The following is a 55,669-nucleotide window of genomic DNA, read 5'->3' on the forward strand; positions in this document are numbered from 1 at the left end:
CCCGCGAAAACAAATGCTCTAGGGCCGCCAGCGCAGCAGCCGCAGGGCGTTGAGCGTCACCAGGACGGTGGCGCCGGTATCCGCCAGGATCGCCGCCCAGAGCCCGGTCGCGCCGGTCACGGTGGTCAGCAGGAAGACCAGCTTCAGGCCCACCGCGAGCGCCACGTTCTGCCGCACATTGGCCAGCGTCGCGCGGGACAGCGCCACCAGCTCGGCGACGCCGGAGACGCGGCCGCGCAGCAGCGCCGCATCGGCGGCCTCCAGCGCCACGTCGGTGCCGCCGCCCATGGCGATGCCGGCGGTGGCGGCGGCGAGCGCCGGAGCGTCGTTGATGCCGTCCCCCACCATCAGCACCGGCCCGGCCGCGCGCCGCGTGGCGATCTCGCGCAGCTTGTCCTCCGGCCGCAGCCCGGCCCGCACGGCCACGCCGAGCGCCGCGCCGATGGCGGCGCCGGTGCGCGGATTGTCGCCCGTCAGCATCACCGCCTCGAGGCCCTGGCGGCGCAGCGCGGCGAGGCCCTCCGCGGCATCCGGCCGCGGCTCGTCGCGCAGCGCGATCAGGCCGAGCACGCGCGCCTCCTCCATCAGCACCGTCACCGTCTGGCCCTCCTCCTCCAGCCGGAGCGTGGCCTCGGCCCAGGGGGAGGAAATGGCGGAGGGGATGGCGGCTCCGGCCCAGGCCGGGCTGCCAAGGCCGAGGCGCCGGCCCTCGACCACGGCGGTCACGGCCTGGCCGGGGATCGCCCGGGCCTCGCGCGCCGGCGACGGGACCAGGCCGCGCGCCGCGGCCTCGGCCAGGACGGCGCGGGCCAGCGGATGCGCCGAGCCGCTCTCCACCGCCGCCGCGAGGCGCAGCAGCTCCGCCTCCGCCACCCCCTCCGCCGGCCGCAGGGCGGTGACGCGCGGCTGCCCCTCGGTCAGCGTCCCGGTCTTGTCGAAGGCGACGGTGCGGGCGCCGCCGATCGCCTCCAGCGCCTCGCCGCCCTTGACCAGCAGCCCGCGCCGTGCCCCGGCGGAGAGGCCGGAGGCCATGGCGGCGGGCACCGAGATGACCAGGGCGCAGGGACAGGCCACCAGCAGCAGGGCGAGGCCCCGGTAGAGCCAGGTGGCCCAGTCGCCGCCGGCCAGCAGCGGCGGCGCCAGGATGACGAGGGCCGAGACCGCCATGGCGCCGGGCGTCCACCAGGCGCTGAAGCGCTCGATGAAGCGCTGGGTGCGGCCGCGGCTGGCGCTGGCCTCGGCCACCATGGCGGCGATGCGGGACAGGGTGCTCTCGCCGGCCGCGTGGTTGACGCGGAGGCGCAGCGCGCCGTCGGTGCTGATGGCGCCGGCCACCACCGCGTCGCCCGGGCCGCGCGTCACGGGGATGGATTCGCCGGTCACCGGGCTTTCGTCCAGCGCCGCCCGGCCCTCGAGGATGGTGGCGTCGCAGGGAATGCGCTCGCCGGGGCGCACCAGGACGATGTCACCCGGGGCGAGGCCGGCGGCGGGGACGGTGGCGACGGCGCCGCCCGCCGCCTCGCGCCGGGCCTCGCGCGGCATCAGCGCGACCAGCGCCTGGATGCCGGCGCGGGCGCGGCCGGCGGCGACACCCTCCAGCAGCTCGCCCAGGGCGAAGAGGAAGACCACCATCGCCGCCTCCGCCGCCGCGCCGATCACGCTGGCCCCGAGGGCGGCGGTGACCATCAGCGTCTCGATGCTGAAGGGGCTGCCGGCGCGGGCGAGCGCCAGGGCGCGGCGGCCGAAGGGGATCAGCGCGACGAAGGTGGCGGCGAGATAGAGCGGGCCGGCCAGTCCGGGCAGGAGATGCGCGGCGATCCAGGCGCCGGCCACCAGCGCGCCGAGCAGGAAGACCAGCCGGGCCTTGCCGGTGGCGTACCAGGGGCGGTTGGCATCGGCGGGATCGTCGTGATGGTGTCCATGCCCATGGTCATGTCCGGCGTGGTCATGCCCGTGGTGATGGCCGGCGTGGTCATGGCTGTGGTCATGTTCGGGATGCGCCGCCGGTGGCGCGGCATCGCCGGGCAGGGGCGAGACGCGATAGCCGAGCGCCTCGACCTGCCGCCGCACGCCCTCGGGGCTGGCCCGCGGCTCCAGCTCGGCGGAGAGCCGCTCGGTCATCAGGTTGACCTCGACCGCCGAGACCCCGGGCAGGCGTTCCACCGCCCGCTTCACCTTGGCGACGCAGCCGGCGCAATCCATCCCCTCCACCCGCCATGCGGCCCTGCCCGTCGATGCCATCGCTTGTCCTTCCAGAAGGCCCTGCCCAGATGTGGGACCTCCAGCGACTGGAGGTTCAAGACCCCCGCGGCCGGAGGATCGGTCCGGGCCTGAGGAGAGGCGGAGCATGCAGGAGGTGCGGCGGGCGGCGCCACGCTGGTCCATCGGCGATCTGGCGCGGCGGACCGGGGTGAAGGCGACCACCATCCGCTGGTACGAGCAGGAGGGCCTCCTGCCGGCGCCGGCGCGCAGCGAGGGCGGGCATCGCGTCTATGGCAACGATCATCTGCGTCGCCTGGGCTTCATCCGCCACGCGCGGGAGCTGGGCTTCGGCATGCCGGCTGTCCGCGGCCTGCTGGGCCTGGCGGGGCGGCCGCGCGACGCCTGCAGGGAGGCGCATGCCCTGGCCCTGGCGCAGATCGAGGAGATCGACTCGCGGCTGCGACGCCTCGCCGCGCTGCGGGCGGAGCTGACGCAGATGGCGGCCTCCTGCGCCGGCGGCCCGGCCGCCGACTGCCGCATCCTCGAGACGCTGGCCGACTTCGAGCATGGGCATTGCGCCGACCCGGCGCATGGGAGGGAGGCCGCCGACCCGGCGCCTGGGAGAGGGGAGAGGCCGGCCTAGCGGGGCGGCGGTCGCCTCTCTCCCGCTGCGATGTCATCCGTGGCGGGTGAGGGGGGAATATCATTGCGGCACGGCGCGAGGACTGGCTAGGCTTCAGCCATGCTGTCCTGCTTCCTCCTCCTCGCGCAACGACAGGGCCGCTCTCCGGCGGCCCTGGCGCGCGCGTGGAATGCCGGAGGAGCGCCGGCGGGGGCCTGAGCCTCCGCCTTCCATCCCGGCCTCCCGCGCCGTTCAGCCCCGCCACGCACCGGCGGGGTTTCCCCATGCGCCGCCCGGCGCCCCCGCCGGCCCCTGACCTTCCAGGAGCCCGCCATGACCCTCCGCCATCCTGAGCTCGGCGAGGCCGCGATCGACCGGATCGGCCGCGGCCTGCTGGACCGCAGCCTGCCCCGGGCGGAGTGGACCCACGCGGCGCACTTCGCCGCCGCCCTCTGGATCCTCGAGCGTTGCCCGGCGCGCGACATGCCGGAGCTGATCCGGGCCTACAACCTGGCCTGCGGCGTGGCGAACAGTGACAGTGGTGGATACCACGAGACCATCACCCGGGCCTCGCTGCGCGCCGCCCTGGCCTTCCGCGCCGCCCGGCCAGGCCTGCCGCTCGCCGCCCTGCTGCGCGCGCTGCTGGCCTCGGAACTCGGCGACAGGGACTGGCCGCTGGCCTACTGGACGCGGGAGCGGCTGTTCTCGGTCGCCGCGCGGCGCGGCTGGGTGGCGCCGGACCGGCGGCCGCTGCCCTTCTGAGGCGGCGGCCTCACCGCCCCAGCAGCACCAGCACCACCCCGGCCACCACCGTCATCGCGCCGATCACCTCGGCGCGCTTCAGCGTCTCCTTCAGATAGAAGCGGCTGAACAGCAGGGTGAAGAGGATCTCGGTCTGGCCCAGGGCGCGCACCATGGCCACGGGAGCGAGGGCGAAGCCGGCGAACCAGCAGGCCGAGCCGCAGGCCGAGAGCGCGCCGACCGGCAGGCTGTCGCGCCAGGTGCGGAAGACGGCGCGGAACTGCTCCGGCTCCTTCAGCGCCAGCCAGCCGCCCTGCATGACGGTCTGCAGGATGTTGGCCACCACCAGCGTGACCAGCGCGCGCAGGATCGGGTCGGGATGCGCCAGCTCCTGATTGGCGGCCTTGATCAGCACGGCGGTGAGGGCGAAGCCGGTGCCGGCGCCCAGCCCGTAGAGCGCCGCCGGCTGCAGCGTCGCCTGCAGCAGCCCGCGCGGCGACATCTCCCGACCCGCGAGGGAGAGATAGAGCACGCCCCCCACGCCGATGGCGATGCCGAGCCAGGACAGGGCGGAGAGGTGCTCGCCGAGCAGCACCAGGGCCAGGATCGCGCCCTGCACCGCCTCGGTCTTGGCATAGGCGGTGCCGACGGCGAAGCCGCGCGCGCCGAAGGAGAGGATCAGCAGGTTGGTGCCGAGGATCTGCGTCAGCCCGCCCAGCGCCGCGAAGGCCAGGAAGGTCAGGGTCGGCGCCGGTAGGGCACCGAGCGCGCCGGTCGCCGCCGCATAGGCCAGCAGCAGGAGCAGCCCGACCGGCACGCCGTAGAGGTAGCGGACCACGCCCGCGCCGTTCACGGAAAGCTGGCCGCGCAGCTTCTGCTGGAGCGCGGTGCGCCAGGTCTGCAGCAGGGCGGCGGAGAGGGTGACGGCGATCCAGAGCGGCATGCGGCGTTCCAGGAAGGGGCCGGCGCGGGACCGGCCGAGAGCGGGATCAGCGGGGGAAGGTGCCCTCGAAGGTCTCGATGACCAGCTGGCGGAACCAGCGTTCGGCCGGGTCGCGGTCCTGCGAATCGCTCCAGGCGATGGAATTGGCGATGATGTCGGGCGCCACGGGCGGCACTTCCGTGGCCAGGCCGGCGCGCGCCGCCAGCCGCTGGCCGACGAAGTCCGGCACCGTGGTCACCAGGTCGGTGCCGGGCAGGGCGGCGGAGAGGAGGCCGAAGGAGCTGATGCTCAGCACCACGCGCCGGCTGCGGCCCTGCTGGCGCAGCACCGCGTCGACGAAGCCGCTCATGTCGCCGCGTGGCGTGACCAGCACGTGCGGGCGGGCGCAGTAGGCGTCGATCCCGGCGACGGAGGGGGTGGCGGGATCGCGCAGGATGAGCCAGCCGGAATGGCGCAGCACGCGGATGCGCGCATTGGCCGGCAACTCGTCGCCCAGATAGCCCAGGGCCAGGTCGATCTCGCCATGCGCGAGCCAGCCGGGCAGGGTGCGGAAGTCGCCGATGCGGATCGCCAGCCCGCAGAAAGGCGCCTCCTGCCGCAGCCGGGCCATCAGCGGCGGCAGGATGGCGAAGCCCACGGCGTCGGAGCAGCCGATGCGGAAGCTGCGGGCATCGCGCGAGGGCTCGAAGGGCGTGGCCGCGGCGATGCCGGCCGTCAGGGCGGCGAGCCGCGGCGCGATCACGGCGTGAAGGTCCTGGGCGCGGCTGGTCAGGCGCAGCTCCTGCCCCTCCCGCACCAGCAGCGGGTCCTGGAAGATCTCGCGCAGCCGCTTCAGCCCGCCCGAGGCGGCCGGCTGCGAGAGGAAGAGCCGCTCCCCGGCGCGGGTGACATGCCGCTCCTCCACCAGCGCCACGAAAAGACGCAGCAGGTTCAGGTCCGGCAGGCGGTCGGCGGGGTTCATCGGGCGTCTCCGGGGCCGGCGCGGCCCGTCCTGTCGTGATGTTCGTCCCGGGGCAGGGGCTAGAGCAGACACGCGGGCTTGACCAGAGCTTCGCCGGGCCAGGGGGAAGAGGGGCTTTCCAGGGGCGCCCGCCAAAGCGATACCGGCGGCTTGCGCATGACCAGGGAGACGCCAGCATGACCCGCCCGTTTTTTCGTCCCGGCCTCCTGCTGCTGTGCGGCCTGCTGGCCGCCGGCCCCGCCCTGGCGCAGGGGGGCGCCACGGTGCCGCCGCCCGGCTCCGGCTCCGCCCCTAACCCTGGCGCGGAGAGCGCCGGCGCGGCGGAGACGGTGCTGATCCTCTCCGAGACCGCCGAGCTCGGCCGCGCGCCGGACGAGGTGCGGGCGACGCTGCGGGCCGAGGCGCGCGGCGCCAGCGCCGCCGCCGTGCAGGCGCAGGTCAACACGCTGATGGAGAAGGCGCTGGCGCAGTCGCGGACGGTGGCCGGCGTGCGCGCCACCACCGGCGGCTACTGGACCAGCCGCAACGAGGAGAACCGCAACTGGACCGCCTCCCAGGCCCTGAACCTGCGCGGCGGCGATGCCCCCGCCCTGCTGGAACTGGCCGGGGCGCTGCAGGGGCAGGGCCTGGCGATGTCCCAGCTGGGCTGGCAACTCTCCCGCGCGCAGCAGACCGCGGCGCGGCAGGAGGCCGGCCGGATGGCGATCGAGGCGCTGCGCCAGCGGGCCGAGGCGGTGGCGGCGCAGCTCGGCCTGCGCGTCGCCGGCATCCGCAACCTGCGGCTCGACGCGCCGGATTCGCCGGTGCCGCGCCCGATGGCCATGGCCATGGCGGCGCGCGGCCAGGGCGCGCCGGCCCCGGTGACGGCGCCGGAAGATGTGATCGTCTCCTCCACCGCGGTCGCCGAATTCATCCTGCGTCCCTGAAGCCGGTGCCGGACGGCGCCGGACTGACAGGACCGTTTCCCGATGCCATGATGGCCGGGAATGTCACCCATCCTGACGGGACTCGCGCTGCAGATCGTGGCCATCGCCTTCTTCGTGGCGCTGGACACGACCATCAAGTTGATGACCGCGCATTTCGCCGTGCCGCAGCTCATTTTCGCGCGTTTCGCCTTTCATCTCGTCTTCGTGGCCCTGGCCATGCGGCTGTTCGGCGGGCCGCTGCCCTGGCGCTCGCGGGCACCGGGGCTGCAGGCGCTGCGGAGCCTCTGCCTGGCCTCGGCCAACTTCCTCTTCTCGCTGGCCCTGGCGCGGGTGTCGCTGGCCGATGCCACGGCGGTGAACTTCGCCTCGCCCCTGCTGACCGTGGCGCTGGCCGCGCTGTGGCTGGGGGAGACGGTCGGCCGGCGGCGCTGGCTCGGTGTCGGCATCGGCCTGCTGGGCGTGGCGGTGGCGCTGCGGCCGCCCTTCCTGACCGGCGGGCCGCTGCCGCACTGGGCGATCCTGCTGCCCCTCGGCACGGCGGCGCTCTACGCCGTCTACCAGATCCTGACCCGCAAGCTGGCCAGCATCGACGATCCGCGCACCACCATCCTGCATACCGGCATCGCCGCCGCGCTGGCCAGCGCCCTGGCGCAGCCCTTCGTCTGGCACTGGCCGGCGGGGGGCTGGGGCTGGCTCGGCCTCGCGGCCCTGGGCGTCTTCGGCGCCGCCGGGCATGCCCTGCTGGTGCTCGCCTTCGCCCGCGCCCCGGCCAGCCTGCTGGCCCCGATGACCTATACCCAGCTGATCTGGGCCGTGCTGGCCTCGATGCTGGTCTTCGGCGACCATCCCGACCGCTTCACCCTGCTGGGCGCCGCCGTGATCACGCTGGGCGGGCTATTGGTGGCGCTGCCGCAAAGCCGGCGCTAGGATCCGCCGCCCGCGAGTGGATCCCACGAGTGGACATGGGGGGGCGGCGCAACCGCCCGGCGTGACCTGGCGTTGCTGGTCCGGGGAAACTCTTGCGCTTGCGCCGGCAGTCATGAGGGGCTAGCGGAGGTCGGGCGCGAGGACAGGGAATGGCCACGACACTTGAATCACCGCGAAACCCAGCGGTTCACGCCTCGAATGACGCCGTTCTGCGGGATCATCCCCGGGCGGCGCTGGACGCCAACTCCGTCAGGGAGGCCTATCGCCGCTGGGCGGGGGTCTATGACGCGGTGTTCGGCGGTGTCTCCTCCTATGGCCGCCGCAGGGCCGTCGCCGCTGTCAACCGCCTTCCCGGCACGCGCGTGCTGGAGGTGGGTGTCGGCACCGGCCTCGCCCTGCCGCGCTACAAGCCCGAGAAGCGCGTGGTGGGCATCGACCTCTCGCGCGACATGCTGCTGAAGGCCCGCGAGCGCGTCGCGCAGGAGGGCCTCTCGCATGTCGAGGGGCTGCTCGAGATGGATGCCGAGTCGATGGCCTTCGAGAACGGGGCCTTCGATATCGCCGTGGCCATGTTCACCGCCAGCGTCGTGCCGGACGCGAAGCGCCTCTTCGCGGAGATGCAGCGCGTGGTGCGGCCGGGCGGCCACCTGCTCTTCGTCAACCATTTTGCCGCCGAGGGCGGGCCCCGCTGGTGGGTCGAGCGCACCATGGCGCCGCTCTCCCGCGTGCTTGGCTGGCACCCCGACTTCGCCTTCAGTGACCTGTTCGACCGCGACGCGGTCCAGGTCGAGGCGATTCAGCCCTGCCCGCCGGCGGGCCTGTTCACCCTGGTGCATCTGCGCAACGCCGAGCCGGCCACGGCGACGCTGACCGATCCCGCCAAGCTCGCCGCGGCCTGAGCGGCGGCGCCCGCCCCGCTCCCGGGGCGCGGCCGGGCGGCCGGGCGGCAGGTCCGGGCTTCCCTCTATTTCCAGATGGCGGATTCAAGGCGCGGCACGGGGCCGCGACGGCGGCGCTGGCCGGCTCATCGCCCCGCCCTCCCTTGTGCATGGTGGGGAGGCGCGACTATGGTCCGGCGGTATGCCTGCCCTGCGGTTGTGGGGTAAGGGGAGGGTGGACCGTGCGGTGCGGTCCGGCTTCGATTCGGCGCGCTGCGCGCCGGCGTCCGACGAGAGCGGGCGCATAGGGATGAGAGCGGACGGGATAGGGAATGCGGCGGTCGATCGTTTCGCGCTTCGCGGGCTTCGCCGCCACCTTCGGGGTGGCGGCTGTCTCCTTGCTGCAGGGGGCGCCTGCCCTGGCCCAGGCACCGGCTGCCACCGCGCCCGGGGCGACTGTGGCGCCGGATACGATGATCGGGGCCCCGGTGCCCTGGGGCATCGACCTGCAGCGCGCCGGTGGGCCGCTGAAGGACGCCATCCACGACTTCAACGTGCTGGTGCTCTGGATCATCGTCGCCATCACGATCTTCGTGGGCGCGCTGCTGGCCTACGTGGTCTGGCGCTTCCGCGCCTCGGCCAACCCGGTGCCCTCCCGCACCAGCCACCATACCCTGCTGGAGGTGGCCTGGACGGTCGTGCCGGTGCTGATCCTGATCGTCATCGCCATTCCGTCCTTCCGGCTGATCTACTACCAGGACCGGACGCGGGACGCCGAGCTGACCATCAGCGTGACCGGCCGGCAGTGGTACTGGCACTACGCCTACCCGGACCACGACAACTTCGCCTATGACAGCTATCCGGTGCAGACGGCCGACCTGAAGCCGGGCCAGCGGCGCCTGCTGGAGGTGGACGAGCCTCTGGTCGTGCCGGTGGGCAAGAACATCCGCATCCTCACCAGCGGCCAGGACGTGATCCACAGCTTCTTCGTGCCGAGCCTCGGCGTGCAGAAGTACACGATCCCGGGCCGCACCATGGAAACCTGGATGCGGGCCGACAAGGTCGGCACCTTCTATGGCCAGTGCAACCAGATCTGCGGCGAGAACCACTGGTTCATGCCGATCGTGGTGAAGGCGGTGCCGCAGGCGGAGTTCGATGCCTGGGTCGCCGGCGCCAAGCAGCGCTTCGCGGCCGATGCGGGCGCGCCGGCGGATGGCCAGGCCCTGGTTGCGGAGCTGCGCCGCTAAGGCGGCGTTCACGAGACGGTTCGAGAGCGGGACGGACAAGAGATGGCGACCGCGTCACACACGCACGACACCCATGGCCACGGGGATCACGGCCACCACGACCACACGCCCGGCTTCGTGGCGCGCTGGTTCTTCAGCACCAACCACAAGGACATCGGGATCCTCTACCTGATCTTCGCGGTGGCTGCGGCCTTTGTCGGCATCGGCCTGTCGCTGCTGATGCGGATCGAGCTGCAATCCCCGGGCATGCAGATCTTCGCCAGCGGCCAGGCCTGGAACGTCGCCGTCACCGCGCATGGCGTGGTGATGGTGTTCTATGTCGTCATGCCCGCGCTGATCGGAGGCTTCGGCAACTACTTCCTGCCGATCATGATCGGCGCGCCGGACATGGCCTTCCCGCGGCTGAACAACATCTCCTTCTGGCTGCTGGTCCCGGCCCTGCTGCTGACGGTGGGCAGCCTCTTCGTCGGCGGCGCCGGCACGGGCTGGACGCTCTATCCGCCGCTGTCCAACAGCACCTACCAGGCCGGCATGGGCCCGGACATGGCGCTGTTCGGCCTGCACCTGGCGGGCGCCAGCTCGATCCTGGGCGCGGCGAACTTCATCACCACCGTGTTCAACATGCGCGCCCCGGGCATGACGCTGCACAAGATGCCGCTCTTCGTCTGGTCGATGCTGGTCACCGCCTTCCTGCTGCTGCTCTCGGTGCCGGTGCTGGGCGGCGCCATCACCATGCTGATCACGGACCGCAACTTCGGCACGGCCTTCTTCGACCCCGCCGGCGGCGGCGACCCGGTGCTGTTCCAGCACCTGTTCTGGTTCTTCGGCCATCCCGAAGTCTACATCATGATCCTGCCGGCCTTCGGCATCATCTCCCACGTGCTCTCCACCTTCAGCCGCAAGCCGATCTTCGGCTATCTCGGCATGGCCTATGCCATGGTGGCGATCGGCGTGGTCGGCTTCGTGGTCTGGGCGCACCACATGTTCACCTCCGGCATCTCGGTGGACACGCGGGCCTATTTCATGGCCGCGACCATGGTCATCGCCGTGCCCACGGGCATCAAGATCTTCTCCTGGATCGCCACCATGTGGGGCGGTTCCATCTCCTTCAAGACGCCGATGCTCTTCGCCATCGGCTTCATCTTCCTGTTCACCATGGGTGGCGTGACCGGCGTGAAGCTGGCCAATGCCGGCGTGGACACGATCCTGCACAACACCTACTACGTGATCGCGCACTTCCACTACGTGCTGTCGCTCGGCGCCGTCTTCGGCATCTATGCCGGCTTCTACTACTGGATCGGCAAGATGAGCGGGAAGCAGTACCCGGAGAAGTGGGGCCAGATCCATTTCTGGCTGACCTTCATCGGCGTGAACCTGACCTTCTTCCCGATGCACTTCCTGGGCGCCCAGGGCATGCCGCGCCGCTACCCGGATTATCCGGACGCCTTCGCCGGCTGGAACCTGATCGCCAGCCTCGGCTCCTATATCTCGGTGGCGTCCTTCCTGGTCTTCATCTATGTCTGCTGGCGCACCTTCACCAGCAAGGAAGTGGCCGCCGCCAATCCCTGGGGCGAGGGCGCCACGACGCTGGAATGGCAGGTCTCCTCCCCGCCGCCCTTCCACACCTTCGATGAACTGCCCCGCATCCGCTGAGGTTCGATACGGCTGATGAGTGAGACTGCGATCGATTCCGAGATCCGTATGGGGGGGGCTTCGGCCCCCCTCGGCGCATCCGCCGAGCTTGACCTGAGCGAGGTCGGCGACTGGCTGGCGCTGCTCAAGCCGCGCGTCATGTCGCTGGTGGTCTTCACCGGGCTGGTCGGCATCATCGTGGCGCCGGGCGGACTCCATCCCGTGCTGGCCGCCACCGCCATCCTCTGCATCGCCGTCGCGGCCGGCGCCGCCGGCGCCATCAACATGTGGTTCGACCGCGACATCGACGCCGTGATGCGGCGCACGGCGCGCCGGCCGATCCCCGCCGGCCGCATCCGGCCCGAGGCGGCGCTGACCTTCGGCATCGTCCTGGCGCTCGCCTCGGTGCTGCTGATGGGGCTGGCGGTGAACCTCACCGCCGGCGCCGTGCTGGCCGGCTCGATCGGCTTCTACGTCTTCGTCTACACCATGTGGCTGAAGCGGCGGACGCCGCAGAACATCGTCATCGGTGGCGCCGCGGGCGCCTTCCCGCCGGTGATCGGCTGGGCCGCCGTGACCGGCCAGGTCTCGCTCGAGGCGCTGGTGATGTTCGCCATCATCTTCGTCTGGACCCCGCCGCATTTCTGGGCCCTCTCGCTCTATGCCAGCGGCGACTACCAGCGCGCCGGCGTGCCGATGCTGCCGGTGGTGGCCGGGGCACGGGAGACGCGGCGGCAGATCTGGCTCTACTCCCTTGTGCTGGCGCCCCTCGGCCTGCTGCCCACGCTGCTCGGCATGGCCGGCCTGGCCTATGGCGCCGCCGCGCTGGTGCTGGGCGCCTTCTTCCTGGAGGCGATGTGGCGGGTGCGGCGCGACGCGCAGGACGAGGCCGGCCGCAGCCTGACCAACGACGCCCCGGCGCGCGCCGCCTTCCGCTTCTCCATCATCTACCTGTTCATGCTCTTCGCCGCCCTGGCGGCGGACAAGCTGGTCTTCGGCCCGTGAGCGCTCCCCCGAAGGCCTCGCGGGGCGGCCCGGCCGGCATGACGGAGGAGGAGAAGCAGGCCTTCATCCGCCGCCGGCGCGGGCGCAACTGGGCGATTCTGGCCGTGTTGCTGGGGCTGGTGGCGTTGTTCTACTTCATCGCCATGGCCCGCATGTCGATCACCGAATGAGGGAAGGGCGCGCATGACCCCCGATCTCGCCCGCCGCAACCGCCGGGTCGCGCTTGGCGCCGCCGCCATCGTCGGCGGCATGCTGGGCCTCTCCTTCGCCGCCGTGCCGCTCTACACCCTGTTCTGCGCCGTCACCGGCTATGGCGGCACGCCGGTCATCAACAGCGCGGCGGCGCCGGGGGCCGCGGACGGGCGGAGCATCACCGTCCGCTTCAACGCCACCACCCATCCGGGCCTGCCGTGGCAGTTCCAGCCCGGCCAGACCGCGATGCGCGTGCGGGCGGGCGAGGAGGGCATCGCCTTCTACACCGCCCGCAGCCAGGCCGCGGGCCCGAGCACTGGCATCTCGACCTACAACGTCACCCCCGAGGTGGCGGGGCCGTACTTCCACAAGGTCCATTGCTTCTGCTTCGACGAGCAGACCCTGCAGGGCGGACAGCAGGTGGAGATGCCGATCTCCTTCTGGGTCGATCCGAAGATCGCCGAGGACCCCAACACGCGGGACATCGGCACGATCACCCTCAGCTACACCTTCTTCCGCACCCTGGCCGATGCGGAGCGCGCCGGCGCCCTGGCCAAGGCGGGGCCCCATGCCGGGAAATGGAGCGAGGCGGACCCCGCGCGCCCCACGCTGACCCGGTGACGCACTTGATCCGCAAGCCGTTTTGAGGATTGATGCGACGAGTTTGACCGGGCGCCGCCAGCCCCTCCCGGCGGGCGGCGTTCCGCGAATCCCCTGAGTCGAGTCCCAGGAAGCACCATGGCCAGCAGCAACACGACCCTGGACGCGGAAGTCCCGCCTCCCAACAAGCATCCCTACCACCTGGTCGATCCCAGCCCCTGGCCGCTGGTCTCCTCCTTCTCCGCCGGGCTGCTGCTCTTCGGCATCATCCTCTGGGCGCAGCATGGCGTGCGCTGGGCCTTCTTCCTGGGGCTGCTCGGCACCCTGACCTCGATGTTCTTCTGGTTCCGCGACGTGGTGCGGGAGGCCCGCACGCCGGGCATCCACACGCCCGTCGTGCGGCTCGGCATGCGCTACGGCATGATGCTGTTCATCGCCTCCGAGGTGATGTTCTTCGTCGCCTTCTTCTGGGCCTGGTTCCACTTCGCGCTCTATCCGGAGCATGTCTCCGGGGCCGCCAAGGCGATCTGGCCGCCCGAGGGCATCCACACCTTCGATCCCTTCGGCCTGCCGCTGCTGAACACGCTGATCCTGCTGCTCTCCGGCTGCACCGTCACCTGGGCGCACCACGCCCTGCTGGAGAACGACCGCAAGGGCCTGTTGCAGGGCCTGGGCCTGACCGTGCTGCTGGGCATCTCCTTCAGCTTCTTCCAGGCGGTGGAGTATGCCGAGGCGCCCTTCGCCTTCCATGGCGGCGGCATCTATCCCTCGGTCTTCTTCCTGGCCACCGGCTTCCATGGCTTCCATGTCATTGTCGGCACCATCTTCCTGGCGGTCTGCTGGTTCCGCGCCTGGAAGGGCCATTTCTCGCCGCAGCGCCATTTCGGCTTCGAGGCGGCCGCCTGGTACTGGCACTTCGTGGACGTGGTCTGGCTGTTCCTCTTCGTCTGCATCTACGTGGCGGGCGCCGGCGTCATCGCCCAGCACTGATCCGCCATCGGCCCGCCGCCGCGCTCCGGAGCCTCCGGGCGGGGCGGCCGGGTGGGGCCCTTCCGGCCGGGCGCGCCAGTCGCGGCCCGGCCTTTTTCATGGATGCCATGGCCTGTTCTTCGCATGATCCCGCCCGGCCTCGCCCGGGGGCCTCGCCCGGGGCCCTGTCCGGGGGCGCCCGATGAGCGGCGGGCGCTGGCGCCGCCTTGTGGTGCCCATCCTTGTCACCCTGCCGGTCCTGGCCCTGCTGATCGGCCTCGGCACCTGGCAGGTGCAGCGGATGCACTGGAAGACCGAGCTGCTGGCCCGCTTCGCCGCTGCCCAGGCCGGCCCGGCGCGGCCGCTGACCGCCGACCCCGAGCCCTGGGCCCGGTTCCATGTCACCGGCCGCTTCCTGCATGAGCGCGAGGCCTTGCTGGGACTGGAGGTGCGGGACGCCGTGCTGGGTGCGCAGTTGCTGACCCCCCTGCTGCGCGCCGAGGGACCTCCGGTGCTGGTCAATCGCGGCTGGGTGCCGCTCGAGCGCGACCGGCCGGTCGACCGCCCCGGGGGCGAGGTGCGGATCGAGGGCTATCTGCGCCCCAGCGAGCCGCGCGGCGCGCTGAGCGCCACCGACGATCCGGCGGCGCGGCGCTTCTACACGCTCGACCTCTCGGTCATCGGTCCCGCCCTGGGCCTGCCGGAGATGCCGCCTTTCGCCCTGGTCGCCCTCGCACCGTCGGGCCCGCCCTCGCGCGCCCTGCCGCAGCCGGCGCGGCACCTCCCGCAGCCGCCGAACAACCATCTCGGCTATGTCGTCACCTGGTACGGGCTGGCGCTGGCCCTGGTGGGCGTGTTCATCGCCTGGGCCCGCGCCCGCCTGAAGGAACCCGTCGCATGAGCCATGCCACCACCGCCTACGCCCGGCTGAAGGACCGCTTCGCCCGCATCGCCCTGATCGGCGAGGCGCAGGCCATGCTGCACTGGGACGCGGCCGCGGTGATGCCGCCCGGGGGCGCCGCCGCGCGGGGCGAGCAGCTCGCCACCCTGGCCGGGCTGGCGCACGAGCTGCTGACGGCGCCGGCCCTGGCCGATGATCTGGCCCAGGCAGAGGCGGAGGGCGAGTGGGACGCCGCCAACCTGGCCCTGATGCGCCAGGCCCAGTCCCGCGCCACCGCCCTGCCGACCGCCTTGGTGGAGGCCAGCAGCCGCGCCAATGCCGCCTGCGAGACGGTCTGGCGCGAGGCCCGGGCCGCCTCGGATTTCGCCCGCGTCCGGCCCTTCCTGGAGGAGGTGGTGCGGCTGCAGCGGGAGACGGCGGCGGCGCTGGCCGCCGTCACCGGCCTCGCGCCCTATGACGCGCTGATGGAGGGCTACCAGCGCGGCATCACGGCGGCCGATGTGGAGCCGGTCTTTGCCGCCTATGAGGGCTTCCTCGCCGAGGCCCTGCCGCGCGCCGAGGAGCGGCAGGCGCGCCGGCCCGCGGCCCTGCGGCCCGAGGGCCCGTTCCCCGCGGCGGCGCAGGAGGCCCTCTGCCGCGAGATGGCCGGGCGCGCCGGGCTCGACTTCGCGCATGCCCGGCTCGACCGCAGCCTGCATCCCTTCTGCGGCGGCACGCCCACCGATGTCCGCATCACCACCCGCTATGACGAGGCGAATTTCGCTAGCGCCCTGCTTGGCGTGCTGCACGAGACCGGCCACGCGCTCTACGAGCGCGGCCTGCCGCCGGCCTGGGCGCGGCAGCCCGTGGGCGAGGCGGCGGGGATGGCGGCGCATGAATCGCAGAGCCTGATCATCGAGATGCAGGCCTGCCGCTCGGACGCCTTCCTCCGCTTCATCGGCCCCCGGCTGCAGGCGGCCTTCGGCGGCCCGGCGGCGCCCTATGCCGCGGAGAACCTGTCCGGCCTCTGGCGCCGGGTGGAGCGCGGCTTCATCCGCGTCGATGCCGACGAGCTGACCTATCCCGCCCATGTCATCCTGCGCTTCCGGCTGGAGCGGGCGCTGATCGGCGGCGATCTCGCCGTGGCCGATCTGCCCGGCGCCTGGAACGACGGCTTCGCCGCCCTGCTCGGCCTGACCCCGCCGGACGACGCGCGTGGCTGCCTGCAGGACATCCACTGGCATGACGGGGCCTTCGGCTACTTCCCTTCCTACACGCTGGGTGCCATGGCGGCGGCCCAGCTGATGCGCGCCGCGCGCGCTGGCCTGCCCGATCTGGATGCCGCCCTGGCCGAGGGCGACCTGTCGCCGCTGACCGGCTGGCTGCGGGAGAGGGTGCATGCCCAGGGGTCCCGGCTCGGCTTTCAGGACCTGCTGCGGGCGGCGACGGGCAAGCCGCTGGACCCCTCGGACTTCACGGCGCATCTGACCGAGCGATATCTTTGAGGAAGGCTGGCCCGCGCGCGCGATGACCACAGACACCGGTTTCGAGATCTTCCTGGCCGCGCCGCCAGGCCTGGAGGACGTGCTGTGCGACGAGGTGCGCGGCAAGGGCTTCCGCCGCCCCCGGCCGGTCCCCGGCGGGGTCGTGTTCCAGGGCGGCTGGCCGGAGGTCTGGCGCGCCAATCTCTGGCTCCGCGGCGCCGGGCGCGTCCTGGCCCGCATCGCCGCCTTCCGCGCCGTGCACCTCGCCCAGCTCGATGACCGGGCGCGCCGCGTGCCCTGGGCCGATATCCTGCGGCCGGACGTGCCGTTCCGGGTGGAGGCGAGCTGCGCCGGCTCGCGCATCTATCACAGCGGCGCGGCGGCGGAGCGCATCGCCACCGCCATCCGCGAGACCCTGGGCGCACCGGAATCGCCCGAGGCGGAGATCCTGGTCCGGGCGCGGCTGGAGAACGACACCTGCACCCTCAGCGTCGACACCTCCGGCGCGCCGCTGCACAAGCGCGGCTACAAGGAAGCCGTGAACGCGGCGCCGATCCGCGAGACCATGGCCTCGCTGTTCCTGCGCCGCTGCGGCTATGACGGCACCGCGCCGCTGCTGGACCCGATGTGCGGCTCCGGCACCTTCGTCCTCGAGGCCGCGGAGATCGTGGCCCGGCTCAACCCCGGCCGGAACCGCGCCTTCGCCTTCGAGAAGCTCGCCACCTTCGATGCGGAGGCCTGGGCCCGCCTGCGCGCGGTGGTGCGGAGCGAGCGCCCGCAGGCGGTGCTCTGCCATGGCAGCGACCGGGACGCGGGCGCCATCGCCATGAGCCGGGCCAATGCCGAGCGCGCCGGCCTGGCGGCGCGGACGGTGTTCCGGCAGGCGACGATCAGCGAGGTCCGGCCGCCCGAGGGGACGCCCCAGGGGATGCCCCAGGGGATTCCCGGCCTGGTCATCGTGAACCCGCCCTACGGCACCCGCCTCGGCGAGCGGGAGAAGCTCCTGCCGCTCTATCGCGCGCTCGGTCAGGTGCTGGCGGCCCACTTCTCCGGCTGGCGCGTCGGCCTGGTCGCCGCCGAGCCACGCCTGGCCCATGCCACCGGCCTGCCATTCCTGCCGACGGATCCGCCGGTGCCGCATGGCGGGCTGCGCGTCACCCTCTACCGGACTGCGCCGCTGCCCTGAGAACCGCTCCGGGGTGATGGCGGCCGCCCTCCCGAAGCGGGCCAGGGCCCGAATCGCCGGGCAGGCTGGGAATTCACGCCTTCCGGCCTTGCACGGCGGGCGAGGATGCGCTGAGCCCCCAGCAGGACAGTCCGATGGAGCAGGCGGTCATGCGCAGCAACAGCGAGGAGATCTGGCGCCGGGTGGAGGAGAAGCGCGAGCGCTTCTTCGAGCTCAGCGACCGCGTCTGGGGCATGCCGGAGCTGAACTACGCCGAGCACCGCTCCGCCGCTGCCCATGCCGAGGCGCTGGAGGCCGAGGGCTTCCGCGTGACGCGGGGCGTCGCCGGCATTCCCACCGCCGTGATGGGCGAGGCCGGGGAGGGCGGGCCGGTGGTCGCCATCCTGGGCGAGTACGATGCGCTGCCCGGCCTCAGCCAGGAGGCCGGCGTGGCCGAGCACCGGCCGGTCGAGCCCAACGGGCATGGCCATGGCTGCGGCCACAACCTGCTGGGCTCGGCCTCCCTGCTGGCCGCCGCCGCGGTGAAGGACTGGCTGGCCGCCAGGGGCATCCAGGGCCGCGTGCGCTACTACGGCTGCCCGGCCGAGGAGGGCGGCTCGGCCAAGGGCTTCATGGTGCGCGACGGCGCCTTCGACGACGTCGACATCGCCATCTGCTGGCACCCGGCGGCCTTCTCCGGCGTCAACAAGCCGCATTCGCTGGCCTGCCTGGAGATGGACTTCAGCTTCACCGGCCGCTCCAGCCACGCCGCCGCCGCGCCGCATCTGGGCCGCAGCGCGCTCGATGCCGTCGAGCTGATGAATGTCGGCGTCAACTACATGCGCGAGCACATGCCGAGCGACGCGCGCATCCACTATGCCCTGCAGGATGCCGGCGGCATCGCGCCCAACGTGGTGCAGGGCAGGGCACGGGTGCGCTACCTGATCCGCTCGCTCACCATGGCCGAGGTGCTGGCGCTGCAGGCGCGGGTGCGCAAGGTGGCGCAGGGTGCCGCGCTGATGACCGAGACCTCCGTCACCGACCGCGTGCTCAGCGCCGATGCCGAGCTGGTCGGCAACGATCCGCTGGAGCAGGCGATGGAGGAGAACTTCCTCCGCCTCGGGCCGCCGCGCTTCGATGCGGCGGACAAGGCCTTCGCCCACGCGATCCAGGCGACGCTGACCCCGGCCGAGATCGACAGCGCCTATCGCCGCGTTGGCCTGGCGCCGATTCCGGGCGAGGTGCTGGCCGAGCGGCTGGTGCCGCTCTCGGCCCCCGCGCCGAGCGGCGTCGGCTCGACCGATGTCGGCACGGTGTCCTGGAAGGTGCCGACGGTGCAGGCGCGCGGCGCCACCCATGCCATCGGCACGCCGGGCCATTCCTGGCAGATCGTCGCCCAGGGCAAGACGCCCGCCGCGCACAAGGGGCTGGAGCATGTCGCCAAGGTGATGGCCGGCACCGCGGCGGACGCGCTGAGCGATCCTGCCCTGCTGGCCCGCGCCAGGGCCGACCACGCCGCCCGCACCGCCGGCATGCCCGAGGTCTTCCCGATTCCGAAGGAGGTGCCGCCGCCCTTCGACATGGCCGCTGGCGGCTAGAGCGGATCCCGATCGGGTGGAAGCAGCTGATCGGGTGAAGATGCTCGCAAAAACAAATGGCCAGAGCGTTTGCCGTGAGCCAGGGCGAACGGAAAATGCTCTGGAGCGGATCCCGGCCTTAGGCCGGCACGGGCACCCGCTGCGCCAGGGGTTCCAGCAGGGCCTCGATCCCCAGCGGGTCCTCCCAGTCCAGACGCACGGAGAGCACCGTGACGCGGCTGCGGAAGGCGGGGGGGATGCGCACGTAGTCCTTGCGCGTGGTCACCGGAATGGCGCGCAGCGCCTCCGCCTGCCCGAGCAGCTCGCGCAGGTCGCCGGCGTCGAAGGGGTAGTGGTCGGCATAGGAGACGCGCCCCGCCATCACCGCCCCCGCCTCCTGCAGCGAGGTGAAGAACTTGCGCGGATTGGCGATGCCGCAGAAGGCGAAGACCGGCTGGCCCTTCAGCAGTTCCGCCTCCGGCCCGGGCACCAGGCGGGCGCGCAGCACCGGAAGGCCCGGCGGGAGCTGCGCCAGGGCGCCGGATTCGTCCTCGCCGATCAGCACCGCGGCGCGGCAGCGCCCGGCGGCCTCGGCGACCGGCTCGCGCAGCGGCCCGGCGGGGATGATGCGGCCATTGCCGAAGCCGTAGGGGCCGTCGATGACCAGAAGCGAGAGATCCTTCTCCAGCCCCGGATTCTGCAACCCGTCATCCATGATGATGGCCTGGGCCCCGGCATCGACGGCGGCGCGGCCCCCGGCCTCGCGGTCGCTCGCCACCCAGGTCGGGCGGGTGGCCGCCAGCAGCAGGGCCTCGTCGCCCACGGCCTTGCTGTCGTGCTGCTTGGTGTCGACCAGGACCGGCCCCTTGAGCCGGCCGCCATAGCCGCGGGTCAGGAAATGCGTCGCCACGCCACGGTTGGACAGGCGCTGGCCGATATCCAGGGCCACGGTGGTCTTGCCCGCGCCACCCGCTGTGGCATTGCCGCAGCAGATCACCGGCACCGGCGCCTTCCAGCCCCGCCGCGCGACCCGGCGGGCGGTGGCGGCCGCGTAGATCGCGGCGATCGGCGAGAGCAGCAGGGGCGCGATTCCCCAGCCGCCCCCGCTCCAGAAGTCGGGGGCACGCATCCGGCTCTGACCTGTCCTCTCTAGAGCAGATCCGGCGAGGCCGGGATTGGCCAGCCGGTGCGATGCTCGTGAACGCCTTCGCGGAACCAGCCTTCCGGGCCCCAGCCTTCCGGACAAGGATGCCCGCAGGGCGCGGCCCCGCTCAAGAACAATACCCGCGCTGCCGCGCCACGCCGTCCCGCAGGGCGGGCATGATTCCGAGGACCGCCGTGGCGAGCCTGCCGGGAAGCCCGGCCGACCGGGCGGCGACGGCGGCGGCGGCGGTGGCCATGGCGTGACCCCGCGCCGGATCGGATAGCACGTCTGTAACCGCTTGTGCCAGCGCCGCCGCCGAGGCCACCGGCAGCGCCCCGCCACGGTCCAGCAGCGCCTCGGCGGCCTCCAGGGCGTTCTCCGTGTGCGGGCCGAGCAGGATCGGGCAGCCGAGCCGCGCCGGCTCCAGCGGGTTGTGGCCGCCCTTCGGGACCAGCGTGGCGCCGACCAGGGCGACATCGGCCAGGCGGTAGAACAGGCCCAGCTCGCCCAGCGTATCGGCGACATGGATGCCGGCCTCCGGCACCGGGTCGCCGCCCTCGGTGCGCCGGGTGACGCCGCGTGGCACGGCCGCGGCGGCGGCCAGGGCGGCGATGGCCGCCCCGCGCTCGGTGTGACGCGGCACGATGATGGTCAGCAGGTCGGGGAAGCGCGGAAGCAGGGCCGCGTGCGCCGCGCAGACGATCTCCTCCTCTCCCGCATGGGTGCTGGCCGCGAGGAAGATCGGGCGGTCGCCGGTCATGGCACGCAGCCGGGCCAGCTCGGCCGGATCGGCGGGCAGCGGTTCGGCGGCGGCCTTGAGCTGGCCCCAGTAGACCGCGCCCGGCGCGCCCAGCCGCCGCAGCCGCTCGGCATCGCCTTCGCTCTGCGCCACCACCAGGCTGAAGCGCCCGAGCATGTCGCGCATCAGCCCGGGCGCCCAATGCCAGAGGCGGGCGGAGCGGGCGGAGATGCGGGCATTCACCAGCGCCAGGGGGATGCCGCGGCGCGCCAGGGCGGCGGTCAGGTTGGGCCAGAGTTCGCTTTCGACGAAGATGGCGCCGTCCGGCCGCCAGCCGTCGAGAAAGGTCTCCACCCAGCGCGGGACATCGAGCGGCACGAAGCGGTGATGCACCCGGTCGGCCAGCAGGGGCGGCAGGCGCTGCATCAGCAGGGTGGCGGCGGTGACGGTGCCGGTGGTGACGAGAAGGTGGAGGTCCGGCCGCCGCTCGACCAGGGCGTCCATCAGCGGCAGCAGGGAGAGCGATTCGCCGACACTGGCGGCATGGAGCCACAGCAGCGGCCCGGCGGGGCGCGACGCGGCCTCGCCCCGCCGTTCCGCCAGCCGCTCCGGCATCTCCTTGCCACGCCGGGCACGCAGCTCCAGCCAGAAGGGCAGGAGCGGCGCGAGGCCGGTGCCCACGGCATGGCTGATGCGGCCGGCCAGGCTCATGGGCGGCCGGTCACAGCGGCATCGCCGCCAGGTGGGGGGGCAGCCGCCCCGCGGCCCAGAGGTCCGCGGTGTCGCAGGCGTCATCCAGCGCCGCCTCGATCGTCGTCAGCGCCGCGGCCTCCTCGCCCCGCGCCACCGGGATGGCGGGGCCGCAGACCAGCACCGCGCGGGTGAAGGGCAGGGGCAGCATCATGCGGTCCCAGCTCGGCAGCAGGCGATGGCGCCGGGCGGCGGCGGCGGTGGGCAGCACCGGCGCGTCCGAGAGACTGGCCAGCTGCGCCACGCCCTCGGCCGCCTTGCGGCGTGGTCCGCGCGGGCCATCGGGCGTGATGGCCACCGGGCTGCCCTCGCGCAGCACCCGCAGCAGGACACGCAGCCCCCCGGCCCCGCCGCGCGAGGTCGAGCCATGCACCATCCGGAGGTCGAAGCGCGACACCACCTCGCCGATGAAGCGGCCGTCGCGGTGCTGGGACACCAGCACATGCGGCCGCCAGTGTTCCGCCTGGGGGAAGAGGCGATGCGTGACGGTCCAGAGCATGGGCATCATCGGCAGGCGTTCATGCCAGAAGGTGATGATGACCGGCCTGCCCTCACCGGCATGCCTTGCGATCTCCGCATGGCCGATCAGGCTCCATCGCGTCGTGCGGTAGCACAGGGCGAGGTAGCTGCTGAGCAGCCAGGCCAGGGCCGACTGCGTGCGGGGGTGGCGGATCAGCCTGCGAAACATGGAATGCGCCCGGTCACGGGATGCGCCCCTAGCATAGCTCCGGCGGATGCGGAAACCCCGCCCCGTCGGGCCGGCCCCGCCTCAGGGTCGCCAGGCGCGGTGGTAGGGGTGGCCGGCGCGGATGGCCTGGGCGCGGTAGAGCTGCTCGGCCAGCAGCCCGCGCACCAGGAAATGCGGCCAGGTCAGGGGACCGAGGGAGAGCCGGTGGTCCGCCCGCGACAGCACGGCGGGGTCCAGCCCCTCGGCCCCGCCGATGAGGAAGGCCAGGCCCCGGCCGCTCTCCTCCCAGCGTTGGGTCAAGGCCGCCAGCCCCTCGCTGTCGGGCGCCGGCCCGCCGAGGTCGAGCGCGACCGCCAGCGCCCCCTCGGGCAGGGCGGCGAGCAGGGCGGCGCCCTCCCGGCGGCGCACCTCGGCGGCCGAGCCGCGCGCCTCCGGGATCTCGCGCACCGCCAGCGGTGGCCGGAGGCGGGCGTTGTGCTGCTCGAACAGCGCCGCCTCCGGCCCGGACCGCAACCGCCCGACGGCGATGAGCAGCGGCGCGCGGCTCAGCGCGGCTCCTCCTCCGGGGCGTCGGGGGACTCGTCCTCCTCCTCCTCGTCGTCCTCATCGTCCTCGTCGTCGTCCGGCTCGTCCACCGGGTCCCCGGGGCCGTTGAGGCTGTCGGCGTCGTCCTCGTCATCCTCGTCGTCGTCCTCGTCCTCCTCATCCTCGAAGGCCTCGAGCGAGGGGATGAAGTCGTCCTCCGCGGGCGGCGGCTCCGGCGGGACATCACCGGCCGGCATCACCAGGTCGTCGGGCGGCGGGCTGTCCGGGCCCCACATCTTCTCCAGCCGGTAGTTGGCGCGGGCCTCCGGCTTGAAGAGATGCACGATGAGGTCGCCGGCATCGAGCAGCACCCAGTCGGCCGAGGTCTCGGTGCGGATGCGGCGGATGCCGTGCTCGGCCAGGGCCTTCTCCAGATGCGCGGCCATCGCCTGGATCTGCCGGTCGGCGAGGCCGGTGGCGACGATGATCCGGTCGGCGAAAGCGGCGCGGCTGGCCACGTCCAGCACCACCACATCCTCGGCCTTGTCATCCTCCAGGCTGCGCACGGCGCTCTGCACGATCACGTCGAGATGCGGCACCTTGGGCCGGCTCGGCCTGCGGGCCGGCGCGGCAGGCTTGGCCTTGGTCGCCGTGGCGGCCTTGGGCTTCGCCGTCACGGCCGCCGCGCGCGCCGGCGTCTTCGCCGCCACGGGCTTGGCGGCGGTGCCGTGCGCCGCCTTCGGGGCCGTCCGGGCGGTGGCCTTGCCCGGGCTGCCTCCGGCGCTGGGGCGGGCTTTCGCGGGGCGGCTGTTGGCGGTGCCGCCGCTCCGCGTGGGCTTGGCCGGGGTGGATGGAGCCTGGGTGGATCGAGCCGGGGCGGACCGGGCCGGGGCGGACCGGGCCGGAGCGGCGGCGCGGCTGGCCGGTGCCTTGGCCGGCGTGGCGCGGCTGGTGGCAGGCTTGCCGGTGCCGCGTGGGCTCGCGGCGGCGCGCGGAGCCTTGGTGGCCGCAGTCTTGGACGCCGCAGTCTTGGACGCCGGGGCCTTGGTCGCCGGGGCCTTGGTCGCCGGGGCGGCCCTCGGGGTCCTGGCCGGGGCCGCCGCGCCGCGGGCCGCCGTCCTGGCCGGAGCGGCCTTCCTCGCGGCGGTGCCGGCCGGCTTCGCGGCGGACCGGGCCGCGACGGGCTTCGCCGGCGCGGCGGCGCGCGCCGTCTTGCCGGGCGTCGCGGTCCGCGCGGGCCTGGCCGCCGCCGTGCCGCGCGTGGTCTTCGCGGCGGTCGCCTTCGGCGCTGCGGCCTTCGATGGCGTGGTCCTTGACGTCGAGGTCTTCGACGCCGTGGCCTTCGAGGTCGTGGTCTTCGAACTCGTCGTCTTCGTGGCGCCGGCGCGCGTCGTCTTCGGCGCGGCGGTGGAGCGGCTGGGCTTGGCGGTGCCGGCTGCGCGCGCCGGCTTGGTCGCGGCGCTGCGGGCGGATCCGGTGGCGCGGGGGCCCGCCGCGCTCTTGCGGCGGGTCTCGTCCGGGGTCTTGGGGGTGCGGGCTATGGCGGCCTCCTGTCTGGGCTTTTCTCTGCGCTGTATCGCGGGTCAGGGGGGTGGGGCCAGCGCGGAATGCCCGCGCGCGGCATGACTGGCAAGGCCGTTGCCGGAACGCCGCAGCGCCGTGGCGCTGGCCGGATGCTCGCGGGCCGGGATCAGGCCCCAGGCGGCATGCCCGCCGCCCTCCCGATCGGGCAGCACGGCGCCGGGCAGCACGGCGCCGGCTGGGCGGCGGTGCCGGCGCAGCGTGCTGGCGGCGGCGCCGTGCAGGGCAGGCCGCGTCCAGCCCGGGCGGGGCAGCACCGCCATCGGCGTCCGCGCCGCCAGGCTGCGCCACTGCCGCCACCGGGGCAGCTGCGCCAGGTTGTCGGCGCCGATGATCCAGACGAAGCGCGCGCGCGGGAACAGCCGCGACAGCCGCCGCAAGGTGCGGGCGCTGTAGCGCTGGCCGATGGACGCCTCGATCCCAGTGGCGAGGATACGCACGCCATCGGCGATCGCCCGCGCCGAGGCCAGGCGCTGCGCGAAGGGCGCCATGCCGGAGACCGGCTTGAGCGGATTGCCGGGCGAGACCAGCAGCCAGACCTGGTCGAGCCGCAGCGCCCGCAACGCCTGCTGCGCCACGTGCCGGTGCCCCGCATGGGCCGGATTGAAGCTGCCGCCCAGCAGGCCGATGCGCCGCCGCCGGCGGTCGCCCCACCGGCCGGGGCCGGCGCGGCCCGGCCCGGGCTGTTCCGCCGCCACCGTCAGGGCCGTGTCTGCCCCGAGCCGAGGATCTGGTAGCGATAGGTGCAGAGCTGCTCCAGCCCCACCGGGCCGCGCGCATGCAGCCGGCCGGTGGCGATGCCGATCTCGGCACCGAAGCCGAACTCGCCGCCGTCGCAGAACTGGGTCGAGGCGTTCCACAGGCCGACGGCGGAATCCAGCCCGTCCAGGAAGGCCTGGGCCACCGCGGCGTCCTCGGTGATGATGGCCTCGGTGTGCTCGCTGCCATGGCGGCGGATATGCGCCAGCGCCGCCTCGGGGCCGTCCACCACGGCGATGGACAGCACCGCCTCCAGCCATTCCGTGCCGAAATCCGCCTCGGTCGCGGCGGGCAGCTCCGGGCAGATGGCGCGGGCGCGCGCATCGGCGCGGAATGCGCAGCCCAGCGCGGCGAGATCCTCGACCAGCAGCGGCAGCAGCCCCGGGGCGATGGCGGCGTCGATCAGCAGGGTTTCGGTGGCGCCGCAGACGCCGGTGCGGCGCATCTTGGCATTGGCCAGCACGGCGCGGGCCATGGCGGGCTCGGCGGCGGCGTGGACATAGGTGTGGCAGAGCCCCTCGGCATGGGCCAGCACCGGCACCCGCGCCTCCCGCATCACCCGCGTGACCAGCCCCTTGCCGCCGCGCGGAATGATCAGGTCGATCAGCCCGGCCGCGCCCAGCATGGCGCCGACGAAGGCGCGGTCCTGGGTGGGGGCGATCTGCACCGCCGCCTCGGGCAGGCCGGCCTGGCGCAGCCCCTCCGCCAGACAGGCATGGATGGCGGCGGCCGAGCGGGCGCTCTCGCTGCCGCCGCGCAGCAGCACCGCCGAGCCCGCCTTCAGGCAGAGCCCGCCGGCATCGGCGGTGACGTTCGGGCGGCTCTCGTAGATCATGCCGATGACGCCGAGCGGCTGCGCGACGCGGCGGATGACGAGGCCGTTGGGGCGTTGCCACTCCGCCAGACGGCGGCCCACGGGATCGGGCAGGTCGGCGATCTCCTCCAGCCCGCGCGCCATGGCCTCGATGCGAGCGGGGGTGAGGGTCAGGCGGTCGCGGAAGGCTTCGGTGATGCCCGCCGCGCCGGCCAGATCGGCCGCGTTGGCGGCGAGCAGCGCCGGCTGCCGCGCCCGCAGCGCCGCCGCCGCCGCCCTGAGGGCGGCATCCTTCGCCGGCCGCGCCGCGCGGGCGAGCCGCGCCGCGGCGACCCGCGCGGCCCGCGCGGCCTCCTGCAGCGCGGCCTCGATGGCGGTGGGGGAGGACGTCTCGGCGATGGCGTTCACGTCAGGCGCTCCGTTGCGGGACCGGGCGGGGTGGCGGCTCCGGCGGCCGTGCAGGTCAGGGTATGGAGAAAGACCGAAAAGGCGAATTGCTCGGCGCCCTCGCGCCGGTCGAAGCTGGAGCCGAAGCAGGGGCGGTGCAGCAGGAACTCGGCCGCACCCTCTCCCAGGGGCAGCTCCGGCACCTCCAGCCAGTGCCGCTCGTTGGCGGTCCAGCGGGCGCCGGGGCCCGCGGCGGACCAGTGATACAGGGTGAGCGCCGTCGAGCCCCCGGCGTTGAAGGCGGGCGGCGGCAGGCCATGCAGGACGAGGCGGCGCGGCCCGCCGCCGGCTCCGGCGCGCAGGCTGAGGCGGGAGACCGGGCCGAGGCGGATGCCGGCGCTGGTCCGCTTCACCTCGGAACTCGCCAGGCTGGCCTCGATCCCCTCGTCCAGCGACAGGCTCAACCGCTGGCCGGCTCCGTCGCGCAGCAGCGCCATGGCCTCGTCCAGCGCGCCTTCGACGCCGGCCCGCAGCAGGCGCAGCTGGCCCAGCTGCAGGGAGCCCCCATCCAGGCCGCGCGCGGCCGTCGCCAGCTCCGCCGCGGCACCGGCACGATCGCCGGCGAAGAGCGCGGCCCGGGCATGAAGCAGCCGGAAGGCAGGGCTGTCCCGATGGGCCGGCGCGGCGCCGGCCTCCGCCAGCAGGGCCGGCAGCGGCGCGCCGGTGGCGAGGGCGTCGATGAAGCCCTCGAAGCGCCGCTCCGTCTTGAGGGTCTGCGGCAGGTTGTGGAGGCCGTCACGCACCAGGGCGACGCCCGGCCAGCCCTCCTCGACGAAGCGCCAGGCGTTGCGGAGGTCGAGCATCGCGGCATCGCCGAACAGGATCAGGTGCCGGCCCGGCTCCGGGCGGCGTGGCGCGAGCCGGTCGAGGCCCCGCATGCCGTGATCGTGGATCCAGCGCCGGTGGCGGATGGCCACCTGGCCCTCCCCCTCCAGATCGACCGAGATGGGCGGCGACATGGCGACGACGCGGGCCCGCGGCAGGGCCTCGCCCAGCAGCAGGGCGCCATAGGCCCCCATGCTGACGCCCAGGATCGTGACGTGTCCGTAGTCGCGCCCGGCGAGGCGGCCGGTGAGCCAGCCCAGCAGCGCCGCCCAGCCCTCCGGGGCATTGTACCAGCTGCGCAGCTGGTCGCGGATCAGCAGGGTGTCCACGGGGCGGCGCGCCAGGCTGCCGGCGAACTCGTAGCTGGCGAGGGGCGCCGAGGTGTTGCCGACGCCGGTCAGCGCGATGACGAGGCCGCGCGGCGCGGCACACCGGCTGAAGCGAGCCTCGTAGCCGCCGAAGCGGACCTCCTCCACGCTGCCGTTCCCCGCTTCCTGCCCATCCACCATTGGCCCGCCCGCTGACATCTCACCCTCTTCTCTGGCGATGCTGGCGGTCCCACCCGCGGCGGGCAAGGGGGTCGGCCCCGCGCCTAGAGCAGCACGAGATCGTCGCGGTGGACGATCTCGGCGCGGCCGCGCCAGCCCAGGATGGCCTCGATCTCCTCCGAGCGGCGGCCGGCGATCTGCCGGGCGGCCTCGGCGTCATAGGCGGAGAGGCCCCGCGCCAGCTCGAGGCCGGCCTCGTCGCGGATGGAAAGCGGGTCGCCGCGGTGGAAGCTGCCCTCGACGGCGCGCACCCCGGCGGGCAGCAGGGAGCGACCCTGGCGCAGCGCCCCGGCCGCGCCGGCATCGACGCGCAGCACGCCGAGCGGCGCGAGCGAGCCGGCGATCCATTGCTTGCGGGCCGAGCGGCCCTCCGGCGCCGGCAGGAACCAGGTGCAGCGGCCGCCCTGCTCCAGCGCGGCCAGCGGATGGGGCCGCTGGCCGAGCGCGATGGCCATGGCGCAGCCGGCGCCGGTGGCGATCCGCGCGGCGATCAGCTTGGTGCGCATGCCGCCCGAGGAATAGCCCGGCGGCGGCTCGCCCCCCATGGCCATGATCTCCTCGCTGATGCGCTCCACCACCGGGATATGGGCGGCGGCGGGGTCGGTGCGGGGGTCGGCCGTGTAGAGGCCGTCGATATCGGACAGCAGCACCAGCGCGTCGGCCTGGATCATCTCGGCGACACGCGCCGCCAGGCGGTCGTTGTCGCCGAAGCGGATCTCGGCGGTGGCGACGGTGTCGTTCTCGTTGATCACCGGCACGCAGCCGAGATCGAGCAGCGTGCCCAGCGTGGCGCGGGCATTGAGGTAGCGCCGGCGGTCCTCGCTGTCCTCCAGTGTCAGCAGCAGCTGCGCCGCGTTCAGCCCGTGGCGCGACAGGGCGTCCTGCCAGGCCCCCGCCAGCCGGATCTGCCCGACCGCCGCCGCCGCCTGCTTCTCCTCCAGCCGCAACCTGCGCCGGGTGAGGCCGAGGGCGTGGCGGGCCAGGGCGATGGCGCCCGAGGAGACCAGCACCACCTCCACCCCGCGCGCCCGCAGCGCCGCCACATCCTCGGCCACCGAGGCGAGCCACGCCTCGCGCGGGGTCGCGGTCTGGCCGTCCACCACCAGGGCGGAGCCGATCTTGACGACGAGGCGGCGGGTGGTGGCGAGCGAGGGCGTCATGCGCCCTGGTCCTCGCGCTGGCGGCGGATGGTGTCGGCCAGCTCCCGCAGCGTCTCCGGCACGCCGTCCTGGGTGGCACCGCTGATCAGCCGGACGGGGCGGCCGAGCGCGCGCTCCAGCGCCTTGGCGCGGCTGGCCCGGGCCTGCGGGGTCATGGCGTCGAGCTTGTTCAGCGCGACGATCTCGGGCTTGTCCGCCAGCCCGCCGCCATACTCCGCCAGCTCGCCGCGCACCGTCTCATAGGCGCGGACCGGATCGGGCTGGCTGCCGTCGATCAGGTGCAGCAGCACGGCGCAGCGCTCGACATGGCCGAGGAAGCGGGTGCCGAGCCCGGCGCCCTCCGCCGCGCCCTCGATCAGGCCGGGAATATCGGCCAGGACGAATTCCTCGGTGGCGTTCAGCCGCACCACGCCAAGCTGCGGCGTCAGCGTGGTGAAGGGATAGTCGGCGATCTTGGGCTTCGCCGCGCTGACCACGGAGAGGAAGGTGGACTTGCCGGCATTGGGCAGGCCGATCAGGCCGGCATCGGCGATCAGCTTGAGGCGCAGCCAGAGCCAGCGCTCCTCGCCCGGCCAGCCCTTGTCGGCGCGGCGGGGCGCGCGGTTGGTCGAGGTCTTGAAATGCGCGTTGCCGTGGCCGCCATCGCCGCCCTGGCAGATCACGGCGCGCTGGCCCTCGCGCACCAGATCGGCCAGCACGGTCTCCTTGTCCTCGGCCAGGATGACGGTGCCCACCGGCACCTTCAGCACGACATCCTCCGACCCCGCCCCCGTGCGGTCGGAGCCGGCCCCGTTGCCGCCCTTGCGGGCCTTGAAGTGCTGGGCGTAGCGGTAGTCGATCAGCGTGTTGAGGCCGGGCACGGCCTCGACGATGACGTCGCCGCCCTTGCCGCCATTGCCGCCATCCGGGCCGCCGAACTCGATGTACTTCTCGCGGCGGAAGGCGACGACGCCGTCGCCGCCATCGCCGGCCTTCACCCAGATCTTGGCTTCGTCGAGGAACTTCATCGGGCTTGGGGGTCCGGTCGGGCAGGGGGAAGCGGGGGTGCCAAAAACGAAAACGGGGGCCTTGCGGCCCCCGTTCGCGGTCGAAGTGTCGTCGCGGAGGCGCGCGGGCTTACTCGGCGGCCTGCGGCAACGGCTCCACGGAGACATGCACGCGGCCCTCGGCGCGGCGGGTGAACTTCACCTTGCCCTCGACGGTGGCGTGCAGGGAGTGGGTACGGCCGACCAGGACGTTCTGGCCCGGGACCATCTTGGTGCCGCGCTGGGTCACGATGATGTTGCCGGCCAGCACATGCTCGCCGCCGAACTTCTTGACGCCGAGGCGCTTGCCGGCGGAGTCGCGACCGTTGCGGGAGGAACCGCCAGCCTTCTTGTGAGCCATGGGGAGTGTCTCCTACGGAAGCCGGTTCAGGCCGCGTTGATGGCCGAGATGCGCAGCACGGTCTGGTGCTGGCGATGGCCGTTCTTGCGGCGGCTGTTCTGCCGGCGGCGCTTCTTGAAGATGATGACCTTGTCGCCGCGGTTCTGCTCGACCACGGTCGCGGTCACGGTCGCGCCGGCCACGGTGGGGGCGCCGATGGTCAGCCCGGCCTCGCCGCCGATGGCGAGCACGTCCTGGAAGGTCACGGTCGCGCCGGCTTCGGCGTCGAGACGCTCGACGGTCAGAACGGCATCCGGGGTGACGCGGTACTGCTTGCCGCCGGTGCGGATCACTGCGTAGGTCATGGTGCGCCCTGAAAGCTCTCTGCCGTTACTGGCCTGGTCTACAATGAGGATCGGCCGGAAACGGCCTTCGGCGAGGCACGAGGCCCCGCCGGGAGGACGGGCGTATAGCGCCGAGGCGGCGAGGGAGTCAACGGCGATGGTCCGGGATGGCGGAAATCCCGCACGGCATCCGTTGCGCTGCCGCCCGCATGCCTTTATACCCCCGCCCGCCTGCCGACCAGGCGCGCCCCGCGGAGAGGTGGCAGAGTGGTCGATCGCGTCGGTCTCGAAAACCGAAGTACCTGCAAGGGTACCGTGGGTTCGAATCCCACCCTCTCCGCCAGATATTCTCTGTAAGTTGTTGATTTGAGACGGTAATCCTGAGACTTCTAAATCTCAGCCCACATTTCAGCCCACGCGATGCTTCCGGACAGGGGTGAACAGTTGGTCCCGTTGCGAAGATTGTCGGTAGCCGCGAATAGACACGATGGTAGCCAAATCAGGCAGCGGGAAGAAGCAGCTTGTTGATGAAGTTGGCCTGGGCCCGCATGTCTCGTCCGCCGATATCCCGAACCTGCTCCTTCCTGATCATCGCCATCGCCTCGTAGCCCGCCAGTGTTCGTCGTGCTGTATGGAAACCGCTGAAGCCGAGCCCTGGTCTGATCAGGCGCTTCACACGCCGGTGGTCTTGTTCCACAATGCTATTCAGGAACTTGTATTGTCGCAGGCGGGCGGAGCGCCACAATTTGCCGTCCGCTTTCATCTCTGCCGTGGCGCACGGGTAAGCGGGATTTCTGTCCACCGCAATGGTGCGCGGGTTCACTGTATGTGGCTGTCCAAGCGCCTTGCGGAAGAAGCGCTTCGCGGCTTCGGCATCCCGCCTGGCCGAGAGCAGGAAGTCGATGGTCTGGTCACGGCTGTCGACCGCCCGGTACAGGTAGATCCAGCACCCCTTCACCCGGACATAGGCCTCGTCAACCCTCCATGATCCGTTGGACAGGCGTAGATAAGGCCGGAGCCGCCGCTCCAACTCTGGTGCATAGGCCTGGATCCACCGAAAGATGGTGGTGTGCGCGATGCTGACATCGCGGTCCTGCAGCATGAGTTCGAGGTCGCGGTAGCTGATCGGGACCATCAGGTACCAGCGCACTGCCCAGAGGATCACCTCCGCCGTAAACTGCCGACCTTTGAAGATCGGATCCGTCCGGAGTTTCGCCAGCTGTCGTCGTGACATACCCCAGCTTGGCCCCGATCGCGCCAGACCACAAAAGATCCAACAGAACCGACCGAAGCGGCTAAGACAACCCGTCGGCTACGTGGCAGAGGCAGTTTCAACATCAGCCGCACCGCACTGGTGAAAGCTGGAAAGCGCCATCTCGAGTTGATCGTCACCGACCTCAGCCGTCACCATGATCCGGCCCTTGCGAACGCCTTCTGGCGTTTCTCCGGCAGCGGCATCAGCCGCGTCCGCGCCGGAGACCACGGTACCCGATGTATTGTCCTCTCCTTCAGCCGCGGCCCGCACGCGATTGCGGTCCAGCCCATGATCCTGGACGAGGTGCTCGACAGCCATTTCGGCGTCCCGGCGCGTATCGAAATAGCCGGTAATGGTGTGTGGCATGTTGGGCCTCCTTGGATATTTCACCTAGCGCTGGAGACCGGCATTGGATGCTTGGCCCATCGAATTAATCTGCGGTCGCAGGTCATTCATCCGATCAGGCCTGGGCGAGAAGCCCTGAAGGGCGCTGAACGCGGGCGCTCCCTCATTGTAATCCTCCGCAGCCACGCTCAGGCTGTCATCACCGGAAGGCCCACCGCAGCGTTGTCGCTAGGCCCAGCGCGCCGGCGCGGATCAGGGGGCGGCCCAACATGGGCACGGTGAGGCTGTGCATGTGTTGCGCCCAGGCCGGCAGGAGGTCCGCTGCCGCCTGCATGGTCAAGGTTTGGATCGGCTTGGCCAATCTGTTTTGCGGCGGCTGCCTCAAGAGCAGCCGCGCAACGTCGTATGTGCGGCGATCGTAGCGCAATTGCGGCCGCATATCCTGGATCAGCCGATGCGCCATCGCCCGGCTGCGGGGAACGGGATCAGCGCCCAGCAGGCAGGCGATCTGTGCCATCTCATCAAAGTACCGGTCCTGATCGGCACCCGACATGCCAGGCTCGGCGTAGCGGCGCCACGCATCCAGAAAGTGGGTCACCTCGGTGACATGCACCCAGGCCAGCAAGGCCGGGTCCTTCGCCGCATAGGGCGTGCCGTCGGGCAGGATGCCGCTGACCTGCTCGTGAATGGCTCTGACGCGAGCAATGACGGCCTCGGCCTCCTCCCGCCCGCCATAGGTGGTGAGGGCGATGAATCGTGCCGTCCGTCGCAACCGGCCCTGCATGTCGGACCGGAAGCGCGAATGATCCCAGACGCCCGCCAGCGCAGCCGGGTGCAGCATCTGCAGCAGAAGCCCGGCAATACCGCCCAGCATCATTGTTGTTACGTCGCCATGGACACGCCAGGCCACCGCCCGGGGCCCAAACAGGCCATCCGGCCTGCGTGTGACCGGCCGCTCACCCCGGGAGCGGTCGTTGAAGGTATTGACAACCTCGGCCACGATCGCCTGCTTCACCCGACGGGCCAGCAGACCAGGCAGACGATCCGGGGCAATGCCTACTCCAGGGAACGGCATCATGATGTGCACCTGCGCGGTTACGCCAGATACATAGGTGCGTCGGGAATGCTGTCAGCATCCTGGAGCAATGGGCCTTGTTGCTACTTTGATCCTGGACATTATCGTCGACAATGCCGGGCATATCTCGCATTCAGGCGGCTTGCCTTCTAGTCCCGCACAATGCCTACGCCCAGGCCGCCATCGACGACCAAGCACTCGCCGTTCACATAAGCGGCTTCGTTGGAGATAAGGAACAACGCGGCATGCGCCACCTCCCAGCCGGTGCCCTGACGTCCGAAGGGAACGGCAGCGGCGCGATTCTGACGGTTGCGGCTGGCATCGCGGCCCATGGGCGTGTCCATCAACCCAGGTGCCAGGGCATTGCAGCGGATCCCGCGTGGCTCCCCCGCGCGGGCTAGACTGCGGGCCAGCGCGATCTGCGCCGCCTTGGAGGTCTCATAGGCCGGATTGCGGGAGGCGGCGCGAAACCCCGCCAGAGAAGCGATCAGCAGCATCGATCCGCCCGGCGCCATGACCCGCAGCGCCTGCCGGGCGAAGAGCATGTTGCTGCGCAGATTGACGGCGAAGACGCGGTCCCAATCCGCTACGGTCAAGGCATCGACCTCCTGCCGGGTGGAAATGCCGACATTCAGCACCAGCCCATCCAGCCCACCCAGCACAGCCACGGCTTGCATGACGGCAGGAGGGATCGCCGCCGCATCGGCGACATCGGCGGTGAGAGGGAAGGCGCGGCCGCCCTCAGCCTCGATCATGCGGCAGCTGGTTTCGGCAGCTTCTGTCACCAAGTCGAGGCAGGCGAGCCTCGCACCTTCGCGTGCGAAGAGCAGGGCCATGGCGCGGCCATTGCCTATTGGCGGATCGGGCTCCGCGCTGGCGCGCTGGCCGGCGCCGACCAGCAGCAGGCGGCGGCCGGCCAGCCGCGTCCCACGCGGCCCCTGGCCCAGGCTTTCCGCATGCATCGACCGACCGGGATCGGGCAAGCCGGGGGCGAGATTCATTGCGGTTCTCCTTGCTATGGGCGGCCTCAGCCGACCGCGCGGGTCCAACCTTCCCAGTAGGGCGCGCGCAAGGCCTTCTTGTCCGGCTTGCCCAGCACGGTCAGCGGCAGTTGCGCGACGAAATCCACCGTTTTCGGCGTAGCGACCGCGCCCTTCCTCGCCTTCACATGCGCGGCCAGTTCCTCCGCCGAGACCTGCCATCCGGGGCGGCAGACCACGATGGCCTTCACCGCCTCGCCCCATCTGGCGTCCGGCACACCGATGACGGCGGCGGCAGAAACCGCCGGATGCGCGGTCAGCACATCCTCCACCTCCTTCGGGAAGACGTTGAAGCCGCCCGAGATGATCATGTCCTTCTTGCGGTCGACGATGAAGAAGAAGCCGCGCGCATCGCGATAGGCCATGTCGCCGGTATGCAGCCAGCCGTTGCGCAAGGCTTCCGCGGTCTGTTCCGGCTGCTTCAGATAGCCGGCCATGACAAGCGGGCCGCGCACGCAGATCTCGCCCACCTCGCCCTGCGGCACCTCGCGGTCGTCATCGTCGAGCAGTCGCACGGCAATGCCAGGGTAGGGCTTGCCGGCCGAGGACAGGATGCTGTCATCGGCGTCGAGATGATCCAGGCGCGACAGGGTCAGGATGGCGCTGGGCGCTTCGGTCTGACCATAGCCCTGCTGCAGCACCGGGCCGAAGACCGCCAGCGCCTCCCGGATGCGCGCGGGCGACATCGGCGCGGCGCCATACATCAGTGTCTCCAGCTGGGAGAAATCGGTTTGCCGTGTGCGCGGATGATCCAACAGCTTGTAGACCATGGTGGGCACCAGGAAGGTGGCGGTGGCCCCGTGCTGTTCCAGTGCATCCAGGAAGCGGTCCGGGTCGAAGCCCTGCTGCAGGATGATCGTGCCGCCACGCCAGAGCACCGGGATCAGCGTGGCGCCCGCGCCGTGCGAGATCGGCGTGGGGCAGAGAAAGCGTGGTGCATCGCTCCAGGCGCGCCCGGCCATCAGCAACAGGGTCTGGGTCAGGGTGGCGCGGCCGGGCAGCATGACGCCTTTGGGCCGGCCGGTGGTGCCGCCGGTATAGGCCAGGCGGATAATGTCGTCCGGCGTGGCCTCTGAAGGCAGAGGCGCCGGCGTGAAGCGCGCGGCCTCCGCCCAGAAGCCGGAAAATTCGGCGTCGGCCTCGTGCAGATACCAATGCGGCACGGCGGGCAAGCGGTCGCGCAGGGCACGCGCGCGGCCGGCATAGGCGGCATCGGCCAGCAGCAGCCGCGCCTCGCAATGGTCCAGGATATAGGCGTGATCCTCGATGCCGCCCATGGCCTGCAGCGTCACGGAGCGCAGACCCAGCAGGTAGATCGCCGCGGTGACGAAGAAGACCTCCGGCCGGTTGCCGGAAAGCTGCACCACCGTGTCGCCACGCCGAAGGCCGAGGGCCCGCAATTGCTGCAGGGCACGGCTGATCGCGTCCCGTGTCTCGGCGTAGGTGAAGCGGCGCGCGCCGTCGATGAAGGCGATGCGCTGCGGATAGCGGTCCAGCAGGGTGACGATCATGTCGCCGATCGTGCCGCCATCATGCACTGAGGATGCGCGCTGCTGCTCGCTGATCACCGTCTTGGCCTCCCAGCCGGCTTGCCCATCATGCCACTTAACTACGACATGTTGTAGTTCTCTACAACATGTCGTAGCAAGCTGCGACGACAAGCCTTCGCGGCGGGTGGGAGGATCAAAATGACCGGCGACGCGCTTTCCGCTTTCGGTGTGACTTGGCCGAATCCCGCCATCTTCGGTCCAGGTAGCATCACACAGCTTGGCGACAGGCTGCGCGGCCTTGGTGCCACGCGCGTCCTGCTGGCCTCCGATCCTGGACTGCAGGCGGCGGGTCTGGTGTCGCGTCTGGCCGCGCTGCTGCACGATGCCCGCCTGTCCGTGGTCGTCTATGCCGGCGTCAGCCCCAATCCGCGCGAGGCAGAGGTGGAGGCCATCCTGGCCCTGTGGCAGGCAGAGGATTGCGACGCGGTGGTGGCGCTGGGCGGCGGCAGCACGCTGGATGCGGTGAAGGGCGCCTGCCTGCGCCGCTTCACCGGCCGCAGCCTGGACGCACTGTTCGATGACGGCATCCATGAGGTGCCGCAGGCGCCGCTGCGCTTCGTCGCCGTGCCCACCACCTCCGGTACCGGCAGCGAGACGACGTTGGGCGCGGTGCTGAAGACGCCGCGCCGCAAACTGGTGCTGCGCGGCGAGCATATCCGCCCTGTCCTGACCATCCTGGACCCGGAATTGGTGGTCAGCCTGCCGCCGCGTGCCACGGCGGCCACCGGCTTCGACGTGCTGATGCATGCGCTGGGCGTACTGACCTCCAACCGCCCGCATCCGATCGGTGAGATGGTGGGCGCCGATGCCATGCGCCGCGCCGCCGCGCATATTGGGCGCGCGGTGGAGAATGGGCAGGATCTGGAGGCCCGGTCGCAGATGATGCTGGCCAGCTACCTAGCTGGCCATGGCATCCATCTGAAGGGGGTGGATGCGATCCATGGTCTGTCCACGCCGGTAGAATCCTTGACCGACTGCACCCACGCCGAATCGCTCGGCGTGATCTGCCCACATGTGATGCGCTTCAACATGCCCGTCGCCGGAGCGCGATATGCGGGAATTGCGCGGATGATCGACATCGTCGGCGCCGAGGAGGGTGAGGCGGAAGCGGCGGAGCGGTTGGTCGCGCATTTCGCCGGGCTGCGCGACCGCTTCGGCATGCCCTCGCGGCTGGGCGCGCTGGGGGTGCGGCCAGAGATGATTCCGGAGCTAGCGCGCCAAGCGCAGCTGAGCGCCGCCACTCGCGGTAATCCCCGCCCGCTGGATGCCGCCGCAGCCACGGCCCTCTACGAGGAGATGATCTGATGCCGGCGCCATTGCACGGCCTCCGCGTCCTGGATTTCTCAGAGCTGCTGCCCGGCCCCTTTTTGACCGGCTGCCTGGCGGAGCTGGGCGCCACGGTGCTGAAGGTGGAGCGTCCGCCGGCGGGCGACCCGGTGCGGCGTATGTCGCCGGGCGTTTTCGGCGCAGTGAACCGCGGCAAAGACAGCGTGCTGATCGACCTGAAGCAGCCCGAGGGACGTGCACAGGCGCAGGCCCTGGCCGATGACTTCGATGTGCTGATCGAAAGCTTCCGCCCTGGGGTGATGGCGCGGCTCGGGCTGGATTATTCCGGCCTGGCGGCGCGCAACCCGAAGCTGATCTATGTCTCGCTCAGCGGCTATGGCCAGAACGGGCCCTATGCCGCGGTGCCGGGGCATGACCTGAACTATCTTTCGGTGGCCGGTCTGAAGGCAATCTCCTCTGGCAGTGCAGGCGTGCCGGTGGCCGATCTCTGCGGCTCTGTCTATGGGCTGGCGGGCGTGCTGGCGGCGCTGCTGCAGCGTGCCACCACAGGGCGTGGCCAGCATCTGGACGTGGCACTGGCGGAATGCGCGCTACACTGGATGAACCCGCGGCTGGGCCGCTTCGCCGGCGCGGGCGCAGAGGATCTGGAAGCGCAGCGCCGCATGGCGCTGGCCCGCCCCGGCTATGGCGCCTTCGCCTGCCGCGACGGTCGTTCGATCAGCATCGGCGCGCTCGAGGATCATTTCTGGGCCCGGCTGGCCGATAGCCTGATGCTGGCGCCTTTCGACACGGACGACCATGCCCGCATGGCGCAGCGCGTGCCGCAGACCGAGGCGATCAATGCGCTGATCGCCACCCGCTGCGCCGAGGAGGAGAGCGAGCCGCTGCTGCAGCGCCTACTGGCCGCCGATATCCCCGCCGCCCCCGTGGTATCACCGGCCGAGCTGGCGCAATTCCCGCAATTCGTGGTGCGCGGTGCAATGATGCCGACCGTGCTCGGCCCGCTGGCGCGCTTTCCGGTGCGGCTGCAGGGGATGGAGGATCTGGCGGAAGCGCCGGCGCTGGGCGGCAAGGCGGAGAAGCAGGCATGACGCCCGGCATCACACAGGAGCTTCAGGGCAAGGTCGCCATCATCACCGGCGCTGGATCGCGGGCGGAGGGCATCGGCAATGGCCGCGCCGCCGCCATCCTGCTGGCGCAGGCTGGCGCGCGGGTGGTGCTGGTGGACAGCAACCGCGCCTGGGCCGAGCGCACGGCGCAAATGATCGAAGCCGAATCCCTGGTGGTGGAAGCCGATGTCACGCAGCCCGATGCCTGCCGCGACATCGTCGCCCAGGCCGTGGCGCGATTCGGCGGAGTGGATGTGCTGGTCAACAATGTCGGCATCGGCGGCGCCCGCGGCACCGCGGTCGATGTCGATCTGGCCGAGTGGAATCACGAGCTGCTGGTCAATGTCACCTCCATGATGCTGATGGCAAAATTCGCCGTGCCGGAGATGGCGCGGCGCAGCGGCGGGACGATCGTCAATATCGCCTCGGTCGCCGGGCTGCGCGGCGGCACGCCGAACCTGCTCTACCCGACCTCCAAGGGCGCGGTGGTGAACATGACGCGTGCCATGGCGGTGCATCATGCGCGCGACAATATCCGTGTAAACTGCGTCTGCCCGGGCATGTTGCACACGCCCATGGTCTATGCCGGCGGCATGACAGAAGAGATGCGCGAAGCCCGCCGCAACCGGTCCCTGCTGCGCAGCGAAGGCACGGGCTGGGATTGCGGCGCGGCCGTGCTCTACCTGGCCTCGGGGTATGCGCGCTGGATGACGGGGGTGATCCTGCCGGTGGATGCGGGGGCGACGGCGACAACATCGCTCGATCTGCCGGATCGAAGGTAGCAAGGGGATTCTTCTTTCTCTGAAGAAGAAAAGCAAAGGACTTTTTTTGTTGGGCGTCCCGCCTGGAGGCCGGCAGCGGGGCGCCAAAATGGGAAAAGCTTCTTGGTTCTTTTTTACAAGAAAGAACCTTTGCTTTCTTCTACCCTCGCAACGTGACCACCGCATCCAGCACCTGCGCCCCATCCGCACCGCTGCGGATCGGGTTGATCTCGATTTCCTCGATGCGCTCCGGTTGCGCTTCCACAAGGGCGGAGAGCGCTGCCATGGATTGGCACAGTGCATCCAGGTCGCAAGGCGCGGCGCCGCGCATGCCTTGCAGCAGCGGGAAGCCACGCAGTTCACGCAGCATGCGTTGCGCCTCGGCCGCATCGACCGGCAGCAGGCGGCGGGACAGGTCGCGCAGCAGTTCCACGTGGATGCCGCCCAGGCCGCAGGTCATGACATGGCCCAGCACGGGATCGCGCGAGACCGAGAGCAGCAATTCCACGCCGCCGGAGGGGGCCATGCGTTCCACCAGCACGCCGTCGATGCGGGCAGCGGGATGGTGCTGGGCGGCTGCGCGGGTAACGGCGGCGAAGGCATCGCGTACGGCCGCCGCGTCACGTAGGTTCAGCGCGACGCCGCCCATGTCGGATTTGTGCAAGATCTCCGCGCTGGCGATCTTCAACACCACGGGGAAGCCCAGTTCCGTGGCGGCGGCGGCGGTCGCCTCGGTGCTGGTGGCCAACCGGCCTTGCGGCACGGACAGGCCCGCGGCGCGCAGCATGGCCTTGCCCTCGGCTTCGGATAGGGTGCGGGTCGGGGCCTCGGGCAGGCCGGCCCCTAGGCCTCGGGGTAGGATACCGGGCTGCCAGGCGCCATGGTCAATGAAGCAGCGGAAGGACTTCGCGGCATTGCGCAGGCTGCGCATCGGCACCATGCCCGCCTCGGCGAAGCAGCGATAGGCGGCGCCGGTGCGCTCGCTCATCCAGACTGGAACCAGCGGGATAGGTGATCTCGTTTGGGCCGCCACCATGCGCTCGGCCACGGTCTGCGAGACGCTGCCGTAATCCAGCGGCATGGGCATCATCACCAGGGAAACGGCCGGATCGTTGGCGACGGCGGCGAGCGTCTCCTCAATCACGCCAGGATTGGTCAGGGTGACGGTGGTGGTATCCACCGGATTGCCCAGCGCGGCATAGGGCGGCAGTTTTTCCGCCAGCGCCGCCGTGGTTTCCGGCGCCAGATCGGCCAGCACCAGCCCGGCCTGGCCGACCATGTCGGCCGCGAGGGCACAGGCGCCGCCGGAGGAGCCGAAAATGGCGATGCGCTCGCCGCCTCGCGGCCGGCCGCGGGCGAGCAGGGAAGCGACATCGACCAGCTCGTCGATGTCGTCCACCTCGATGATGCCCAACTGGCGGAAGGCGGCGCTGTTCACCTCGGCGGAGCCGGTGAGGGAGGCGGTGTGCGAGGCGGCGGCGCGCGTGCCATAAGCGGAGCGGCCGACTTTCAGCGCGACGATGGGCTTGCCCGCCTCGGCGGCGGCGCGGGCGGCGGCCAGGAAGCGCGGCCCGTCCTTGATGCCTTCCAGGATGGTGCCGATCACCCGTACATCCGGCGCGCCGGCCATGTAATGGATGAAGTCCGCGACCTGCAGATCCACCTCGTTGCCAGTGGAGCACCAGAGCGCGAAGCCGGTGCCGCGCTCCATGGATTGCAGCAGGTTGCGGCCCAGCCCGCCGCCCTGCGTCGCCAGGCCGATCGGGCCCGGCCGCAGGTCATGCGAGAAGGCGGGAGAGAAGGTGAAGCCCAGCCGCTTGTTGATATTGGTGACGCCCGGGCAGTTCGGGCCGTAGAGCCGCATGCCGCTGGCGCGCGCCAGGGCCTGCATCTCTGCCTCCACCAAGCGGCCAGCCTCGCCGGTCTCGCCGAAGCCGGAGGACAAGATGATGACGTATTTCACGCCCAGCGCGGCGCAGTCCCGCAGCGCCTCCATCACGCCGGCGGCGGGGACGGCGATCACCGCCAGCTCCGGCACCTCCGACAGGTCGGCGACGCGGCGGTGGCAGGCGCGGCCGCGGATCTCCGACCGCGTGACATTCACGAGGTGCAGCGCGCCGCGGAACTCCGAATGATCCAGGATGTTCGACAGCGTGCGCCCGCCGACGCTGGCGGCACGCTCGGAAGCGCCGACCAGCACGACGGAGCGCGGATCGAAAAGCGGGGAAAGATCGGAGAAGCCGCTCATGACAGCGCCGAAAGCTCCAGGATCTCCCGGCCGGCGATCAGCGTCTGGATTTCCGTGGTGCCCTCCGGGATCATGCCGCCGCGGGTGTCGCGAAAGATGCGCTCGATCGGGTAATCGGTGGAGTAGCCCATGCCGCCATGCACCTGCAGCGCCATGCTGGCCACTTCATGCGCCGCCTCAGTGGCATAGAGCTTGGCGATGGAGCATTCGGTGCGCGCATCGCGGCCGCGATCCAGCGCGGTCGCGGCATTGTAGGAGAGGGCGCGCGCCGCCTCGGTGCGGATGGTCATGTCGACGATGTGCTTCTGCACCAGCTGGAAGCTGCCGATCGGCTTGCCGAACTGTTTGCGCGTCTTCGCGTAGTTGATGGAAAGGTCGAGTGCTGCCTGTGCCGCGCCCACCGCGCCCATGGCGATGTTGACGCGTGCGGCGTTCAGCCCCTTCAGCACATGGCGGAAGGCGCCGCCTTCCTCGCCCAGCAGGTTCTCGCGCGGGATGCTGATGTCGCTGAAGCCCAGCTCCGCCGTGCCGGTGCAGCGCAGCACCATGGTGTCCAGCGGGCGCACCTCGTAGCCATCACTGCGCTCGACGATGAAGGCGGACAGCCCGCCCTCGCAATCCGGGCTGAAGGTGCGGGCGATGACGATGGCAAAATCGGCATTGGCGCCGTTGGTGATCCACATTTTGCGGCCGTTCAGCAGGTAGCGGTCGCCGCGCCGGTCAGCGCGCATCTGCACGCCGGCGGCATTGGACCCCACTTCCGGCTCGGTCAGGCCGAAGCAGGCGCGTCGGGTGTTCTCCAGCAGCGGCCGCAGGAAGCGCGCCTTCTGCTCCGGCGTTCCATAGGCATGCAGACGGTTGATGGCGCCGTTGGTGATGTTCACCAGCGTGCGCAGCGACATCCAGCAGTAGCCGGTCTGCTCCAGAAGCATGCCCCAGGTGACGTAGTCCAGGCCGAAGCCGCCCTCCGCCTCCGGCAGGCGCCCGCCGAGATAGCCGAATTGCCGCAGCTCCCCCAGCAGCTCGAAGGGGAAGGTCTTCGCCGCCTCGTGCCGGTTGATCACCGGGGTGACCTCCCGCTCCAGGAAGCGGCGGACATTGTCGCGCAACAGCTCCTGCTCCGGCGAAAGGTCAATGGCCATCGGGACCTCCGGACCGTGTTGGACCGATGCATGCGCGCGCCACCATGACCATTCCCTCCCGCCCGACCTTCCGCGGCCGTGGCCTTTCCTTCGATGCGGCCATGCTAGTCGAAGTGACTTTCAAGTCAACAAACTGTCTTTGGAGTCACGTCTCGCGTGCGCTGGTCAGATGGCGGTGGCTCCTCTAACGCCGTCTCCTTCCTGTTCGACACCCTGAGGGCTCCCGATGCCGACCACCGTTCCGGCGACCCTGCGCACCCTGGCCGTCTTCGAGACCTTCGCCCGCGAGCAGCGGGAATTGTCCAATTCGGAGGTCGCCCGGCTCATCGGCCTGCCGGAAAGCAGCACCTCCGACCTGCTGCACACGCTGCATGAGGCGGGCTTTCTGCTGCGCACCCTGCGCTCCCGCCGCTTCTATCCCACGCGGCGGCTGCTGGATCTGGCACAGCAAGCGGCGGCACGAGATCCCATCGTTACCTTCGCCGCCGAGGCCATTGCCATGCTCAGCGAAAGAACCGGCGAGACGGCGCTTTGCGGCCGGCCCGACGGGCATCGCGTGCAGGTAGTGGCGATCCAGGAAGGCAGCCATGTGCTGCGTTACATGCTGCGGCCGGGGGACCGGCTGGCACTGCATGCCTCGGCACTGGGCAAGGCTCTGCTGGCGCTGATGCCGGCCGAGGAGCGGCGGCGCCTGCTGCAATCCCGCCCGCTGCGCGCCCTGGGCCCGCAGACCATCACCGACCCGGAGGCGCTGGAACGAGCGGTGGCCGAGATCGCCGCACGCGGCTGGTCCTGGGTTTCGGGCGAGGCGGGAGAGGGGGTGGCGGGTATCGCCATCGCCGGGCTGGTGGGCGGCGAGCCGGTGGCGATCTCCCTTGGCGGGCCGGTGTCGCGGCTCGAGGCCAATCGCGAGCGCTATCTGGCGGCGCTGGAGGAGGCGCGCCCGCTGCTCTTCGGCCCCTGAAGGCCGTATCTCCATAAAGTCGTGTTGATTCCCGATTGGTCTCCGATATCCTGAAGGTAATTCCGGTGACTCGGAGGTAACGGCAGGATGGCCGAAAGGGAGGAAACAACCATGCGGATCACCCGAAGGGCTGCCTGGAGCGGCGCGTGCGGGGGATTGGCGGCGGCGCTGGGCCTGCCCCTTGCCCGGGCCGAAGGCACCTATCCGAACCGGCCGATCACCTGGATCGTGCCCTTCACCCCGGCCGGCATCACCGACGTCAATTCGCGCCTGGTGGCGCGCAAGCTGGGCGAGCGGCTGGGCCAGAGCATCATCATCGAGAACCGCCCCGGGGCCGGCGGCACGCTGGGCACCGAGTTGGCCGCCCGCGCGGCCGCCGATGGCTACACCATGATCTATGGCACCCAGGGCACGCTGGCCACCGCGCCTGCCCTGTTCCGCCGGCTGCCCTATGACCCGATGGGCTCTTTCATCCCCATCCAGGGCATGTTTGAGACGCCCAATGTGCTGGTGGTGCATCCCTCCCGCCCCTATCGCAGGGCGGCGGAGCTGGTAGCTTACGCGAAGCGGCATCCCGGCCGCATCAACTTCGCCACGTCCGGTGTCGGCACCGGCACGCATCTGGCGGCGGTGCTGTTCCAGACGGTGGCGGGGATCGAGATGACCCACATCCCCTATCCCGGCAGCGGCCCGGCGCTGAACGACCTGATCGCCGGCAATATCGACATCATGTTCGACTATGCCGTCGCTACCCGCGCGCATATCGAGGGCGGTCGGTTGCGCCCGCTGCTGGTGACCGCGGCCGAGCCGATCCCGGCCCTCCCGCAGGTACCCACCGTGGCGCAACTGGGCCTGGGGGATGCGCTCTCCGCCAGCTGGTCCGGCATCCTGCTGCCGGCCGGCACACCACAGCCCATTGTCGACCGCCTGGCCGAGGCGGCCGAAGCGGTGATCCGCGACCCTGAGATCCGCCAGGTGGCGGAAAGCAATGGCAGCCGCCCCATGGTGGAGCTGAACAAGGAGCGCTTCGGCCGCTTCATCCAGGAGGAGATCCCGCGCTGGTCGGAGATCGTCCGCCGTTCCGGCGCGCAGCCCTCATGAACGCGCCGCTGACCCGCCGGGCCCTGGGCGCCGGCCTCGCCGCGCTGGCGGCGCCGGCCCTGGCGCAGGAGCGCTACCCGAGCCGCGCCCTGACCTGGGTGGTGCCCTTCACCCCGGCGGGTGTGACGGATTCCACCTCGCGCCTGGCCGCGCGCAAGCTGGGCGAGCAGTTGGGCCAGACGGTGGTGATCGAGAACCGCCCCGGCGCCGGCGGCACGCTCGGCACCGAATACGTGGCCCGGGCGGCACCGGATGGCTATACTGTGCTCTATGGCACCAATGCCGCCATGGCCGGAGCGCCGGCCCTGTATCGCCGGCTCGGTTATCACCCCGTGCGCAGCTTCACGCCGATCCAGGGACTGTTTGAATCCTCCAATGTCTTCGTTGCCAATCCGTCGCGGCCCTATCGCAATGCGGCGGAATTCATCGCCTTCGCCCGCGCCCATCCCGGCCGGGTCAATCTGGCGCATGCGGGGGTCGGTACCTCCACCCACCTGACCGCGGTGCTCTTCGAATCCGTGGCCGGGATCGAGACCACCCATGTCTCCTATACCGGGGCCGCTGCGGCGCTGACCGACCTGATGGCGGGCACGGCGGATGTGATGTTCGACTATGTCGCCACCACGCGGGAACATGTGGCCAATGGCCGGATGCGGCCGCTCGCGGTTACCGCGCAGCGGCGCATTCCGGCCTTGTCGGATGTGCCTACCGTTGCCGAGATCGGCCTGCCGGAGGCCTGGTCCTCCGCCTGGTCGGGGCTGTTCCTGCCGGCCGAGGCGCCTCCGGCGGTGGTGCAGCGGCTGTCCGCCGCGGCTGCCGCCATGCTGCGGGATCCGGAATTGCGGGCCTATGGCGAAGGGAATGGCAGCCGGCCGATGGACGAGATGGCCGGCGAGGCCCTGGGCCGCTTCGTCGAGACGGAAATGACGCGCTGGGCGGAGGTGGTGCGGCGCTCCGGAGCCCAGCCATTGTAGAAACGACGTTCTTTTTTTGTAAGAACCAAGAAATTTTTGTCAGTTGGCGTCCCGCTTCACAGTTCAGGCGAGGCGCCAACTGAGAATTGTCTTCGCTTCTTTTCTTAAGAGAGAAGATGCTTCTCTACTCCAGGCGGATTTTGGCGTTGCGGATCACCGCCCCGATGCTCCTGCGTTCCGCTGCCAGGATGGCGGTGAAATCGGCGGGTCCCAGCCAGGCGGATTGCCCGCCCAATTCTTTCATACGTCCAGCGAAGGCCGGATCCTGCACCACCCTGCGGACGATGTCGGTCAGGTAATCCACCATGCCCGGCGGCAGGCCCGGCGGCGCGCCTAGGCCCAGCCAGGTGGTCATCACCACGCCCGGCACCAGGCTGTTCAGCGTCACCGCGCCGGGGAAATCCGGATGCGGCTCCGTGCCGGTCACGGCGATGGCGCGCAGGGCGCCGCTGTGAACATGCGGCAGGGTGGGGCTGACGCTGTCGATCATGAAGTCGATATTGCCGGCGATCAGGTCGGTCACCGCCGGGCCGCTGCCGCGATAAGGCACATGCGTCGCCTGAAAGCCGCCCTCCTTCTTCAGCATCTCCATGACGATGTGTTGGGAGGTGCCGGGGCCAGGCGTGCCGTAGGACAGCGGCGGGCCGCCGGCGCGGGCCCGGGCCAGCAGTTGCGGCAGGTCCTGGAAGGGGGAGGCCCTGGGCACCACCATCACCAGTTGCCCCGCGGTCATGCGCGCGATGATGCTGATGTCGCGCTCCGGATCATAGGGCACCGGCATCAGTAGCGGGTTGGTGACGATCTGGCCGGGCGTCAGCATCAGCAGGATATAGCCATCGGCCGGGGCGCGGGCCGTCATCTCGGTCGCCAGGTTGCCGCCGGCGCCCGAGCGGTTTTCCGGCACCACCTGCTGCCCCAGCAGCTGCGACAGGATGGGGGCGGCCAACCGGGCGGCGATATCGGTGGCACCCCCGGGGGCGAAGCCGATCAGCAGCCGGATCGGCTTGGCAGGATAGCCAGGCGGCAGCGCGGGCTGTGCCCGCAGGCCCGGCACCCGGGCAAGGGGCAGGGTGCCGGCCAGGGCGATGGCGCCCCGACGGGTCCAGATCATAACGGTTCCTCCTTTCCGGTCGGCGCAGGGCGCCGCCAGCCTCCATCCGGCAGCGTGACCTATTGGTCCCGGAAGTTACTATAGAGTCAAGTTTGGCCGGATCAGCCCGGCGGCGCCGGCCCCCGCAGGCCGTTCAGCACAAAGCCGGCAAAGATCTCGCCGATCTGCCGGCCGCTTAGCGAGCCTTCGGGCGTGTACCAGCGGGCGATGTGGTTGATGGCGCCCATGAAGAAGGCGACGGCCAAGCGGGGATCGCCCTGTGGCATGGCGCCGGCCTCCATGGCTGCCTGCACCATGGCGCGGAGGGCACGATCGGCTTCTCGCATGCGGGCGCGGATCGGCTCGGCATATTCCGGGGGCAGCGAGGTCACCGGCTCCGCCAGCACCGCATAGGAGCCGAGCTCGCTGGTCACCAGGTCGATATAGTGGACGATGTAGAGGCGCAGCCGCTCCAGCGGATCCTGGCTGCCTTCCGCTGCCATCTCCCGTGCCCGGGCGCCGGCATCGAAAGCAATGCTTTTCGCCTCGAACAGGATCTCGTGCTTGGTGCGGACATAGCGATAGAGCGCCGGCTTGGTCACGCCGAGCGTCTCCGCGATCTCCTCCAGAGAGGTGTTGTGGAAGCCGCGCCGGCCGAAGGCGCGGGCGGCCTCCCGCACCAGGGCGCGGCGCTTGCTTTCGTACTGCGCCTCGCGGGCCGGGACGGCATCCGCCCAGCGTGCTGGCTTCTTCTCGGCTGCCGTCCGGGTCATCCCTGCCTTCCTGCTTCCCGTCATCTGCCCGGCCCAGCGCCGCGGCGCAAGCCGCGTGACCATCGGCGCATTGGAGTTGACTCAAAAGTCACTTAGAGTACCATGAAGTCACAAACACGGATCGCCCCATGCGGGCAGAGAACGCGCGAAGCAGGGGAGAAGCATCCATGTCCATGCCGCGCCGCGCGGCCCTGGCCGCCATGGCCACTGCCGCGCTGCTTCCGGGCGTGGCCGCTGCTCAGGGCGGCGCCCAGCCCATCCGCATGGTCTGCGGCTCCTCCCCCAGCAGCATTACCGACCTGATCGCCCGCATTGTGCAGCCCGGCCTGGCGCAGCGCCTGGGCCAGGCTGTGGTGGTGGACAACCGCCCTGGCGCCGGCGGCAATCTGGCGGTTGAATTCCTGACCCGCGCCGCGCCGGACGGGCAGACGCTGATGCTGCTCTCCGGCGGCATCGTCACGCTGAACCCCCACCTGTTCCGCAACCTGCCCTTCGATCCGGTGCGCGACATCCGCCTGGTCTCGCGCATCACCGCCGGCGGCTTCCTGCTGGCGGTGCCCGCCGCCACCGGCGTGCGCGATGTGGATGGTCTGGTCGCGCACCTCCGGCGCAAGGGCGATGCGGCCAATTACGGTTCCCCCGGCATCGGCTTCGCCATGCATGTGGGGGCGGAGATCTTTCTCAACGCCGTCGGTGCCCGGGCCACTCATGTGCCCTATCGCGGCAGCGCCGCCGCCATGAACGGGCTGGTGGCGGGGGAGGTGGATTTCCTGTTCGACAGCCGCGGCCCGCTGGCGCCGCATTTGGAATCTGGCCAGGTACGGGTGATCGCCAATGGCGGCAGCGTCCCGGATCTGGCCTATCCCGATCTGCCGCTGCTGTCCGCGCGTTACCCGGAGGTGGTGGTGCAGAGCTGGACGGCTCTCGCCGCCCCGGCCCGCCTGCCGGAGCCGCAGCTGCAGCGGCTGGATGCCGCCATGCGCGCCACCCTGGCCGAGCCCGAGGTGACGGAGCGGCTGCGCCAGGTCGGCAATGGCCCCGCCTATCTGGGGCCCGAGGAGCTTTCTCGCTTCTTCGCCGATGAGCGCGCCCGCGCCGCGCGCGGCGTGGCCGTGGCGGGACTGCACCCGCAATGACCCCCTTCCAGGGAGAGACGGATTTGCCGCTTCGCGACCCAGGGCTCTACGCGCCCTCCGGCACCGGCACCGGCACCGGCACCGGCACCGGCACCGGCACCGGCGACGGCGCCGTGCTGCTGGCGCTGCGTGATCCCGCCACGGGCACCATCGCCTTCCCCCGCACCGCGTACGGCATCGGCGCTACACCGGCCGAGGCGGCGGAGCCGATCCAACTCAGCGGCCGCGGCACGGTGCTGACTTGCATCACCATCCATCAGCCGCTCTCCCCCGGCATGGCGGTACCGCTGCTGGTGGCGCGGCTGCGGCTGGAGGAAGGTCCGGTGCTGGATGGCATTCTGGAAGGCACCGAGGAAGTGCCGCCCGGCACCCTGGTCCAGGCCGTGCTGGTGCCGGAGGACAGCGAGCGCGGCCCACTGCTGGTCTGCCGCTTCCGCATGCTGGAGGGCGCGGCATGAGCGGCCTGCGCGAGATGCGTCCGGTGCGGGTGGTGGGCATCGGCATGCATCCCTACCAGTTCCCGACCGAAATCCCCTATGTCACGCTGGGCCTGACCGCGCTGCGCCGAGCCCTGGCCGATGCCGAGCTGGACTGGCCGGCGGTGGGTTTCGCCGCCATCGGCACCGGCGCCATCGGCATGGCGGCGGGGCGGGTGATGCTGCGGCATATTGGCTCCACCGGGCTCGAGGTGATGCAGGTGGAGAATGCCTCCGCCTCCGGCTCCTCCGCCTTCCGCACGGCCTGCCTGATGGTGGCCAGCGGCCAGCACGAGGTTGCGCTGGCGCTCGGCGTCGACAAGTTCGGCAGCGGCCAGCGCGCAGCGCACAAGGATGGCATCCCTCGCCTGACGCCGGCCGCCGAGATCCCCGCGGTGAAATTCGCCCTGATGGCCCGCGCCTGGCGCGACCGCTACGGGTTGACGCCGGAGGAGATGGCGCTTGTCGCGGTGAAGAACCACGGCAATGCCGCGCGCAATCCCTACGCCCAGTTCCGCAAGCCCCGCACGCTGGAGCAGGTGCTGAACAGCAACCGCGTGGCCGGCGACCTCACCTCTCTGCAATGCACCCCGCGCGGGGAAGGCGCCGCCGCGGTGATCGTGGCGAGCGAGGAGGCCATCCGCCGCCACGGGCTGGATCGCGGCCGCGCCATCCGCGTGCTCTCCTCCGTCGCTTCCTCCGAGCACGCTGTTGCCGACGAGGGCTGGAGCCTGGTGGAAATGGTGCAGCGCTCCGGCCTGGCGGCGCTGGAACAGGCCGGGGTCGCCATGGGAGAGGTGGATATCATCGAGCTGCACGACGCCTTCAGCATTGAGGAGATCGTTTATGCGGAGGCGCTCGGCCTTTGCCCGCTGGGCCAGGGCGCGGCGCAGCTGCGGGCTGGGCGCTGGGATATTGGCGGCGGCGGCTGCGCGGTGAACCCTTCGGGCGGGCTGCTCGGCATGGGTCATCCGATCGGGCCGACCGGCGCCGGGCAGGTCGCGGAAATCGTGCGGCAGCTGCGCGGCGAGGCCGAGGGGCGCCAGCATCCGGGCGCGCGCACGGGGCTCGCGCACATGATCGGGCTGGGCTCGGTCGCCGTCGGCCATGTGCTGCAGCGGGATTGAGGGAGAAGCGCCATGCGCGAGGAATTGTCGACGCTGATCTATGAGCAGGTGGAGGGCGTCGCGACCGTCACGCTGAACCGGCCGGAGCGGATGAATTCCATTGGCGGCAGCATGAAGGAGGATCTGGCCACTGCCTTCTTCCGCCTGGCCAAGGAGGATGCCGGGCTACGCTGTGTCATCCTGACCGGGGCCGGCGACCGCGCCTTCTGCGCCGGTGCCGACATCAAGGAACGCGCCGAGCTGCGCCGCACCGGCCCGGAATACTTCATGGCGCAGAAGGCGACGCACCAGCTGATCCGCGGAATGCAGGAATTCGAGCGGCCGCTGATCGCCGCCATCAATGGCGTGGCGTTGGGCGGCGGCATGGAGTTGGCGCTCACCGCCGACATCCGGTACGCGGTGGCGCATGCACGGATGGGCCTGCCGGAAGTGCGGCTGGGCGCCATTCCCGGCGCCGGCGGCACCCAGACCCTGCCGCGAGTTGTCGGCGCCAGCATGGCCAAGGAGCTGATGTTCACCGCCGAGCACCTGACGGCGGAGAAGGCCCTGGCCATCGGCCTGGTCAGCAAGGTGGTGGAGCGCGACGTGCTGGCCGCCGCCATGGAGACGGCGCGCAAGATTGCAGAGATGCCGCCGCTGGCGGTGGCCTTCGCCAAGCGAGCGGTGAATGCCGGCATGCAGGGCGGCATCGAGGCCGGCTTCGAACTCGAACGCTATGCCGCCGGCATGCTGACCGACAGCGAGGACCGCCGAGAAGGCTTCCGCGCCTTTGTCGAGAAACGCAAGCCTGCCTTCGTCGGGCGCTGAGAGGATCGCATGGAACTGAAGCTGCAGGGTCGCGTGGCCCTTGTCACCGGCGGCGGCCAGGGCGTCGGCCGGGCCATTTGCCGCGAGCTGGCCGCCGAGGGCGTCAAGGTCATCGTCAACGACCTCTTTCCTGAGCGCGCCGAGGCGGTGGTGCGGGAGATCCGCGAGGCGGGCGGCGAGGCCACGGCCTCCCCCGGCGATATTACCAAGGCAGATTCCGTGGCAGCCCTGGTGGCACGCGGGCGAGAGGCTTTCGGTCCCATCACCATCCTGGTGAACAATGCCGGCGTCACCCCCGGTCGCCGCGCCAAGGGGGGCATGCCGCCGACCTTCATCGACACGCCCGACAGCGAGATGCACCAGACGGTCGAGCTGAACGTCTACGGCACCATGTATTGCTGCCGCGCCGTGCTGCCCGACATGGTCGGGGAGAAATGGGGGCGGGTGATTTCGATCGCCTCCGAGGCGGGGCGGATCGGCGAGGCGCGGCTGGCCGCCTATTCCGGCGCCAAGGCGGCGATCATCGGCCTGACCAAGTCCCTGGCCAAGGAGCATGGGCGTGACCGCATCACCGCCAATGTGGTGGTGCTGGGCGCCGTCAGCCATGAGGGCATCGCCCCTGGCCAGGCGACCAGCGCCGATGCCACGCCGGAGACCAATGAGCGCCTGGCGAAAATGCTGAACGCCTATCCCGCGGCCAAGGGATTGGGCCGGCTGTCGCGGCCGGAGGATGTCAGCGGCGTCGTCGCCTTCCTGGCCTCCGATCGTGCCGCCTTCATCACCGGGCAGCATATCGGCGCCAGCGGCGGCTATGCGATGCCCTGACATGCATCTCCCCGTCTTCCGCACCCGCTTGACCGACCTCTTCGGCATCCGTCACCCGATCCTGGCCGGCGGGCTGATGTGGCTGTCCGATGCGCGCTATGTCGCCGCCGTGGTGCGGGCGGGCGGCATGGCCTTCCTGACGCCGCGCTCCTTTGCCGAACCGGATGGCTTCGCGCGCGAGCTGGAAAAGTGCCGCGAGCTGACCGGCGGCTTGCCCTTCGGCGTGAACCTCAATGTCTCGAAGGTGGAGGGGCACAATCTTCGCCTGGAAGCCTGGCTGGAGCTGTCGCTGCGCGCCGGCGTGCGGCATTTCGAGACGGTGGGCCGTGCCCCGGGCGACCTGATCCATCGCATCCATGCCGCGGGCGGCATCGCCATCCACAAATGCCCGTTGCTGCGCCATGCGCTGAATGCCGAGCGCGCCGGGGCGGATGCCATCTGTCTGATTGGGGTGGAGGCCGGTGGCCATCCCGGCGCCGCCCAGCTGGGGTCGCTGGTGGTAGCGCCCATGGCGGCGCGGCAGCTTTCCGTGCCCCTGGTGGTCGCGGGCGGCATCGGCACCGGGGAGAGCCTTCTCGCCGCCCTGGCCTCCGGCGCGGAAGGGGTGCTGCTCGGCTCCCGCCTGCTGGCGGCGGCGGAGATCTGGGCGCATCCCGCCTATAAAGCGCGCATCGTTGCGGCGGCACAGGATTCCTCCGTGGTGACCTTTGCCGGCACGCACCCCATGGGCGCCTGGCGGGTGCTGGAGAATGCGACCTCCCGTGAGGTGCTCCGGCGGGAGGCGGCCGGCGCCCGCGACCATGCTGAGTTTGCCGACCTCGTCGGCGGCACGAGATCCCGCGACCATGCCTATCGCGATGGCGATGTGGAACGCGGCATGCTCTCCTGCGGCCCCGCCGCTGCCTTCTGCGACGTGGTGGAGCCGATGGAAGCCATCTTCGACCGGCTGATGACGGAGGCGGTCGCGGCGCGACGGCGCTTGGCCGGCCTGACCCTGGACATGGTGTCCGCATGACCCAGACCATCCTCTTCGGCACGCACAACATCGACGGGACGGCGTTGCGCGACCGCGCCGCACGCGCCGCCAGCGGCTTGGCCGCGCTGGGCGTCACCGCCGGCGAGCGCATCGCCGTGATGCTGCGCAACGAGCCCGCCTATCTGGAGGTGATCCTCGCCGCCGACCGGCTAGGCGCGCCGCTGGTTGCCATCAACTGGCATTTTCGCGCCGAGGAGGCCGGGCATGTGCTGCAGGACAGCGGCGCCCGAGTGCTGGTGGTGCATGCCGACCTGCTGCCGCATATCGAACCCCTGGTGCCGCCGCAGGTGGCGGTGATCGTGGTACCGACGCCGCCGGAGATCGCCGCAGCCTATGGCCTAGGCGCGATCCCCGCAGCACCGGAAGGTACACTGGACTGGCCGGCCTGGCGCGATGCCCAACCGCCCTGGACGGCGCCGACGCCGCCTTCGCTCGGGATGATGCTCTATACCTCCGGCACCACCGGAAGGGCCAAGGGCGTGCGCCGGCTGCCCGGCACGCCGGAGCAGCATGACGCCGCGCGGCGCATCCGCACCCTGGCCGGCGGGGCGCGACCGGGGATGCGGACAGCAGTGGTGGGGCCGCTCTACCATGCCGGCCCGGCCTCCAATGCGCGGGTGGCGCTGGCCCAAGCCGAGCTCATCCTGGTACTGCCGCGCTTCGATGCGGAGGAACTGCTGCACTCCCTCCAGGCGCATCGCCTGACGCATCTGGCCCTGGTGCCGATCATGCTGGTGCGACTGCTGAAGCTGCCGGAGGCGGTACGGGCGCGCTACGACCTTTCCTCACTGGAAGGGGTAACGCATGGCGGTTCCGCCTGCGCGCCGGAGGTGAAGCGCGCCATGCTCGACTGGTGGGGCCCGATCCTTTCTGAAACCTATGGTTCGACCGAGATGAGCCTGATCACCAGTTGCAGCGCCGCGGACTGGCTGCGTTTTCCCGGCACGGTGGGGCGGGCACTGCCCGGCACCTCTATCCGCATCCTGGATGAGGAGGGCCGTATCCTGCCGCCCGGCGAGACCGGCGAGATCTTCGTCGATTCCGGCCCGAATGCGCTGCCCTTCACCTATCACAACATGCCGGAGGAACGCGCCCGCGTGGAGCGCGACGGCCATGTCACCAATGGCGATGTCGGCCATTTGAACGCGGAAGGCTTCCTGTTTGTCACCGATCGCAAGCGGGACATGGTGATTTCCGGCGGAGTGAACATCTATCCGGCCGAGATCGAAGCAGCGCTGATCACGCATCCCGATGTGCTGGACTGCGCCATTTTCGGCGTGCCGGACGCGGAATATGGCGAGGCCCTGGTGGCCGCCGTCCAGCTCAGGTCCGGTGCCGCGCCGATGGATGCGGCGATCCGTGGGCATCTGCAGGCGCGGCTAGCGGGCTATAAGGTGCCGCGCCGGATCTGGCTGGTGCCGGACATGCCGCGAGACAGTATGGGCAAGATCTTCAAGCGACGACTGCGGGAAGCCTATGGTGCGGACAGGCCGTGAGCTGCGCCTGACTATCCGCGTGACAGCCCCGTAGGCGGGAGGATGAAGTCTCGAACGCCGGAGAAATGAACACCCCTATCGGAGGTCCCGTTGCGAAGATTGTCGGTAGCCGCGAATAGACACGATGGTAGCCAAATCAGGCAGCGGGAAGAAGCAGCTTGTTGATGAAGTTGGCCTGGGCCCGCATGTCTCGTCCGCCGATATCCCGAACCTGCTCCTTCCTGATCATCGCCATCGCCTCGTAGCCCGCCAGTGTTCGTCGTGCTGTATGGAAACCGCTGAAGCCGAGCCCTGGTCTGATCAGGCGCTTCACACGCCGGTGGTCTTGTTCCACAATGCTATTCAGGAACTTGTATTGTCGCAGGCGGGCGGAGCGCCACAATTTGCCGTCCGCTTTCATCTCTGCCGTGGCGCACGGGTAAGCGGGATTTCTGTCCACCGCAATGGTGCGCGGGTTCACTGTATGTGGCTGTCCAAGCGCCTTGCGGAAGAAGCGCTTCGCGGCTTCGGCATCCCGCCTGGCCGAGAGCAGGAAGTCGATGGTCTGGTCACGGCTGTCGACCGCCCGGTACAGGTAGATCCAGCACCCCTTCACCCGGACATAGGCCTCGTCAACCCTCCATGATCCGTTGGACAGGCGTAGATAAGGCCGGAGCCGCCGCTCCAACTCTGGTGCATAGGCCTGGATCCACCGAAAGATGGTGGTGTGCGCGATGCTGACATCGCGGTCCTGCAGCATGAGTTCGAGGTCGCGGTAGCTGATCGGGACCATCAGGTACCAGCGCACTGCCCAGAGGATCACCTCCGCCGTAAACTGCCGACCTTTGAAGATCGGATCCGTCCGGAGTTTCGCCAGCTGTCGTCGTGACATACCCCAGCTTGGCCCCGATCGCGCCAGACCACAAAAGATCCAACAGAACCGGCTCCCGTGAATGGCCGAGGAGCGCTCACCCGGCGCTACTGTCTTTGGGGTGTTCCAGGAAGAAACGCAGCATCTCGCGCGAGGCGTCGGGGCCACGGGCGTCGGTATAGGTTCCTGCGGGGCTGCCGCCGGACCACGCGTGGCCGCCGCCGTGAACCAGCCACTGCTCCAGCAGCGGCTTTCCCGCCGTATCGGCGTAGATGGTGCGACGATAGGCATGTCCGCCCGGCACCTGCCCGTTCTGCACCGCCTTGACCCGCAGGACGCCCGACGCGCTGGACTGAGCAATGACCTGGTCGCCGTTGCGGGGGTGCACTGTTCTATCCTGATCGGCGTGAAAGACGATGGTCGGGACAATGCGGGGGCGCGGCGCGGCCGGGCCGGGGTGACCAGGCTGCGGCGGAACCGCGGCACCCTGGCGCATCGCGGCGAAGGCCGAGGGGATGTCGCGGGCCGCCCCGCAGGCCAGGCCGGAATGCACGCCCACGGC

55 protein-coding genes and 1 tRNA gene (1 of these 56 only partly in view) are annotated in these 55,669 nt (G+C 71.0%); 30 read left to right on the top strand and 26 right to left on the bottom strand.

Translation table 11 applies throughout. The features are described 5' to 3' along the window. Positions 1–18 precede the first annotated feature (18 nt). Positions 19–2,241 (bottom strand): heavy metal translocating P-type ATPase, encoded by a 2,223-nt coding sequence (locus D9598_RS07240; protein WP_232477009.1) that lies wholly within the window; start codon positions 2,239–2,241, stop codon positions 19–21. Between the two features lie 106 nt (positions 2,242–2,347). Between D9598_RS07240 and D9598_RS07245 the strand changes: the two genes are divergently transcribed. Continuing rightward, on the top strand, positions 2,348–2,845 hold the full coding sequence (locus D9598_RS07245) for a helix-turn-helix domain-containing protein (RefSeq protein WP_198365745.1): 498 nt from the start codon (positions 2,348–2,350) through the stop codon (positions 2,843–2,845). 312 nt (positions 2,846–3,157) lie between these two features. Continuing rightward, positions 3,158–3,586, top strand: a complete 429-nt coding sequence (locus D9598_RS07250; RefSeq protein ID WP_198365746.1) for a hypothetical protein — start codon at positions 3,158–3,160, stop codon at positions 3,584–3,586. 10 nt (positions 3,587–3,596) lie between these two features. Here D9598_RS07250 and D9598_RS07255 read toward each other — a convergent pair whose 3' ends face one another. Then, complete coding sequence (locus D9598_RS07255; RefSeq protein WP_198365747.1) at positions 3,597–4,508, bottom strand: EamA family transporter; 912 nt, start codon at positions 4,506–4,508, stop codon at positions 3,597–3,599. A 46-nt stretch (positions 4,509–4,554) separates the two neighbouring features. Continuing rightward, the gene (locus tag D9598_RS07260; protein WP_198365748.1) at positions 4,555–5,469 is read right to left on the bottom strand and encodes a LysR family transcriptional regulator; all 915 of its coding nucleotides are present in this window, start codon (positions 5,467–5,469) and stop codon (positions 4,555–4,557) included. Positions 5,470–5,645: 176 nt separating this feature from the next. Here D9598_RS07260 and D9598_RS07265 point away from each other — a divergent pair, with 176 nt between their 5' ends. From D9598_RS07265 to D9598_RS07325, 13 genes are all read left to right on the top strand, one after another. Beyond that, complete coding sequence (locus D9598_RS07265; RefSeq protein WP_198365749.1) at positions 5,646–6,395, top strand: SIMPL domain-containing protein; 750 nt, start codon at positions 5,646–5,648, stop codon at positions 6,393–6,395. A 60-nt stretch (positions 6,396–6,455) separates the two neighbouring features. Continuing rightward, positions 6,456–7,322: a DMT family transporter gene (locus tag D9598_RS07270; protein WP_198365750.1), complete on the top strand. Its 867-nt coding sequence runs from the start codon at positions 6,456–6,458 to the stop codon at positions 7,320–7,322. 149 nt (positions 7,323–7,471) lie between these two features. Then, positions 7,472–8,221, top strand: a complete 750-nt coding sequence (locus D9598_RS07275; RefSeq protein WP_198365751.1) for a class I SAM-dependent methyltransferase — start codon at positions 7,472–7,474, stop codon at positions 8,219–8,221. A 311-nt stretch (positions 8,222–8,532) separates the two neighbouring features. Continuing rightward, on the top strand, positions 8,533–9,447 hold the full coding sequence (gene coxB, locus D9598_RS07280) for a cytochrome c oxidase subunit II (RefSeq protein ID WP_198365752.1): 915 nt from the start codon (positions 8,533–8,535) through the stop codon (positions 9,445–9,447). A gap of 42 nt (positions 9,448–9,489) precedes the next feature. Continuing rightward, positions 9,490–11,100 (top strand): cytochrome c oxidase subunit I, encoded by a 1,611-nt coding sequence (ctaD, locus tag D9598_RS07285; protein ID WP_198365753.1) that lies wholly within the window; start codon positions 9,490–9,492, stop codon positions 11,098–11,100. A gap of 48 nt (positions 11,101–11,148) precedes the next feature. Next, positions 11,149–12,084 (top strand): heme o synthase, encoded by a 936-nt coding sequence (locus D9598_RS07290; protein WP_232477052.1) that lies wholly within the window; start codon positions 11,149–11,151, stop codon positions 12,082–12,084. After that, positions 12,081–12,254 (top strand): hypothetical protein, encoded by a 174-nt coding sequence (locus D9598_RS07295; RefSeq protein ID WP_198366206.1) that lies wholly within the window; start codon positions 12,081–12,083, stop codon positions 12,252–12,254. Before D9598_RS07290 ends, D9598_RS07295 begins: the two co-directional genes overlap by 4 nt. A gap of 13 nt (positions 12,255–12,267) precedes the next feature. Further along, positions 12,268–12,897 (top strand): cytochrome c oxidase assembly protein, encoded by a 630-nt coding sequence (locus D9598_RS07300; RefSeq protein WP_198365755.1) that lies wholly within the window; start codon positions 12,268–12,270, stop codon positions 12,895–12,897. Positions 12,898–13,014: 117 nt separating this feature from the next. Further along, positions 13,015–13,866 carry a cytochrome c oxidase subunit 3 gene (locus D9598_RS07305; protein WP_198365756.1) on the top strand — a complete coding sequence of 284 codons (852 nt, stop codon included), beginning with the start codon at positions 13,015–13,017 and terminating at the stop codon, positions 13,864–13,866. Between the two features lie 211 nt (positions 13,867–14,077). Beyond that, the gene (locus tag D9598_RS07310) at positions 14,078–14,746 is read left to right on the top strand and encodes an SURF1 family protein (RefSeq protein WP_370591958.1); all 669 of its coding nucleotides are present in this window, start codon (positions 14,078–14,080) and stop codon (positions 14,744–14,746) included. Beyond that, on the top strand, positions 14,743–16,230 hold the full coding sequence (locus tag D9598_RS07315; protein WP_198365758.1) for a carboxypeptidase M32: 1,488 nt from the start codon (positions 14,743–14,745) through the stop codon (positions 16,228–16,230). Before D9598_RS07310 ends, D9598_RS07315 begins: the two co-directional genes overlap by 4 nt. A 22-nt stretch (positions 16,231–16,252) precedes the next feature. Then, on the top strand, positions 16,253–17,395 hold the full coding sequence (locus D9598_RS07320) for a class I SAM-dependent RNA methyltransferase (protein ID WP_198365759.1): 1,143 nt from the start codon (positions 16,253–16,255) through the stop codon (positions 17,393–17,395). A gap of 149 nt (positions 17,396–17,544) precedes the next feature. Then, positions 17,545–18,972 carry a M20 family metallopeptidase gene (locus D9598_RS07325; RefSeq protein ID WP_198366174.1) on the top strand — a complete coding sequence of 476 codons (1,428 nt, stop codon included), beginning with the start codon at positions 17,545–17,547 and terminating at the stop codon, positions 18,970–18,972. Positions 18,973–19,090: 118 nt separating this feature from the next. Here the strand turns inward: D9598_RS07325 and lpxK are convergent, their stop codons facing one another. The 5 genes from lpxK to rsfS all read right to left on the bottom strand — a co-directional run bounded on the left by lpxK (position 19,091) and on the right by rsfS (position 23,396). Further along, positions 19,091–20,080: a tetraacyldisaccharide 4'-kinase gene (gene lpxK / locus D9598_RS07330; RefSeq protein ID WP_198365760.1), complete on the bottom strand. Its 990-nt coding sequence runs from the start codon at positions 20,078–20,080 to the stop codon at positions 19,091–19,093. A 142-nt stretch (positions 20,081–20,222) separates the two neighbouring features. Next, a complete protein-coding gene (locus D9598_RS07335; RefSeq protein WP_198365761.1) occupies positions 20,223–21,545 on the bottom strand; it encodes a 3-deoxy-D-manno-octulosonic acid transferase in 1,323 nt (440 codons plus the stop codon). Positions 21,546–21,555: 10 nt separating this feature from the next. Continuing rightward, positions 21,556–22,272 (bottom strand): lysophospholipid acyltransferase family protein, encoded by a 717-nt coding sequence (locus tag D9598_RS07340; protein WP_198365762.1) that lies wholly within the window; start codon positions 22,270–22,272, stop codon positions 21,556–21,558. 81 nt (positions 22,273–22,353) lie between these two features. Further along, entirely contained in the window at positions 22,354–22,806 is a 453-nt protein-coding gene (locus D9598_RS07345; RefSeq protein ID WP_198366175.1) for a 23S rRNA (pseudouridine(1915)-N(3))-methyltransferase RlmH, read from the bottom strand. 11 nt (positions 22,807–22,817) lie between these two features. Then, positions 22,818–23,396, bottom strand: a complete 579-nt coding sequence (rsfS, locus tag D9598_RS21610) for a ribosome silencing factor (protein ID WP_370591959.1) — start codon at positions 23,394–23,396, stop codon at positions 22,818–22,820. 1 nt (position 23,397) lies between these two features. Here rsfS and D9598_RS07355 point away from each other — a divergent pair, with 1 nt between their 5' ends. Then, positions 23,398–24,423, top strand: coding sequence for a hypothetical protein (locus D9598_RS07355; protein ID WP_232477011.1), 1,026 nt, complete (start codon positions 23,398–23,400; stop codon positions 24,421–24,423). Here the strand turns inward: D9598_RS07355 and D9598_RS07360 are convergent. The 7 genes from D9598_RS07360 to rplU all read right to left on the bottom strand — a co-directional run bounded on the left by D9598_RS07360 (position 24,381) and on the right by rplU (position 30,661). Beyond that, positions 24,381–25,082 carry a nicotinate-nucleotide adenylyltransferase gene (locus tag D9598_RS07360; RefSeq protein WP_370591976.1) on the bottom strand — a complete coding sequence of 234 codons (702 nt, stop codon included), beginning with the start codon at positions 25,080–25,082 and terminating at the stop codon, positions 24,381–24,383. The two genes, D9598_RS07355 and D9598_RS07360, sit on opposite strands and share 43 nt — an antisense overlap. Beyond that, the gene (locus D9598_RS07365) at positions 25,079–26,359 is read right to left on the bottom strand and encodes a glutamate-5-semialdehyde dehydrogenase (RefSeq protein WP_198365765.1); all 1,281 of its coding nucleotides are present in this window, start codon (positions 26,357–26,359) and stop codon (positions 25,079–25,081) included. Before D9598_RS07365 ends, D9598_RS07360 begins: the two co-directional genes overlap by 4 nt. Continuing rightward, positions 26,356–27,750: a hypothetical protein gene (locus D9598_RS07370; protein ID WP_198365766.1), complete on the bottom strand. Its 1,395-nt coding sequence runs from the start codon at positions 27,748–27,750 to the stop codon at positions 26,356–26,358. Before D9598_RS07370 ends, D9598_RS07365 begins: the two co-directional genes overlap by 4 nt. 65 nt (positions 27,751–27,815) lie before the next feature. Then, positions 27,816–28,931 carry a glutamate 5-kinase gene (gene proB, locus D9598_RS07375; protein ID WP_198365767.1) on the bottom strand — a complete coding sequence of 372 codons (1,116 nt, stop codon included), beginning with the start codon at positions 28,929–28,931 and terminating at the stop codon, positions 27,816–27,818. Then, entirely contained in the window at positions 28,928–29,938 is a 1,011-nt protein-coding gene (gene obgE / locus D9598_RS07380; RefSeq protein ID WP_198365768.1) for a GTPase ObgE, read from the bottom strand. Before obgE ends, proB begins: the two co-directional genes overlap by 4 nt. A 109-nt stretch (positions 29,939–30,047) precedes the next feature. Then, entirely contained in the window at positions 30,048–30,317 is a 270-nt protein-coding gene (gene rpmA, locus D9598_RS07385) for a 50S ribosomal protein L27 (RefSeq protein WP_198365769.1), read from the bottom strand. Positions 30,318–30,343: 26 nt separating this feature from the next. Then, entirely contained in the window at positions 30,344–30,661 is a 318-nt protein-coding gene (gene rplU, locus D9598_RS07390) for a 50S ribosomal protein L21 (RefSeq protein WP_198365770.1), read from the bottom strand. 232 nt (positions 30,662–30,893) lie between these two features. Here rplU and D9598_RS07395 point away from each other — a divergent pair. Further along, positions 30,894–30,983 (top strand) — tRNA-Ser (locus tag D9598_RS07395). A 156-nt stretch (positions 30,984–31,139) separates the two neighbouring features. Here the strand turns inward: D9598_RS07395 and D9598_RS07400 are convergent. From D9598_RS07400 to D9598_RS07420, 5 genes are all read right to left on the bottom strand, one after another. Further along, positions 31,140–31,874: an IS6 family transposase gene (locus tag D9598_RS07400; RefSeq protein ID WP_198365771.1), complete on the bottom strand. Its 735-nt coding sequence runs from the start codon at positions 31,872–31,874 to the stop codon at positions 31,140–31,142. Between the two features lie 78 nt (positions 31,875–31,952). Continuing rightward, complete coding sequence (locus D9598_RS07405; protein ID WP_198365772.1) at positions 31,953–32,261, bottom strand: hypothetical protein; 309 nt, start codon at positions 32,259–32,261, stop codon at positions 31,953–31,955. A gap of 178 nt (positions 32,262–32,439) precedes the next feature. Next, positions 32,440–33,318: an oxygenase MpaB family protein gene (locus D9598_RS07410; RefSeq protein WP_232477012.1), complete on the bottom strand. Its 879-nt coding sequence runs from the start codon at positions 33,316–33,318 to the stop codon at positions 32,440–32,442. A 146-nt stretch (positions 33,319–33,464) separates the two neighbouring features. Continuing rightward, entirely contained in the window at positions 33,465–34,316 is an 852-nt protein-coding gene (locus tag D9598_RS07415; RefSeq protein ID WP_198365773.1) for an SDR family NAD(P)-dependent oxidoreductase, read from the bottom strand. A gap of 26 nt (positions 34,317–34,342) precedes the next feature. After that, entirely contained in the window at positions 34,343–35,923 is a 1,581-nt protein-coding gene (locus D9598_RS07420) for an AMP-binding protein (protein WP_198365774.1), read from the bottom strand. A 120-nt stretch (positions 35,924–36,043) separates the two neighbouring features. On the opposite strand from D9598_RS07420, the gene D9598_RS07425 reads away from it, so the two are divergent. From D9598_RS07425 to D9598_RS07435, 3 genes are read left to right on the top strand one after another with little or no spacing between them, the layout of a single operon-like run. Continuing rightward, a complete protein-coding gene (locus tag D9598_RS07425) occupies positions 36,044–37,210 on the top strand; it encodes an iron-containing alcohol dehydrogenase family protein (RefSeq protein WP_198365775.1) in 1,167 nt (388 codons plus the stop codon). Then, on the top strand, positions 37,210–38,283 hold the full coding sequence (locus tag D9598_RS07430) for a CaiB/BaiF CoA-transferase family protein (RefSeq protein WP_198365776.1): 1,074 nt from the start codon (positions 37,210–37,212) through the stop codon (positions 38,281–38,283). The genes D9598_RS07425 and D9598_RS07430 overlap by 1 nt, the downstream gene beginning before the upstream one ends. Continuing rightward, positions 38,280–39,083, top strand: coding sequence for an SDR family NAD(P)-dependent oxidoreductase (locus D9598_RS07435; RefSeq protein WP_198365777.1), 804 nt, complete (start codon positions 38,280–38,282; stop codon positions 39,081–39,083). The genes D9598_RS07430 and D9598_RS07435 overlap by 4 nt, the downstream gene beginning before the upstream one ends. Before the next feature lie 139 nt (positions 39,084–39,222). On the opposite strand, the gene D9598_RS07440 is transcribed toward D9598_RS07435, so the two are convergent. Together D9598_RS07440 and D9598_RS07445 are read right to left on the bottom strand one after the other, a co-directional pair. Then, on the bottom strand, positions 39,223–41,310 hold the full coding sequence (locus D9598_RS07440; protein ID WP_198365778.1) for an acetate--CoA ligase family protein: 2,088 nt from the start codon (positions 41,308–41,310) through the stop codon (positions 39,223–39,225). Next, positions 41,307–42,452, bottom strand: a complete 1,146-nt coding sequence (locus tag D9598_RS07445) for an acyl-CoA dehydrogenase family protein (protein WP_198365779.1) — start codon at positions 42,450–42,452, stop codon at positions 41,307–41,309. Before D9598_RS07445 ends, D9598_RS07440 begins: the two co-directional genes overlap by 4 nt. 226 nt (positions 42,453–42,678) lie before the next feature. On the opposite strand from D9598_RS07445, the gene D9598_RS07450 reads away from it, so the two are divergent. From D9598_RS07450 to D9598_RS07460, 3 genes are all read left to right on the top strand, one after another. Then, positions 42,679–43,416, top strand: a complete 738-nt coding sequence (locus D9598_RS07450) for an IclR family transcriptional regulator (protein ID WP_198365780.1) — start codon at positions 42,679–42,681, stop codon at positions 43,414–43,416. A 111-nt stretch (positions 43,417–43,527) separates the two neighbouring features. Then, positions 43,528–44,517 (top strand): tripartite tricarboxylate transporter substrate binding protein, encoded by a 990-nt coding sequence (locus D9598_RS07455; RefSeq protein ID WP_198365781.1) that lies wholly within the window; start codon positions 43,528–43,530, stop codon positions 44,515–44,517. Next, positions 44,514–45,491: a tripartite tricarboxylate transporter substrate binding protein gene (locus tag D9598_RS07460; protein WP_198365782.1), complete on the top strand. Its 978-nt coding sequence runs from the start codon at positions 44,514–44,516 to the stop codon at positions 45,489–45,491. Before D9598_RS07455 ends, D9598_RS07460 begins: the two co-directional genes overlap by 4 nt. 124 nt (positions 45,492–45,615) lie before the next feature. Here the strand turns inward: D9598_RS07460 and D9598_RS07465 are convergent, their stop codons facing one another. After that, on the bottom strand, positions 45,616–46,602 hold the full coding sequence (locus D9598_RS07465) for a tripartite tricarboxylate transporter substrate binding protein (RefSeq protein ID WP_198365783.1): 987 nt from the start codon (positions 46,600–46,602) through the stop codon (positions 45,616–45,618). Between the two features lie 101 nt (positions 46,603–46,703). After that, on the bottom strand, positions 46,704–47,354 hold the full coding sequence (locus D9598_RS07470; protein ID WP_198365784.1) for a TetR/AcrR family transcriptional regulator: 651 nt from the start codon (positions 47,352–47,354) through the stop codon (positions 46,704–46,706). 167 nt (positions 47,355–47,521) lie between these two features. Between D9598_RS07470 and D9598_RS07475 the strand changes: the two genes are divergently transcribed. From D9598_RS07475 to D9598_RS07505, 7 genes are read left to right on the top strand one after another with little or no spacing between them, the layout of a single operon-like run. After that, positions 47,522–48,490 (top strand): tripartite tricarboxylate transporter substrate binding protein, encoded by a 969-nt coding sequence (locus tag D9598_RS07475; protein ID WP_198365785.1) that lies wholly within the window; start codon positions 47,522–47,524, stop codon positions 48,488–48,490. A gap of 23 nt (positions 48,491–48,513) precedes the next feature. Beyond that, positions 48,514–48,948 carry a Zn-ribbon domain-containing OB-fold protein gene (locus tag D9598_RS21015; RefSeq protein ID WP_198365786.1) on the top strand — a complete coding sequence of 145 codons (435 nt, stop codon included), beginning with the start codon at positions 48,514–48,516 and terminating at the stop codon, positions 48,946–48,948. Continuing rightward, complete coding sequence (locus tag D9598_RS07485; RefSeq protein ID WP_198365787.1) at positions 48,945–50,093, top strand: thiolase family protein; 1,149 nt, start codon at positions 48,945–48,947, stop codon at positions 50,091–50,093. Before D9598_RS21015 ends, D9598_RS07485 begins: the two co-directional genes overlap by 4 nt. Before the next feature lie 12 nt (positions 50,094–50,105). Continuing rightward, on the top strand, positions 50,106–50,900 hold the full coding sequence (locus D9598_RS07490; protein ID WP_198365788.1) for an enoyl-CoA hydratase/isomerase family protein: 795 nt from the start codon (positions 50,106–50,108) through the stop codon (positions 50,898–50,900). Positions 50,901–50,909: 9 nt separating this feature from the next. Then, positions 50,910–51,725, top strand: a complete 816-nt coding sequence (locus D9598_RS07495; RefSeq protein WP_198365789.1) for an SDR family NAD(P)-dependent oxidoreductase — start codon at positions 50,910–50,912, stop codon at positions 51,723–51,725. A gap of 1 nt (position 51,726) precedes the next feature. Beyond that, positions 51,727–52,740 carry a nitronate monooxygenase family protein gene (locus D9598_RS07500; RefSeq protein ID WP_198365790.1) on the top strand — a complete coding sequence of 338 codons (1,014 nt, stop codon included), beginning with the start codon at positions 51,727–51,729 and terminating at the stop codon, positions 52,738–52,740. Further along, positions 52,737–54,257, top strand: coding sequence for an AMP-binding protein (locus tag D9598_RS07505; RefSeq protein WP_198365791.1), 1,521 nt, complete (start codon positions 52,737–52,739; stop codon positions 54,255–54,257). Before D9598_RS07500 ends, D9598_RS07505 begins: the two co-directional genes overlap by 4 nt. 136 nt (positions 54,258–54,393) lie before the next feature. Here D9598_RS07505 and D9598_RS07510 read toward each other — a convergent pair whose 3' ends face one another. Next, positions 54,394–55,128 (bottom strand): IS6 family transposase, encoded by a 735-nt coding sequence (locus D9598_RS07510; protein WP_198365771.1) that lies wholly within the window; start codon positions 55,126–55,128, stop codon positions 54,394–54,396. A 76-nt stretch (positions 55,129–55,204) separates the two neighbouring features. After that, positions 55,205–55,669: the 3' end of a PHB depolymerase family esterase gene (locus D9598_RS07515; RefSeq protein WP_198365792.1), read on the bottom strand. The gene runs 804 nt beyond the window's last position; the window shows 465 of its 1,269 coding nt (coding positions 805–1,269); the start codon falls outside the window, past its right edge; it ends in the stop codon at positions 55,205–55,207.

It is taken from the genome of Roseomonas sp. KE0001 (assembly GCF_016107285.1).
Lineage (GTDB): Bacteria > Pseudomonadota > Alphaproteobacteria > Acetobacterales > Acetobacteraceae > Pseudoroseomonas.

Coding starts and splice junctions, on each gene's coding strand:
- D9598_RS07465 (WP_198365783.1), bottom strand. CDS start 46,602: ATGATCTGGACCCGTCGGGGCGCCATCGCCCTGGCCGGCACCCTGCCC.
- D9598_RS07415 (WP_198365773.1), bottom strand. CDS start 34,316: ATGAATCTCGCCCCCGGCTTGCCCGATCCCGGTCGGTCGATGCATGCG.
- D9598_RS07315 (WP_198365758.1), top strand. CDS start 14,743: ATGAGCCATGCCACCACCGCCTACGCCCGGCTGAAGGACCGCTTCGCC.
- D9598_RS07290 (WP_232477052.1), top strand. CDS start 11,149: ATGGGGGGGGCTTCGGCCCCCCTCGGCGCATCCGCCGAGCTTGACCTG.
- D9598_RS07475 (WP_198365785.1), top strand. CDS start 47,522: ATGTCCATGCCGCGCCGCGCGGCCCTGGCCGCCATGGCCACTGCCGCG.
- D9598_RS07340 (WP_198365762.1), bottom strand. CDS start 22,272: ATGTTTCGCAGGCTGATCCGCCACCCCCGCACGCAGTCGGCCCTGGCC.
- D9598_RS07270 (WP_198365750.1), top strand. CDS start 6,456: ATGTCACCCATCCTGACGGGACTCGCGCTGCAGATCGTGGCCATCGCC.
- D9598_RS07470 (WP_198365784.1), bottom strand. CDS start 47,354: ATGACCCGGACGGCAGCCGAGAAGAAGCCAGCACGCTGGGCGGATGCC.
- lpxK (WP_198365760.1), bottom strand. CDS start 20,080: ATGCGTGCCCCCGACTTCTGGAGCGGGGGCGGCTGGGGAATCGCGCCC.
- D9598_RS07460 (WP_198365782.1), top strand. CDS start 44,514: ATGAACGCGCCGCTGACCCGCCGGGCCCTGGGCGCCGGCCTCGCCGCG.
- D9598_RS07245 (WP_198365745.1), top strand. CDS start 2,348: ATGCAGGAGGTGCGGCGGGCGGCGCCACGCTGGTCCATCGGCGATCTG.
- D9598_RS07445 (WP_198365779.1), bottom strand. CDS start 42,452: ATGGCCATTGACCTTTCGCCGGAGCAGGAGCTGTTGCGCGACAATGTC.
- D9598_RS07250 (WP_198365746.1), top strand. CDS start 3,158: ATGACCCTCCGCCATCCTGAGCTCGGCGAGGCCGCGATCGACCGGATC.
- D9598_RS07450 (WP_198365780.1), top strand. CDS start 42,679: ATGCCGACCACCGTTCCGGCGACCCTGCGCACCCTGGCCGTCTTCGAG.
- D9598_RS07490 (WP_198365788.1), top strand. CDS start 50,106: ATGCGCGAGGAATTGTCGACGCTGATCTATGAGCAGGTGGAGGGCGTC.
- D9598_RS07255 (WP_198365747.1), bottom strand. CDS start 4,508: ATGCCGCTCTGGATCGCCGTCACCCTCTCCGCCGCCCTGCTGCAGACC.
- D9598_RS07300 (WP_198365755.1), top strand. CDS start 12,268: ATGACCCCCGATCTCGCCCGCCGCAACCGCCGGGTCGCGCTTGGCGCC.
- D9598_RS07430 (WP_198365776.1), top strand. CDS start 37,210: ATGCCGGCGCCATTGCACGGCCTCCGCGTCCTGGATTTCTCAGAGCTG.
- D9598_RS07400 (WP_198365771.1), bottom strand. CDS start 31,874: ATGTCACGACGACAGCTGGCGAAACTCCGGACGGATCCGATCTTCAAA.
- rpmA (WP_198365769.1), bottom strand. CDS start 30,317: ATGGCTCACAAGAAGGCTGGCGGTTCCTCCCGCAACGGTCGCGACTCC.
- D9598_RS07405 (WP_198365772.1), bottom strand. CDS start 32,261: ATGCCACACACCATTACCGGCTATTTCGATACGCGCCGGGACGCCGAA.
- D9598_RS07455 (WP_198365781.1), top strand. CDS start 43,528: ATGCGGATCACCCGAAGGGCTGCCTGGAGCGGCGCGTGCGGGGGATTG.
- ctaD (WP_198365753.1), top strand. CDS start 9,490: ATGGCGACCGCGTCACACACGCACGACACCCATGGCCACGGGGATCAC.
- D9598_RS07370 (WP_198365766.1), bottom strand. CDS start 27,750: ATGTCAGCGGGCGGGCCAATGGTGGATGGGCAGGAAGCGGGGAACGGC.
- D9598_RS07505 (WP_198365791.1), top strand. CDS start 52,737: ATGACCCAGACCATCCTCTTCGGCACGCACAACATCGACGGGACGGCG.
- D9598_RS07485 (WP_198365787.1), top strand. CDS start 48,945: ATGAGCGGCCTGCGCGAGATGCGTCCGGTGCGGGTGGTGGGCATCGGC.
- D9598_RS07305 (WP_198365756.1), top strand. CDS start 13,015: ATGGCCAGCAGCAACACGACCCTGGACGCGGAAGTCCCGCCTCCCAAC.
- proB (WP_198365767.1), bottom strand. CDS start 28,931: ATGACGCCCTCGCTCGCCACCACCCGCCGCCTCGTCGTCAAGATCGGC.
- D9598_RS07240 (WP_232477009.1), bottom strand. CDS start 2,241: ATGGCATCGACGGGCAGGGCCGCATGGCGGGTGGAGGGGATGGATTGC.
- D9598_RS07265 (WP_198365749.1), top strand. CDS start 5,646: ATGACCCGCCCGTTTTTTCGTCCCGGCCTCCTGCTGCTGTGCGGCCTG.
- coxB (WP_198365752.1), top strand. CDS start 8,533: ATGCGGCGGTCGATCGTTTCGCGCTTCGCGGGCTTCGCCGCCACCTTC.
- D9598_RS07335 (WP_198365761.1), bottom strand. CDS start 21,545: ATGAGCCTGGCCGGCCGCATCAGCCATGCCGTGGGCACCGGCCTCGCG.
- D9598_RS07425 (WP_198365775.1), top strand. CDS start 36,044: ATGACCGGCGACGCGCTTTCCGCTTTCGGTGTGACTTGGCCGAATCCC.
- D9598_RS07275 (WP_198365751.1), top strand. CDS start 7,472: ATGGCCACGACACTTGAATCACCGCGAAACCCAGCGGTTCACGCCTCG.
- D9598_RS07500 (WP_198365790.1), top strand. CDS start 51,727: ATGCATCTCCCCGTCTTCCGCACCCGCTTGACCGACCTCTTCGGCATC.
- D9598_RS07320 (WP_198365759.1), top strand. CDS start 16,253: ATGACCACAGACACCGGTTTCGAGATCTTCCTGGCCGCGCCGCCAGGC.
- obgE (WP_198365768.1), bottom strand. CDS start 29,938: ATGAAGTTCCTCGACGAAGCCAAGATCTGGGTGAAGGCCGGCGATGGC.
- rplU (WP_198365770.1), bottom strand. CDS start 30,661: ATGACCTACGCAGTGATCCGCACCGGCGGCAAGCAGTACCGCGTCACC.
- D9598_RS07510 (WP_198365771.1), bottom strand. CDS start 55,128: ATGTCACGACGACAGCTGGCGAAACTCCGGACGGATCCGATCTTCAAA.
- D9598_RS07410 (WP_232477012.1), bottom strand. CDS start 33,318: ATGATGCCGTTCCCTGGAGTAGGCATTGCCCCGGATCGTCTGCCTGGT.
- D9598_RS07435 (WP_198365777.1), top strand. CDS start 38,280: ATGACGCCCGGCATCACACAGGAGCTTCAGGGCAAGGTCGCCATCATC.
- D9598_RS07325 (WP_198366174.1), top strand. CDS start 17,545: ATGCGCAGCAACAGCGAGGAGATCTGGCGCCGGGTGGAGGAGAAGCGC.
- D9598_RS07440 (WP_198365778.1), bottom strand. CDS start 41,310: ATGAGCGGCTTCTCCGATCTTTCCCCGCTTTTCGATCCGCGCTCCGTC.
- D9598_RS07495 (WP_198365789.1), top strand. CDS start 50,910: ATGGAACTGAAGCTGCAGGGTCGCGTGGCCCTTGTCACCGGCGGCGGC.
- D9598_RS07260 (WP_198365748.1), bottom strand. CDS start 5,469: ATGAACCCCGCCGACCGCCTGCCGGACCTGAACCTGCTGCGTCTTTTC.